The sequence below is a fragment of the Bacillus sp. AL-1R genome (assembly GCF_052180195.1).
Lineage (GTDB): Bacteria > Bacillota > Bacilli > Bacillales > Bacillaceae_G > Gottfriedia.
Window position 1 is genome coordinate 3,344,943 of sequence record NZ_CP197469.1, and the last position, 57,671, is coordinate 3,402,613.

The window sequence follows — 57,671 nt, forward strand, 5'->3', positions numbered from 1 at the left end:
TAAATTTCAGAGGTAAGGAGAAAGGGAGAGTATGCACTATTCCCTATTCCAAACTCTATTTATTCGTACTCTTTTATTTTCTCCCAAATAATGAAAAAATAAGTGAAAGTAAAATACTGATAATAATACATGTTACAATCGGAAAGTAAAACGATACATTTCCTTTTTTAATAAAAATATCGCCTGGTAGTTTCCCTACAAATCGAATAAACAATCCAACAACTAATAAGATAATTCCTAATGTAATTAGAATTTTTGACAGATCAATCATTGATTTGGCACCTGCAATCCAAAATGTTTGTATGTTAAATCAGTTACAATTCGTCCTCTAGGTGTCCTCTGAAGAAATCCAATTTGAAGTAAATATGGCTCATAAACATCTTCAATCGTTTGTGACTCTTCCCCGATCGAAGCTGCAATCGTATCAACCCCAACAGGTCCGCCTTTAAATCGCTCAATAATAGCTAGTAACAATTTATGATCGATATGGTCTAGACCTGCTTCATCTACCTGCATTTGGATTAATGAGTCTTTTGCTATTTCAAAGGTAATAATTCCACTCCCTTGAACTTGTGCAAAATCCCTAACTCTTCGTAATAAACGGTTTGCAATTCGAGGTGTTCCACGAGATCTTCTAGCTACCTCTAGGGCAGCATCATTTTCAATTTCCATTCCAAATAATTCTGCTGTCCTTTTAACGATCAATGCTAGCTGTTCAACTGTATAAAATTCTAATCGATTTAATACGCCAAAACGATCTCTAAGTGGTGAAGAAAGGAGACCAGCTCTAGTTGTTGCACCTATTAAAGTAAATGGTGGCAAATCAATTCTTACCGACCTAGCAGTTGCATCCTTTCCAATTACGATATCAAAGAAAAAGTCTTCCATTGCTGGGTAAAGTACTTCTTCTACAGTTCGTGGCAATCGGTGAATTTCATCGATAAACAATACATCACCTGGTTGAAGTGAAGTCAAAATAGCTGCTAAATCTCCAGGACGCTCAATTGCTGGTCCTGAAGTCGTTTTGAATCCAACACCTAGTTCATTCGCAATAATCGCTGCTAAAGTGGTTTTACCTAATCCAGGAGGACCGTATAATAGAACATGGTCTAAAGACTCATTTCGCATTTTTGCAGCTTCAATAAAAACTTGCAAATTCTTTTTAACTTTATCTTGCCCAATATATTCCCTTAATGATTGAGGCCTTAGTGAAAGCTCTTGATCAAGTTCCTCTCCACTACTTTCACTTGATAAAATTCGGTCATCCATTCCCATCACCTCTTAGCTTGCAATAGTAATTGAAGTGCTTTTTTAATATATTCATCAGTTGACAGTTTCTCAGTCTTTAATAACGGTGCGATTTTTTTAACTTCTTTTTCTGCATAGCCTAATGCTTTTAAAGCTTCAATTGCATCATCTAATGAAGATGCTGCATTTTCTTTTTCTTCAACTGCATCTAGATCAGTAAATAAATCAACTTGAACTGCTCCAAAGACTTTTTCAAGTTTTCCTTTTAAGTCAAGGATCATTTGCCTTGCTGTCTTTTTACCAACACCAGGAAATTTTGTTAAAAATACCTCATCCTCTTCCTCTATCGCTTGCACAATTTGATTTGGCTCTCCAGTCGCAACAATTGCCAAGGCACCTTTAGGACCGATTCCTGACACACTTAACAATTTTTGAAATAAAGTACGTTCATCAAGTGTTTTAAAACCATATAGCATCATAACATCTTCTCTTACATAATGATGAGTATAAACTTTTATGATTTCATTTGAAGGTCTAAAAACATATGGATTAGGAGTAAATAATTGATAGCCCATTCCATTATGATCAATTACTATATATTCTGGTCCAACCCATTCGATCTTTCCAATTATGTATTCGTACATGGTTTTCTCCCCTTTTTACATGTATTCCATTGTACCATAGATAGAAGAAGGAAAAAAATAGTCGACTGTCGAAAATAAAAATTTTATACATATGATTTAAATAAAAAATTTATTATAAAAATGACTATAAATATAAGTACACATTTTAATGCACAATACTTAAGAAAATCCATAGGGAGGCCATTTTGATTTGAACATGTTTCCAATTCTAAAGACCGAGCGACTTTATTTAAGAGAAATTAAAGTCACTGATCTTAATCGAATATTTACTATTTTATCAAGAGAAGATGTCACCAAATATTATGGACTAGATGCACTAAAAAATAGTAGTGAAGTATTGGACGTCATTCATCAGTTTAGAGAAATGTATGAAACGCGCACTGGCATCCGTTGGGGGATGATTGATAGTGAAACAAATAAATTAATCGGAACATGTGGTTTTACTGCGTATCAAGAACGAAACAAAAGGGCTGAAGTTGGCTATGAACTACACCCAGACTATTGGAGAAAAGGGTTTGCGACAGAAGCTTTAAAAGCATTATTATCATATGGATTTCATATTCTTCAACTAAATCGAATTGGAGCGATCGTTTATCCAGAAAATCTACCTTCCCAAAAACTTCTAGAAAAAATAGGATTTACGAATGAGGGGCTACTCCGCAAATATTTAGTACAAGGTAGTACAGCGCATGATACTTATGTTTATTCAATTTTGCGAAGTGAATGGGAAAGAAATGAGGTAAAGTGATTTGAACCTCCAAATACAAATCCACAAGGAGAATGAATTACCTTGTGGATTCTTTATTTAGATCATATATAGTTGAATTCCGAAATTCAATTTACGATTCTTTCATACTCTTTTAAATAATGTAATAGATAATCGTAATGATTTTTGGTCGATATTTTAATCCCTCTTTCTAGCTGCTTTTGTTTATTTACTTCTAATTTATTCGTATCGATTTGAAAAAAAGATTCAATAATATTATTTCCACTCGGTACTCCGATATATAAATTTAAAACTCCATTTGGATTTATTCCTAAATAGCCTTTCGACTTCAAAGTAGGTGAAAGATCATTTATTTTTTTCAATAGCACGATCTGATCATCATTTTCTTCTATGACTTTCCAACCCTTAAATTCTTTTTTTACTTGTCCCAGCGTTTTGTGTTGATTTATATAAATCTCCTCAATCACTTCACCGTTTATATATACTTTATGTAAAATGATTGTAATCCCCTTTTTGTTAGAACTCTGATGAAGATCATTATGAGCTGCCAATGTTTCAGTTTGTGCTGGAATTAAGAAAGCTAGTAAACAAACAAATAATAAAATGAACTTTTTCACAAACATCCACTCCTTTAGACAAAATCATACAAGCTTTTTTAGTTTGACCTTTCCTTTTATCTTTATCCAAGATGTTTAAAAGTTTTAAAATGCCATTAATCTTCTAAACAAAAAAAACCTAAAGAGTCGTCTTTAGGAAAGGGGGTGAAAAAATGTTTTATGAACCTCAATCTAATTTTAGCATTTAACGATTTAAAGAGAATCAAATTAATATGAACACTTTATGAAAACTTAATTAATGTATTTTCAAATAAAGATATAAAAAAATTAGGTGCCACTTCAATACTTTTTTGAAATTTAAATCCAAATGATTTATATAAATTAATGGCTGGTAGATTTTCCGATCCTGTTGAAACAATTATCTTTTTCTTTTTGGCAATTTCATTTAAAAAATAATCAACTAATTTACTAGCAATGCCCCGCTTAAAGTAACTAGGATGTACTACTAGTCTGCATATTTGATACTCGTTTTCGTCTTCTGAATAGGCCAAAAATCCTTTTAAATCATTCTCAATTACATAACCGATAAAGATTTCTTTGGATTCTCTAATACTTTCGACATTGTCCTTTAATTGCGGTATTCCTTCAAAATTGATTAGCTTTGCCTCTACCATATATGCAGGTAGCTGTACATTTAGAATTGAATTTGCCATTTTTTTATCTTTATTGTCTAATTTAAAAATCAACATTTTCTCCTCCTAACCCTGACCTCTAATCCTGACCTTTTGATAAACCATTTAGGATATAAAAGTTAAATAACTCAGTAATTTTTCTAGGACTTAGTGCTTCGTGCTCTTTCTCCCAATCGATTTTAAGTGTTGTATAAAGTCGAAACATGACCAAAGCAGTTATTTCTGGATCACATTCAACAATTTCTTTCTTTGCGATTGCTTCTTCAATTTTTTTCTGTATGTATAAAATGATTGATTGATTCAACCTTTTTAATGCGTCATGTACTACAGTAGTTCCAATTTCTTTTTGTTCCTGAAGTAACTTTATAGTCAATTCATGTTCATTGTGAAATGCAATAAATACTTCAATCCCTTTATGAGCTTTTTCAATAAATGAATCTTCATCATGAATGGATTGTTCTGCTAAAAATTTCATTTCAGCAATCAAATTATTAATGATTTCATCAAACAATTCTTCTTTATTTTTGAAGAAAGTATAGATTGTTCCCTTTCCAACGTTTGCTTGTTTGGCGATTTGACTCATTGTAGTTGCTTTATAGCCAAAAATAGTAAATGACTTTGTGGCAGCTTGTAAAATATTTTGCTTTTTCAAAAAACTCACCTCAAAATTCTCTATTTAACCAATTGACCACTTCGTACTTATGGTCAACCTAAAAATCACTTTACCATATTGTTTGAACCTCATCAAACGCATTAGTTAACTATGCTAAAACTAAAATGAATAATTTTTCTAAAGCATAGTGAAAACCGATTCCTAAAACTTACTATATTCACGATACTTTAAAAAGGAAGAAGCAAGAAAGCTTCTTCCTTTTTAATGTAAAAATGGCTTGTTATCGGTTTGGATTAGTAGCATCCTTAACATCATTTTTTACATTACGATACATATGTTTAACATTTTTTTTTGTATCGTATAACACATTTTTAGTGGCATTTGGAACATTATTTGTAATGTTTTTTAAATTATTTAAAATTGTTCCATCAAATGTTACATATACTTTTTTACCAGTCGTGTATGGTGATAAAGTGTCTTTAATTTTAGAACGAAATGCGCTTTGATCAATATTTTCATTTACCAAATCTACTGCAACAAGAACCTGATCACCAACAGCAACCGTGGTTGCATTGTCTACATTTGACATTTGTTCTACTCGTTTAGAAATTTGGTCAGCAAACTTTCGTTCACCCGCATTCATATTAGTGTTGTAACTAATATTTGTATATGGTACGAGAGGAGCTGTGTTTAAATCATTATTATAACGAACTTGATCCATTGTGTAGTTTCTATTGAGGTTTCTTCCATATGTTCCATCATGGATTACGCCATCATTAGTATACTCACTACCTAATCCTTCATTTATACGATCATTTCCGAAGTGATTATTTCTCTTTGTGAAATAATCTTGGTTATTCGGATAGTTAACGTTTTCATAACGATCATTAACAGCATAAGGGTTCGTCGGTCTATTGAAGTTTACTTTATCATAACCAACATTTCTTTTATGGTCATTCATGGCATTATTGTCTGTTCCACAAGCAGATAATGTTAAAGCTGTTAGCAACGTACCTGTAGCAACGATAAGACCTTTTTTATTCAATATAAAACCCTCCCTTTAATTACAACCAATTGTAATACTAAAATTGTATTACAAAGTTAGGTTGACCTTTTTAAGTGGATTTTAAATTGTTAATTGATGGTTTGAAATTCATTTTAAGTAAAAAGTGGTCTCTGAAGGCTTTTACACGGAAATTAAATAAAACTCCAATTTATTCCTGTATCAAAATGGTTAAAATAAAAAAAAGACGATTAGAAATTAATCGCCTTTTACATAAAATTCTTTATTGTTCATCTTCCTCGAAATATGGCACTCCGTATGAAGACTGATTTTGTGCATAAGGAGTAAATAATTGCGAATTTGGATCAAAATAAGGTTCTGATGCATCACGATACATAGGAGTATTAGGTCCTGTAGCATATGGTGACACAACTGGTCCGCCTTGGAACTTTGGATAGTCCATAGCTGGCATTGTTTGTGGGAAGTTTTCATTTGGTCCCATATATGCCGGTAATGTTTGTGGGAAGTTTCCGTTTGGTCCCATATATGCCGGCATTGTTTGTGGGAAGTTTGCGTTTGGTCCCATATATGCTGGCATTGTTTGTGGGAAATTTTCATTTGGTCCCATATATGCTGGCATTGTTTGTGGGAAATTTTCATTTGGTCCCATATATGCCGGTAATGTTTGTGGGAAGTTTGCGTTCGGTCCCATATATGCCGGTAATGTTTGTGGGAAGTTTGCGTTTGGTCCCATATATGCCGGCATTGTTTGTGGGAAGTTTGCGTTTGGTCCCATATATGCTGGTAATGTTTGTGGGAAATTTTCATTTGGTCCCATATACGCCGGTAATGTTTGTGGGAAGTTCGCGTTCGGTCCCATATATGCTGGTAATGTTTGTGGGAAGTTTCCGTTTGGTCCCATATATGCTGGTAGTGTTTGCGCGTTATTTCCTGGCATTGGTGCTGGTAATGGTGTAGGCATTGGTGCTGGTAATGGCGATGGCATCGCAGTTGGCGGTACTGGTGCTCCTCCAGTCGCTCCTGGTGCTTCACCGGTTAATCCTGGTAGCATCGGCATAGCCCCAAAACTAGGTAATGCTGGTAACGCTCCTCCTTCTCCTCGTGGATAAAATGGATAGTTTGCGTTTGGCCCCATATATGCCGGTAATGTTTGTGGGAAGTTTTCATTTGGCCCCATATATGCTGGTAATGTTTGTGGGAAGTTTGCGTTTGGTCCCATATATGCCGGTAATGTTTGTGGGAAGTTTGCGTTTGGTCCCATATATGCCGGCATTGTTTGTGGGAAGTTTGCGTTTGGTCCCATATATGCCGGCATTGTTTGTGGGAAGTTTTCATTTGGTCCCATATATGCTGGTAGTGTTTGGGCTGCGTTTGGATTTGGGCCTGCATACGCTGGTAGTGTTTGGGCTGCGTTTGGATTTGGGCCTGCATACGCTGGTAATGTTTGTGGTGAATTCGGTCCTTGGAATGCTGGAAGTGTTTGTGGTGCATTATTTGGCCCCATATATGCTGGTAATGTTTGAGCTTTATTAGTAGCTGCTGGTGATACTTGTGCATTTGGTTTTCCTGTTGCTGCTGGTGACACTTGCATATTTGGTTTCCCTGTTGCTGCTGGTGACACTTGCATATTCGGTTTCCCTGCTGAGACCGGTGATACTTGCATATTCGGCTTTCCTGTTGATGCTGGTGATACTTGCATATTCGGCTTTCCTGTTGATGCTGGTGATACTTGCATATTCGGCTTTCCTGTTGCTACTGGTAATACTTGCTCTTTTGATTTTCCAGTTGATACTGGTGATACTTGCACTGGTTTTCCTGTTGAGATCGGTGATACTTGTTGATTTGGTTTTCCTGTTGTTACTGGCGACACTTGTTGATTTGGTTTTCCTGTTGTTACTGGCGATACTTGTTGATTTGGTTTTCCTGTTTCCACAGGAGATACTTGCGGATTTGGTGTTGTCGGAGATACCAATGATCCTGGGAAGTAGTTCTTTTTCTCTGACATGCTTTGTCCTCCCTTGGTGTTCACATTTGATTTATTATCATTTATCAGATTTTTAACTGCCACTGGCGAAACAACTTGCGGTATGCTCGCATTTGGTTTTCCAGTTTGAACAGGAGATACTTGTTGATTCGCATTATTTGTCGCAGGTAATACAGTTGGTTTCGCAGGTGGAATAGGTACTTGAATTACAGGTTTTACTGTCGGTGTAACCTCTACATTAATATTCAAATTATTATCAACTGGCTTTGTATTTGGCAAGACAACAGGTTGTGTCTGAACTACAGGTTGAACTTTTCCTTCTTTTGCTTCCAAATCAACACTTGGCTTAGGTTCTTGAGAAAGCTGTACCTCCTTTTTAGAACCTAACGGGGCTGGTTTTTCTCCCCTTTCTGGCACTTTTATTTTCATGCCAGGATAGATCATATCTGGATTACTTAGTTGGGCATTTAATTTAACTATTTCTTCATAGTCGATGTTATATTTTTGAGCAATGCTCTTAAGGGTATCGCCCTTCATTACTATGTGAATTCTCACCTTTTCCCCTCCTGACCAATTGCCTCTACGTTGGATTGTACATTAGTACCTCACAACAATGTATGTCTGAATATTTATTTTTATGATAGAAGGTAGTTTAATTTATGACGAGTAGGCTTGTATAAGTATTTACTTTATTCTTGTTTTTTCTATAAAAAAATCATTTAGCTCTGATTGAACTAAATGATTTTAAATTTAAAGATATTCTATTTTTAAGCAAGCTCTAGCATTTTATCTAATGCTTTAATAGCATCTTTTGCAGTTTGTTTATCAACTTTAATAATATTTTGAATGTTACCTTTTTCGATATTTTCTAAAGACCATAATAAATGTGGTAAATCAATGCGATTCATTGTTAAGCATGGACACATAAATGGATTTAATGAAATAATCTCTTTATCAGAATGATTTTTAATAATTCTTTGAACAAGATTCATCTCAGTTCCAATTGCCCATTTACTTCCTGCAGGAGCAGCTTCAATTTGGTCAATAATATATTTAGTGGATCCATTATCATCACTTGCTGCTACAACTTCTCTTGAACATTCTGGATGAACAATAATCCTCATATCTGGATGATTTTTTCGCACATTCTCAATATTTTTCACTGTAAAATTCTCATGAACAGAGCAGTGACCTTTCCAAAGTATTACTTTGATGTTATTTAGATCGCCCTCGTATTCTAAAGTATCTGTTATTGGATTCCAAATTGCCATATGTTCTAAAGGTACACCTAATTCAAATGCTGTGTTTCTACCTAAGTGTTGGTCTGGTAGGAATAATATACGTTCTTTTTGTGTGAAAGCCCATGATACAACCTTTTTAGCATTAGATGATGTTACGGTTGCACCATCATTTCTACCAACAAATGCTTTAATAGCAGCAGTTGAATTAACATATGTTAAAGGTAAAATTGTGTCACCGAAAAGCTTCTGTAACTCTACCCATGCACGATCTGTTTGATGGTGATCTGCCATATCTGCCATTGAGCAGCCCGCTCTCATATCAGGTAAAATAACAATCTGTTCATCTTCCGTTAAAATATCTGCTGTCTCTGCCATAAAGTGTACTCCACAGAATACAATATATTTTGCTTTTTTATTATTAGCGGCAACTTGAGCAAGTTGTAGAGAATCTCCTGTCGAATCTGAGAAAACAACAACTTCTTCTTTTTGATAATGATGACCTGGAATGAAAAGAGCATCACCTAATCTCTCTTTTATATCTTTTACTCTTTTTTCCATTTCCTCAGTTGATAATGTATAGTATTCATCAGGAATTTGATATCCTTCATTTTTTTGTATCATATCTAAAACGTTCATGATCCCCACTCCAATCCCTACTATTTTACAAATAGAAGCTTATATCTAATGCTTTTGCTGAATGTGTTAAACAGCCTAAAGAAATTACGTTTACACCACAGTTTTGAAAACTTGCTAAATTATCTAAAGTAATACCACCAGAAGCTTCCGTTACAATCGTTTCTGGTACAAGCTTAACGAATTCTTTTATTTCATCTGGAGTACGATTATCAAACATAATGACATCTGCACCAGCTTCAATAGCTTGAAGAACTTGATCTTTGTTTTCAGTCTCGACTTCAATCTTGATCATATGACCTAATTTATTTCGTAATGAATCTACTGCATTTTTAATAGAACCTGCATAGGCAATATGATTATCTTTCAGCATCACTGCATCATATAAACCGAAACGATGGTTTGCACCACCACCACAAGTAACTGCATACTTATCAAATAAACGTAAACCTGGCATCGTTTTTCTCGTATCGACAAGTTTGATTTTCTCATCGTTTAAAGTTTCAACTGCTTTTGAAGTAAGCGTTGCAATCCCACTCATTCGTTGTAGAAGATTAAGCATAACTCTTTCGCCAGATAATAGCACTTGAACTGGACCTTCTACTTCTGCAAGTAGTTGCCCTGCAATAACAGATTCTCCATCCTTAACGTGTAGTGTTACATTTATATCTTCATGAAGTAACTTATAAGTTACTTCGATTAATTCAGTACCCGCAATTACTCCATCTGCCTTAGCAAGTACTTTTCCAGTTGTTCTTTCATGCATTGGGAATATATGAATTGAGGATAAATCCCCTTCTCCAATATCCTCTAGTAAAAATTGCTCAATCATTTTTTTAGCTTTTAATGTATTCATGAAATTCTCTCCTCAAATAGTAGCTGGATGGTCTATATATTCTATAAAATGTGAGCCGATACTTTCTTTTCTTCTTATAGCAGCTTCTGCAATTAGTTTTCCAGTAATTAGCATATTGTATTTTTCGAGTTCCTCACAGTTCATTGGCCGTGAATCAACTGTTTTGGATTCTAAGAAGTAAGAAAAATATGTGATTGCTTTATTTAAATCTTCTTCATTCCTTACAATACCGATATACTTCATCATTATTTCTTTAATTTCATCTTTTGTAGGTAACAATCTAAATCTTGGAATCATATATTTCGATTGATTCACATTTGTTTTTGCTAACGGAAGTTCTGCAATATATCTTGCAACCTTCTTACCAAAGACAATCCCTTCCAATAAGGAATTACTAGCAAGTCGGTTCGCACCATGCACACCCGTACAAGCAACCTCTCCTACTGCATACAATCCTGGAATTGTCGTTTCCCCATTAACTGATGTTTTTACGCCACCCATGTGGAAATGTGCACCAGGAACTACAGGAATCATTCCTTTTTGTAGGTCAATTCCGTTTTTAATAAGATTGGCCGTAATTGTTGGGAAACGTTGTTCAAATCCATTTACCATTTCGATGGATAAATAAATTTCTTCCCCTTTTTGCATTTCATTAAAGATCGCCCTACTAACTACGTCTCTTGGTGCTAAATCTTCAAAAGGATGAACTCCTTTCATAATGCGACGACCCGTTTTTGTTACTAAAAAGGCTCCTTCACCTCTAACTGCTTCTGATATTAGTCCTTTACACTCCCCATTAATATAAAGCATGGTAGGATGAAATTGAATAAATTCCAAATCAGCCATCTCACAACCCGCTCGATATGCCATAGCTATGCCATCTCCGGTTATCACATTATTATTAGAACTAAATTGATACATTGCCCCAATACCACCTGTTGCAAGGAGTGTTGTGTTGGCATAACAAGATTCTAATTCATTATTTTTATTAAGAATATAAACACCCTTACATATTCCATCTTGTATAATGAAATCAATTACCATTTCATGTTCAATTATTGTTAGTTTATCTTTTATTCGATTATAAACTGTTTCAACTACATGTTTTCCAGTCGCATCTCCGCCAGAATGTAAAATTCTATTTTTCCGATGCGCTCCTTCTCTACCTAGATGAAACTTGCCTGATTCATCTTTATCAAATTCCATGCCATTAGAAACAAGATCCTTAATGGACGATGTTCCGTTTTTTACTAGCTCTTCTACTGCTTCTATATTATTTACATGACAACCCGCTTCGAGCGTATCTTGTTTATGAAGTTCAAAAGAATCATCTTCAGACATTACAGCTGCAATTCCACCTTGTGCAAGCATCGAATTGCTATCCCAAATTTTTTTCTTTGTGAATAGAATCACATTTTTAGACTGACAAATTTCCTCAGCAGCCATTAAAGCAGCAATCCCACTGCCAATAATGACAACGTCTGCAGTTCGCATAGTTGCCCCCTCCATTTAATGTATATCTATTTAAATTTTATCTTATAGATAAAAAAGCTGTCTTGACACCTATATTTACATATATTTAAACTAATGACAAGAAATTTTTTTTTAATGAGTAAAAAAGGAGACTTTAATTTGATTTATTTAGACTATGCTGCTACAACTCCAATGAGTGAAGAAGCCATTGAGACATTTGTGACTGCCTCTAAAAATTATTTTGGAAATGAGCGCAGTTTACATGATATTGGCTCAAAGGCGTCACTTTTACTTGAAGCATGCCGTAAGCAATTGGCTGAATTTATAAATGCTAGTCCCGCTTCAATTTACTTTACAAGTGGAGGAACTGAATCAAATTTAATTGCCATTCAAACCCTCTTGAAGAGTACAAAAAAAGTCGGAAAACATATTTTAACAACAACATTAGAGCATTCTTCAATTAGTAATTATTTAAAAGTACTAGAAGATCAAGGGTATGAAGTCTCTTATTTGCCGGTCACAAATAGCGGGATTATTTCATTAGAGGTGATTGAAAATGCAATTCGTGAGGATACTGTATTAGGCATTTTTCAACATGTAAATTCTGAAATTGGAGCCATTCAACCAATTAACGAGATTGCAAATTTATTTATGTCTTCAAATATTTTACTTCATTGCGATTGTGTACAATCATTTGGAAAAATAGAGATAGATGTCTCAAAATATGAAATTTCTAGTATTAGTATTTCAGGTCATAAATTATATGGACCAAAAGGAATCGGAGCCCTATATTTAAATCCCAAATTAACTTGTCAACCAATCTATCCTGGTACATCTCATGAAAGTGGGATACGACCAGGTACTGTTAATGTTCCAGCTATTGCATCATTCGTAACAGCAGCCGGACATATAATAAAAAATCAAGACGAAGAACAAAAGAGATGTCATTATTTAAAAAATGTTTTAAAATCACAATTACAAGATGTTCATCATCTTGTAAAATTCGAAAGTTCCGATAATGATTGTATTCCAAATATAATTGGAATGAGGATCATTGGCCTTGAAGGTCAGTTTGTCATGCTTGAATGTAACCGACATCAATTAGCGATTTCAACGGGTAGCGCTTGTGCAATTGGCATGCAGAAACCTTCAGAAACGATGTTAGCAATTGGAAGAGACCCTCATGAAGCAAAGCAGTTCTTTAGAGTGTCAGTCGGGAAACAGACGACAGAAGAAGACATCATCAAATTTTCGTCTGTGTTAAAACTAATCATAAATCAAAATTTTTAATCGAGGAAATTAAAATGAATAAAAAACTTTTAGGAGAAGAAAGAAGAAAGAAAGTTTTACAATGGTTAAAGGAGTCTGAATCACCTTTATCAGGCAATTCCTTAGCTAAAAGAGCGAATGTTAGTCGACAAGTTGTAGTAGGTGATATTACACTTTTAAAAGCGAAAAATGAACCGATACTAGCAACTGCCCAAGGATATATTTATATACATCCTAATAAGGAATCTGACAAAATTAGAAAAGTAATCATTTGTCACCATACAGCTGAAGAAACTCAAAAAGAACTTGAAATATTAGTCGATCACGGTGTTACAGTTAAAGATGTAATGGTTGAACATCCCGTCTATGGATATATCACAGCTCAATTACAAATTTCAAACCGTTTTGATATAAGTTTATTTCTTCAAAAAATGGAAGAAACCAATTCCGTCCCGCTATCAAATTTAACAAATGGAACACATCTTCATACAATCGAGGCAGATAGTGAACAGCAGCTAGAAAGTGCCATCTTACAGTTAAAAAATGAAGGACTTTTAGTAGACCAGCCATAAGTAAAGTTAAATTTCTTTTTGAGCTAAAGTCAGGATTTAATTTTGAATAAATAAAAAGAGGGTGCCTAAAGGGGCTGTTGACAAAAAGGGAAAGGAGATTTAACTCCTTTCCCTTTTTGTTTTTTAGGTTAATAAATTGTGTTTTAACTTGTTCTATTCACATCATCTAGCTTAATTTATTGCTTTTACCATCCTTTTTAAATTTATAGCCATCGCTGAAAAGAGGCATTGTTCAAGAATTTTTTGAATGCCCCTTTTATAAGTTTTATATAAATTATGTTTTGTTTTCATCGTCCCAAAAGTACCTTCACACCAAACTCGTCTTTGTTTTTGAACTTGTCTATATTTTTCTGTCTTTGTTCTCTTTAGATTTGCTTCAGTTAATTCATGTGCGATTGGTCTTTCAATGGTTCTCTTGCTTGAAGTTTTACCGAAGCATTTTTCTCGAAATGGGCAGATTTTACACTCATTCGTTTTTGCTGAATAGACTTTAGTAAATTGTCCTTTACTTTTCTTTAAATGAGTAAACGAAAGTTCTTTATTGTTTGGACAAATATATCTGTCTGTTTCATTGCTATATCTAAATTCTCGATAAGACATAGTGTTAAAAGCTGTTCCACTTTTGATTGGGCTAATATAACCCGTAATTTCTGGTTTCTTTAAGCCATGATGAATAGGAGCTGTATCGTACCCGCGATCTGCTCCGACATTTTTTATATCTAACTCAAACTTTTCTTGGATGACATTTAATCTTTCTACAAGTGAGGTCCTGAAGGTTTTCCAGGACGATTTAACACTCCTGAATCAGAATCTGTTCGAACAATTGAGGTTGTACTTAAAGAAGGTCCCTTTGGTTTTCTTCCTCTCTTATTCTTTCCAGAGTCTATTCTTTTTTTTTCTTGTTCTGCTTCAATTTTTTTTGCTTCTTCTTCAAGGGTATTTAAGTATTGTGAAGGTGATTTTTCTACAGCCACTTGTTGAACTTTCTCTTTTGCCGCACTAGCTTTTATATGCGTCGAATCTGTCACAATCACATCTCCAGTAACGAATCCTTTTTCAATACAAAGTCTAATAATGTGGTCAAAAATATCCTGAAATACTGTACTATCTTTAAATCTTCTTCGTCTATTTTGGCTAAATGTTGAATGGTCTGGCACGGGATCAGATAGGTCTAAACCTAAAAACCAGCGATAACCGATATTTAAAATGACTTCCTGTTCAAGTTCACGCTCTGACTCGATATTAAATAGGTAGCCAATTAATAACATTTTATATAAAAGGACAGGATCCAAAGATTTTCTTCCTAATTTTGAATAATACTTTTCCATTTTCTCATAGATAAAAGTGAAATCTATCTTTTCTTTAATTTGACGTAAAATATGGTTACTAGGTACAAAATTATTTAAATCAATAAACTCTAATTTATTTTGACTATCTTCTTTTCGACCCATCATAAGAATTCCTCCAATAAAAAAACCTGTATAGATTAATTTCTACACAGGTTTACAAATTCCTATTTAATTTGTCAACAGCCCCTAAAACCACCCTCTTTTATATACTCATTATTAATCGATAAATTCGAATTCGTATTCAGAAATTTTAACGATATCTCCGTTTTTCGCACCGCGTTGACGAAGTGCCTCGTCGATCCCCATTCCACGCATTTGACGTGCAAATCGACGAATTGACTCTTCACGTTCAAAGTTAGTCATTTTGAATAGTTTTTCAAGCTCTTCCCCTTTAACGACAAACGTTCCATCACTTTCACGAGTAATTTCAAAAGTAGGTTCTTCTTTTTGATATTTATATAATACTCGTAATGGTTTGTCTTCTTCTTCATCATGAAGTGGGAATTCTGGAGTTGATTCAACTAAATCTGCAACGGTAAATAATAAATCACGTAAACCTTGACGTGTTACCGCAGAAATTGGGAAAATTTGAACTTCATCTCCAACTTGTTCTTTAAATTTAATTAAGTTTTCTTCAGCTTCTGGAATATCCATTTTATTTGCAACGACTACTTGAGGTCGCTCAGTTAAACGTAAATTATATTCTTTTAGCTCTTGATTAATTGTTAAGTAATCTTCATATGGGTCTCTGCCTTCAAGACCTGACATGTCAATTACATGAACAATTACACGTGTTCTTTCGATATGACGTAGGAATTGATGTCCTAGTCCGACACCTTGATGTGCTCCTTCAATTAGCCCTGGTAAATCTGCCATCACAAAACTACGATTATCTTCAGTTTCTACAACACCTAAATTAGGAACAATTGTTGTAAAATGATATTCAGCGATTTTTGGTCTAGCAGAACTTACAACAGATAGTAAGGTTGATTTACCAACACTTGGGAAACCAACTAATCCAACATCAGCTAAAACTTTAAGTTCTAGTTTAATGTTTCTTTCTTTACCTGGCTCACCATTTTCAGCTATTTCTGGAGCCGGATTTGCAGGTGTTGCAAATCGACTATTTCCACGGCCTCCACGGCCACCTCTTGCAATAATGGCTGTTTGACCATCCATTGTAAGGTCAGCTATTAATTCACCTGTATCAGCATCTGTTACAATCGTCCCAGGTGGTACTTTTACAATCATATCTTCAGCATTTTTACCATGTTGATTTTTAGACATACCATGTTGTCCACGATCTGCTTTAAAATGACGTTTATAACGGAAATCCATTAATGTTCTTAAGCCTTCATCTACTTGAAATACAACATTAGCTCCCTTACCACCGTCTCCACCAGCAGGGCCACCTTTTGGAACATATTTTTCACGACGGAAGGCTACCATACCGTTTCCACCGTCTCCACCTTTTACATATATCTTGACTTGATCAATAAACATAAATCCACCACTCTTTTATTTTTCCATTTTAAATTCGATACTGCACTCTTCTGTCTCACAAAAATAAGACATCATTCTAATTTTTGAATTGTCATTTGATGATGAAACAATCCACTTCAACATATCTTCTTTCTTTGTTAGTTTACCTCTGAAGTCAAAAAAGAAACTAACTGTTTTATCATTTATTTCAATTGTTAAACTAACAAAATTTTCCTCATAAATATGTACCCAAGATTCTAGTTTTTCTAAAAAATTTTGAATCCATACTGTCATCACTTCGTCTAAATTTTTAAGTGAACATGGTTCTCCTAAAATTTCATAATCTAGTACAATTGTACGAGGCTTCCAGTTATAAGTAATGATAAATTCTGCAAACGCTGGAATTTGTAACGAACAAATTTTAGCTTCATTCAAAGAATCAGCAACAATTTTCGTAATCGTTTCTTCTAACTGGTCAGATTGACCTGTGGCCATGTATCCTTTTATTAATTGAATTCGATTTAACCAATCATGACGTGAATGTCTTAATACCTCTAGAACGTCCCATTTCTCTTGCATTGTATTCTCCTATAGGTTTACATTTTTGGTATTTATGAAGGTAATAAAATAGTTAGACTCGGCATTTTGATTGATCATTTTGTAAATCTCAAACTAGGTGTAGCTTGTAAAATGCCGAGTCTTTGGAGCATATTGTTTGAGAGGTTACTATACCAACAATTTTTTATATGTTGATCAGCATTTATTATAAATAAAATGTCTTAAGTACAGAAAAACTCTAACCTAAAAGGTTAGAGTTTCTAAGTTAGTTTCTTAAGCTTCTTGAGCTACAGGGTATACACTTACTTGTTTGCGGTCACGGCCTAAACGTTCGAATTTAACTACGCCATCAACCTTCGCAAATAATGTGTCATCTCCACCACGACCAACGTTTACACCTGGATAGATCTTAGTGCCGCGTTGACGGTAAAGAATTGAACCACCAGTTACGAATTGTCCATCAGCACGTTTAGCGCCAAGACGTTTTGACATTGAGTCACGACCGTTTTTTGTAGAACCTACTCCCTTTTTAGAAGCAAATAACTGAAGATTTAATTTTAACATGGTTACACCTCCTGTTTTACTCGTTTATAGTGACATAGTCACCGTAACTTGCAGCGATAGTTTGTAAAGATACGATCATCGCTTCAAGGATAAGTTGCGCTTTTTGCATATTATCTTCATTTAAATTAATCGGTAATTGATACTTCAAGAAAGCTTTCTTTTCATCGATTACTGTATTTAATTCGGAATCTATACGGCAAATTGCTTCCAAAGCATTTACAGTTCCTATTGAAACTGCTGATATACCGGCACAAACAATGTCAGTACCAGCATCAGAAAAAAATGCATGTCCACTTATTTTAAAGGAACTTATACGTCCATCTTTTAAACGTTCAATTGTTATTTTAGTCATTGCTTTAAATTAAGCGTTGATTTTTTCGATAACAACTTTAGTGTAAGGTTGACGATGACCTTGCTTACGACGGTAGTTCTTTTTAGATTTGTATTTGAATACAAGAATCTTTTTAGCTTTACCGTTCTTTTCAACTTTTGCAGTTACAGTAGCTCCTTCAACAGTTGGGCTACCAACTTTGATGTTTTCGCCACCTACGAATAAAACTTTGTCGAATGTTACAGTTTCACCTGCGTTAGTATCAAGTTTTTCGATGTAGATTGCTTGACCTTCTTCAACTTTGATTTGTTTACCACCAGTTTCAATAATTGCGTACATAATTGCACCTCCTCAATAGTCTAAGACTCGCCATAAATAGGCATGCTAAGAATAGCAATTTAATACCTACTATGTGCGGTTGTAGCACGGGTGCGCTACAAACAATAACATTATGATGTTAACACGACCCATGTCGAATGTCAACAACTACTTCAGTTAATCATTGTTTCTAAATAGCTTGTTATTTCCTTCGTCGTACCAGTTCTAACTATATTATAAAATGGTGATTTTGAAGGTCTTATTTTTATACAAATTTTTATAAACATCGCTTTTTCTAATCTTTGTACATGTTTATTTTGATCTCCATTAAATGCTTTTGCAACATCTTCACTACATTCAATAAGTAAAGCCTCAATATCATTACTTGCAGAAAGTTCCCAAAGTGCTCTTTCAAGCTCAAAAACTGTCTGAACTGTGTTTTTTACAAGTCCACTACCATTACACTCGGGGCACTTTTGATGTGTTGCTTCGATATGTGAATGAGCTGTTCTTTTTCGTGTAAGTTCAAATAAACCAAGGTCTGAAAATCCAAAAAGCTTTGTATAAGCTCTGTCATTTTTAAATGTTTCCTTTAATAGATCTCCTATACTTTTTTGCTGTTCAATGGACTTCATATTTATGAAATCAATAATAATCATTCCTCCAATATCACGAAGTCTTAATTGGCGGACAATCTCAATTGCAGCTAATTGATTTGTATGATAAACAGTTTCCTCACGGTTATTTTTCCCGCTAAATTTCCCTGTATTTACATCGATAACTGTCATAGCTTCAGTTTGCTCGATTAATAAAAATGAACCATTTTTTAACCATACAATTTGTTTAAAAGATTTCTCTATTTGTTCTTCAATTTTATACGCCACAAAGATATTTTCATTTCCTCTATAACTAGTTATTTGTAGATCTAAAGGCAAATAATTTTTATAAGCAGCTAAATCATCTATGATTAACTCACTAATTGTATCTTTAGGATGCAATTTAAAAAACTTAGTAAATAAGGAATTCGTTTCCCATACACAAGTAATCTTCTTTAAACTTTGGTTTTTTAATGACTCATAAAATGCTTGAAAGCCTTTTAACTCATTTAAAATCTCATCTGATTTTGCATTTTCACATGAAGATCTGAAGATTACCCCCTCATTACCATTAGTGTAATCTCGACCTAATGAGTATAATTTATTTCGTTTTGATTCTCTTTTTATTTTATTTGATACTGCAACTTGTTTTGTAAGAGGAAAATAGACTACATAATCACCTGAGAACTCAAGATTATTTGTTAACTTTGGACCTTTCTCATCAAAAGCATCCTTTATGACTTGAACCAAAATATATTGTCCTTTTTGGAACTTTTTTCTTATTAATTCCTCTTGATTCATTTCAGATTCTTTACCCTCGATTGTATCTTCCAATCTCATGAAGCCATTTTTAGTTAAACCAATATTTACAAAAATCGCATTCAATTTAGGCATCACTTCTTGGATTTGTCCGACATATATATTTCCCACATATGTATTTTTGTCTGCCGAAGAAAACCATTCAACTAGCTGGTCATTTTCGATTACAGCAATTCTTTTCTCTGAATGTTTGACATTCATAATAACTTTCTTCAAATTCATCTTCCTAACTATGTATAGTACCTATCATTTTATTCATTTAAATAGAAAAAAGCTAGTTATCATAATCTAATTAGTTAGTCTACTCACATGAATAGTAAAATTTGAATATTATATTTAGATTTCTATTCTATTCTTCTTTAAAGAAACGTTACTCCCCCTATTTTCTTTTCGTGTATCACCCTTTCTTTTACTGAATCCTGATTGAGATTGGAGCGATTAAATGGATATCATTCTATCAATTCTTATTCCAAGCGTCCCCGAAAGAATGGGATATTTAAATAAAATTATGAATGAATTAGATAAACAAAGTAAGCCATATCCTGTTGAAATATTAGTCCTTTTGGAAAATAAAAAAAGAAGCATCGGTGAAAAAAGGAATGTACTCATTGAACAAGCAAAAGGAGATTATGTAGTATTTATAGATGATGACGATCGAATAGAACCAAATTACATCGAATTATTGTGCAAAACAATCAATGAAACGCCTAATGTTGACTGTATTGTATTTGACGTTTTAGTAAATTTTAATAACCAATACTCCAAAGTTTGTAAATATGGGAAAGAGTTTGCACATGGGGAAGATGAAAATTATTACTATCGAAAACCAAATCATTTAATGTGCTATTCAAAAAAGATTGCCTTGGCACATAAATTTCTCAATATCAGTTTTGGAGAAGACGATGAATGGGGCAGACGAGTTTCAAACGATATAAAAATTCAAAAGAGAATCCCTTCTATATTGTATTACTATGACTATATCCCAAAAGACTCATCGTGGTATGTATAGAAATTAAAAAATGGTCCCCCACTTGAGACCATTTTTTAATGCTGGTGAAAAAAGAATTTGTCAATTGAAATATTGGAATATCTAATCATTGAAAATAAGATGTGTCTCAGATTTCCACTACAGGTTGCTCGCTTTCCATGGGGCGAGATTCTTTGCCTCCTCGGCGTTGCCTTGCTGGGTCTCAGCCTTCCCGCATCTCCCATAGGAGCCCGGCACCCTTTCGTTCCAATCATTTTCTTTATGAAAAATAATAATCTTAAAAACAACAGAATAGTCAATTAAAGAATGAATTACCATTATTCATTAATATCAAAATGAAACTAATGATGATACTTACACATCTTTAAAATATTGATTGTAAAAAAGAAGATATTTTTATTTTTGACAGTTAGTTAAAACATTTATATTCCAACAAATAGCACTGGTTTATCAATAAGATGATAAAAATAATAAAAATACTATTTTTCCTTTAAATTCATATAGTGTTCCAATTTTTCGATATTGATAACAATTTATTTCAACACTCTGAAAAGATGGTCTCAACTAAAGACCATCTTTTTTTGTATAAAATTTTAACTCTAACAATTAAAGCTAATTGTTATTTGACTAACTCATTTAATTATTAATCCACCTTGAGTTTATAGAAAAAATTTAACATAAAATCTAACTAATTAGTTCTTCAAGCGAATAAGTTGCTTTCTTCTCAGTAAAGTAAGCATGTAATAATTCATTTTCATCTAACATTTGTTGATTTTTTTTATCAAGAGAAAAGACAACGTTGTATTTGTATCCTTTTTGAAAGTTAGAAAAAACTTGAAATAATTTTGTTTCTTTATTCAAGGAAATTGATTTGATTTTCTGAATATATTGTTTGTCTCCATAAAAACGTTCCATTAAAAATCGGATAACAACGAAATGCCTATTTTTCCATTCTCCCCATAATGAAACGACTAAAAATAATAAACAAACCCAAATTGTAATATTCATAGGCTGAATGATGATCGTAAGTATAGAGGATAATGCTAAAAATCCAAATGATGTGTACAAGCTATATATATGAGCCCTAACGAACGGAAAAATCAAAGAAAATAACTGATAGATAAATTTGCCACCGTCTAGAGGCCAAATTGGTAATAAGTTAAAACAAAGAATACTAATATTGTAATTGATAAAAAGCGTATAAAGGTTTTCAGGCATTAAATTCATTTTAAATAGGAAGTTAGCAATTAGATATAAAGTTAAATGTTGAATAGGACCAGAGATTGTCACAATAAACTCCTCATAAATTGGACGATTTCCATGTTCATCAAGATCTACAACTCCCCCAAACGGAAGTAGCGTAATTTTATTGATTCTCCAATTAAATGAAGTAGCTGCAATGGCGTGACCTAATTCGTGGCAGAAAATAATAATGGATACAAATAGTACCGACCAAAAATTAGCTGTCAAAATACCAATACAAGCAATTAATAAATAGAGTGGATGAACAGATATTTTGGAAGGAAGACTTAACCATTTATTCAAATGAGATCACCTGTTTCGGATCAATAAATTTTTCCCCCATTTTTATTGCAAAATAATAAGTACCAAGATTCCCATCATCACTAGGTGATACTGTTCCGATCACCTTTTTACTATCCACTTCGTCATAAACTTTTACATTAGTTGTTCCTAATTTTCCGTACCAAGATTCTGAACCATCAGCGTGTTGAATAATAACCGTATTTCCTAAATCATCTTTCTTTCCTACAAAAAGTACACGTCCTTTTTTGATTGACTCTACTTTTTGATTAGCTTCAGTTTGGATCAATATCCCTTGACCGTCCGTTTTAAAACTTTGAAGTACTTTACCGCTAGCAGGAACAGCATAAATATCATTTCCAACATTCTCTTTTTGATCGTTTAATTGCGGTAAAAAAGCAAGAGGGCTTCCAAACCGATCTTCATACCATTTCTGTAATGAAGCAAATTGAAATTCATTTTCATAAACTAGTGATAGTCCATGCCGAACTTGAGTTGCAATAGGTGAGTTACTTTTTAAGATGATAGCCAAAGCTAGTACAATAATCGCGCATAATAAACTTCTAAATATAAAGTTAGAGTTATTCATCATTTTATTACCTTGCTCTTCAACCAAGTCATCATAAGTATAAGTGTATCCGCCCTCAGTATTTTGCACTTCTTTTACCGGAAATTTGCTCATTAATTGATTCGGATTACCCCATTTTTCTTCTTGTTCACGCCGTTTAGCGATTCGCTTTCTTATTTCATCTACGCGCTTACTCAAAGTGTCACCTCTCCTCGCAAACTAGTTAATTAATTTATATGATTCGGTAGGACAACTTATGAGTAGATAATTTTAAAAGTGGACAAAGCTATTAAGCTGGATTATGGAATTGATGAAAGAGGACATTTGAAAAATTCGGCAAAGAAAAAACACTTCGTTTTTTACGAAGTGTTATCGGATACCAAATAATTTTTTCACTTTAAAGAAAATACTCTTTTCAGTTTCTAATGATTGTAGTGGTACAGATTCTCCTAGCACTCTTCTTGCAATATTTCTATATGCAATAGAAGCTTTGGAATTTGGATTCATCGCTACAGGTTCACCACTATTAGTTGCCTTAATAACGTTTTCATCATCTTGGACAATTCCAATTAAATCTACAGCTAACATCGACGTAATTTCATCTACATCTAAGCTGTCTCTATTTTCCATCATATGACCTCTAATACGATTGATTACTAGTTTAGGAGGTTCAATATCCTCTTGATCTAATAATCCAATAATTCGATCTGCATCACGAATTGAAGAAACTTCAGGAGTTGTGACAACGATCGCTTTATCTGCACCTGCTACTGCATTTTTATATCCTTGCTCAATACCAGCAGGGCAGTCTATTAATATATAATCATAGTCTTTTTTTAATTCATCTACAAGCTCTCTCATTTGTTCAGGAGAAACAGCAGTTTTATCGCTTGTTTGTGCAGCAGGTAATAAATATAAGCATTCAAATCGCTTATCCTTTATTAGTGCCTGGTGCGTTTTACAGCGACCTTCAACAACGTCCACTAAATCATAGACGATGCGATTTTCCAATCCCATGACAACGTCTAAGTTACGTAGGCCGATATCAGTGTCAATTAAACACACTTTTTTTCCAAACATCGCTAATGCTGTTCCTAAATTTGCTGATGTAGTTGTTTTACCAACTCCACCTTTACCAGATGTAATTACTATAGCCTCTCCCACAGTTACATCATGCCCCTTTCTAACCTTGTCAAACTAGGTCTAAGATGAGTCAGAAATTGTATGCGATCGACAATGATTTGGCTGTCTTCGTTTATATACGCGCATTCCATCTCATTGCCTTCATCACCATAATGATCCGGTGCTCTGTTCATTATGCTGCAAATTCTCAACTGCATTGGTCTCATTATCGATGCCGCAATAACTGCCTCCTTATTACCATTAAAACCGGCATGAGCAGTACCTCTTAGTGCACCCATAATAAAGATATTTCCACCCGCAATAACAGTTCCACCTGGGTTAACATCACCGATTAACAGTAAATCACCTTTCACTTGGAGAATCTGACCGGATCTTACCATTCTACAAATAGGTACAATTTCCTCCCTTTTCATCCATTCAATAGCATCTTGCTTGGAAATCACATTACTTTCGATTGCTTCAACCACAAGATTATTCTTTTTACGAACAATTGAACGAATAATTTCATCTTGTTCAGGAGTTAAAAAACGATTTCCTATTTTTAATCGAACTGCAAGTAAGGGACGATCATTGCTCTCAAACAAGTGGGTAGACAGTCTTTCTTCAATTTCATCTACTAGAATTTGAAAAGAACATGTATCATCGAGGTGCAGTGTTAGACCATCTTTCGTTCCTTTTATTGTAACATATTGTTGCCTCTGTTCCATGATAAGTGTTCACCCCGATTGTATAATTCGACATGCACCCGAAAAATCCTTTATTTTTCCTCATTATTTTCACGAATCGTTCTTAATAATGATGAGAAAGGATATGCAAAAATTAAGATAAATAGTGCATTCAGTAATAGTGTCGGAAATAATCGATGATTCAAAAAGTATGTATTATTCATATTAGTATATCCGAATAACGCATTTAAGCCGTATACTAAATATTCTAAAGCTGCTGTCCATATTAAAACAAGAATACTTCGAACGAATAAATTCGCGTAAAGTATTTTAATTGCTTGACTTATTAAAAAGACAAATAACGGAAATGCAGCTAAATAGATACCTATAATCTCTGTATAAACAATATCATAAATGAGCCCAAAAATAACACTATAAATAAGCGCCCTCTTCGGATTGTAATATAGTGTAATAAATAATAAGCCAAAAAATAAAAAATGTGGAACAACTATCGCATTATGTCCTAGAATGTTTGGCGATACAGTTGATACATAAATATTTTCTAAAATAAACAGAATTGTTAAAAGGAGAGGTAAACCATACTTACTCATTTACAAATTACTCTCCTTTCTGAGGCTGATCAATTGAACGCTTAACAGCTAATACATGATTTATGTCATTAAAATCTGCTTGTGGCTTAATATAAGCTGTTTGTGTTAGTCCATGTTCATCAGGAACAACTTCCTCAACTTTTCCTATTACTAGATTAGCTGGAAAAACACCGCCAAGACCCGAAGTCACAACTGTTTGTCCTTTTTTTACTTTTGCATTTGATGGAATTCGTTTAAATAATAAAGCTTGTTTCTCAACATCAAAACCTTCTATCAAACCAAAAACCGTATCACCTTTTTGCTGAATTTTAGCAGAAATTCGATTGGTTCGATCTGAAGAACTTAATAATTGTACAGTTGATGAAAATTTAGAAACATTTTTAACTTTACCAATTAAGCCTTTAGAAGTGATTACTGCCATTTCTTTTTCAATTCCACTTAGCGATCCTTTATCAATGGTAATGATTTGTTGCCATTTATCTGGATCTCTTATAGTAACTGTAGCTTGAAATGTATCATAATCACTTAAGCTTTTTGTGATTCCAATCATGTCTTTTAATTCTTTGTTTTCTTTTTCTAATGCTTTCTCACGTACAGATAATTCAACATATTTATCGAGCTTACTTTTTAAAACTTGATTTTCATCATATGTATCTTTTAAGTCCGCTATATTATTAAATAAACCCGCAATAAGTTGTGCGGGCTTATTAAATACTTTTTCAGTCAAACTTACTGTATCTTTAATAAACTGCTCAGGAATTGAAAGGTTTCTATTACTTCTTAAAGAATAACCTAGAAGTGCCACTAGTAAGATAATAGCAGCTAAGACAATCATTAAACGTTTATTTTGAAAAAAATGTGGCATTCTTACACCCTCTTATAACAATTCAACTTTTTGTTCTAACGATTTCATGAATGTAATCCTCACTAAACGTAGTGAGGATTACCTATTTTTAACTAATCTTCTTATTAAAGAACTAATATAGTAGTTCAACTATTTAGATCACTAGACAAATTTTTATATGACAAAGCAATTTTATCGATATGAAGATCCTGAAGAAGAATAATTCTTTTTGAAAATATCGATATTATCTAATGCTTTACCTGTTCCCATTGCAACACAGTCAAGAGGGTCTTCCGCAACAATTACAGGCATATTTGTTTCTTCAGCAATTACTTTGTCAATATTACGAAGAAGTGCTCCACCGCCAGTAAGAACGATTCCACGATCAATAATATCCGCTGCTAATTCAGGTGGTGTTTTCTCTAAAGTATTTTTTACAGATTCAACGATTGCGGCAACTGTATCACTTAATGCAGCTGCAATTTCTTCTCCGTGAATTGTAATTGTTTTAGGTAAACCTGAAATTAAATCACGTCCACGAATATCCATTTGTTCATCTGATTCAGTTTTAATAGCTGAACCAATTTCAAGTTTTAACTGTTCGGCAGTACGTTCACCAATAGATAAATTATAGTTCTTTTTAATATATTGAATAATCGCTTCGTCCATATCATCACCAGCAGTACGAATTGATTGGCTAGTAACAATTCCACCTAGAGAGATAATAGCTACTTCAGTTGTTCCTCCACCAATATCAACAACCATACTTCCAGTTGGCTCCATAACCGGTAAATTAGCACCAATAGCTGCGGCAAAAGGTTCTTCAATTAAGAAAGCATCACGTGCACCCGCTTGTCTTGTTGCATCAATAACAGCTCTTTTTTCAACAGCAGTAATGCCTGATGGCACACATACCATTACATAAGGTTTACGTGAGAAAAATCCGTTACTCTTTTGAGCTTGATCAATATAGTGTTTCATCATTGTTGCTGTTGTTTCAAAGTCAGCAATAACTCCATCTTTCATTGGTCTAGTTGCAACAACATTCCCCGGAGTACGACCAATCATAAGCTTTGCTTGGTTCCCTACAGCAACAATTTGTTTCGTATCTGTTTTTAAAGCAACAACAGAAGGTTCTCTAACTACAATTCCTTTTCCTTTTACAAAAACTAAAGTATTCGCAGTACCTAAGTCTATTCCTAAATCTCGAGTAAATCCACCTAATCCAAACATATGTATCTTCCTTTCTAAAACGTACAACTTAAATTCAAATTTAATATATCTATTCTATATTCTCTTATCGTTAGTAAATAACAGGTTTTTATCCATAACTTACATTATAAAACAATTAGCTAATAATGAACACCCTTAAACGTAACCTTTTTCTTTTAAACTGACATACTTATGTTCACCAATTATGATATGGTCTAGTAATTCAATTCCAATTATTTTTCCACATTCAACTAATCGTTTTGTAACTTCGATATCTTCTCGACTCGGAGTTGGATCCCCACTTGGATGATTGTGTAAACAGATAATCGAGCTTGCAGATCTTCGAAAAGCTTCTTTAAAAACTTCACGTGGATGGACGATTGAAGCATTTAAACTACCTTTAAAAATAGTTTCGCGGGCAATAACTTGATTTTTCGTATTTAAGTATAAACATACAAAATGCTCTTGTTCAAGAAATCGCATTTCATCCATCATAAATTTAGCACAATCATCTGGACTTTTAATACTAAATCTTTTGTCATATTGAAGCCGGTTAATCCTTTTTCCTAATTCAAAGGCAGCAAATAACTGTACGGCTTTTGCTTCACCAATACCTTTAATATTTGATATTTCTTCAACAGACGCGTTCATTAATAATCTTAGTCCATCAAATTTCAATAAAAGTTCATTTGAAACTTTTAAAACCGATTCATTTTTTGTCCCAGTTCTTAATAAGATCGCAAGTAGTTCCTGATTAGTCAAACTACTGGGACCAAATTTTAACAATCGCTCTCTAGGTCTTTCATCTTTTGGAAAATCTTTAATGAGAAGCGAATTTGACAAAGTACCACCTCAAATCAAAAGTTAAAAATTTAGTTCATTTAGTTTTCTCTTAACTTTATTGATCGGAAGTCCAACTACAGAATAGTAGTCACCCTCAATTTTCTCTACAAATGTACCGCCATATCCTTGAATACCGTAAGAACCTGCTTTATCCATTGGTTCATTCGTATTGATATAGTCAATTATTTCTTGATCACTTAGTTCACTAAAGGTAATTTTAGTACATTCATAAAAGCTACTACGTTCACCGTTATTAATAATTGAAACTCCAGTATAAACCTCATGTGTTTTTCCAGATAGCATTTTTAACATGGCAAATGCATCTTCTTTTGAGGTAGGTTTACCTAGTTTTTTATCATTATAAGTAACGATTGTATCAGCACCGATTACTACTGCATTTGGATTTTTATTGGACACATCTATTGCTTTTTCTTCCGCCAATTTCATTACAATCTCAGAAGACTGCAAGTTCTGCTCCATTACTTCTTCAACATCACTAGTTTCAATGATAAAAGGGATATTTAACATGCTAAGTAGTTCTTTTCTTCGAGGAGATGCAGAGGCTAATATAAGTTTTTTCATTTTATTCACCTAATTATTTTATTTAAAGGAAGGATACATGACTATCCTACCCAGATAATCACTATAACACAAATTAATAAAAAACACTTTTCGTTGCCTATTCGTTATTAAAATGTAATAAAAATGAAAGTTTTGTTAAGTATTAAAATACCCTAATAATAAAATTTCATTTTTAAATATTTTATGTCTAAATCTAGTCTTTTCAGGTTAAAATTTGCTTAAAATTTTAATAGATCTAAATTACAATAAGACATTCTTTATGATAAATATTAATTTCTTTCATTCGATTTGTAATAAAAAATACACTAACAAAATTTAATTTGTTAGTGTATTTTTTTGTTCTTTTAATATTTTAAATAAGGATAGTAAATCATATTGGACCGATTGGGTTACCTTTGTTAGATTTTGTTTACTACTTGAGGACATAATTTTTTCGATGTTTTGTAAATGCTTAAGCCCCTTTAGTAATTGTTTATTTTTAATATAGTCTTTTTGGTTGCTCAAGATTAGTATTGTTGAACTTATTTGTTCAAGTTGTTTCTCATTATTAAAGTTTTGATCTGTTAAATAAGATAGCATAAAATTAAATGTTTCGACTTCGGCTTTGTACATATCTACTGATTGTTTTGGACCTTTGTATTCTTGCCCACCAACTGTTTCTTCTTTTAAATAAGTACTTTTTAATTTTTTCTTAACTTCATCTGTTAAAAACGTGCTATCTTTCCCACTCAGAGCAATAACGACAAAATAATTATCATTTTTTTCATAAATGACTGGGGTTAAGCCATTTGTAGATACTTCTTTTACATTTTTCTTTGCTGACTCGATACTTTTATACATTCCAACTTGTGCTAAATCAAATTTCACTGCTGGAATCTTCATTTGTACTTGAGTAGTTGTTGTACCAGAAACCGATACACTATTTTTAGTTGGGCTCAGCGCATCTGGCTTTGATTGTTTAAATATCCCTAAAAATACAAATCCAAAGCATAGCCCTATTAAACTTGCACCTATAATTGAAATAATAATACTTTTTGAAGGTGACTTCTTTGTGAAAAAAGTAATCTTCTTTTTCTCCTTTATTTTTTGCACTGGCTTAATCTTTTTCTTTTTTTTAACATCATCTAAAACGATTACTTTTTTTCCTAACCCGTCTGGAGTAGGTAAAACCCAACCAAATTCCTCGTCCTTCTTTTCCTGTTCGTGAGAAGTCACGGCACCTTCTTCAAACGCTTTTTCCTCGCCATTAATTTTAATTGAGATCTTTGAGGACTTGTCCATATGAATCCTCCTACTACTTTATTTTAAAACGTAAAAAAATACTAACATATAATTCCAGAAAAACACGCCGACATTTGTCGAGGACATACAGGTATCGTGCAACAAAAAATTACAAAACTTGCCCATACATAAATAAATAACCACCGTAGTATTCCCAGTGGTTATTTTCTATATATTGCCACTTTATTTCTTCCAGCATTTTTTGTAATTCTCAAGCTTAGAATCGAATAGGCTAATTAATTTATTAAAAGATCAGCAACTAATAAAAGAAATGTAGCATCATTAATTTTAATCGGCTAAGCAATTTTTTTTAGCAAATATTTTCTTACTACTGAGATAAAATATAGTGAACCGGTAATTAATAATATTTCGTTTTCCTGAATATCCTTTATATTCTCATCTATTGCATTAAATAAATCACTTTCATATTTAATATTAAGTTTATTTGCATTCGAAATTAATTCATCTTTATTCATCGCTCTTGGAAAATCAAAAGTTGTCATTAAAATATTATTAGTTATTTCCTGTAATCCTTTTACCATCTCTTCAACATTTTTATCTTTTAATGCGGAGAAGAGAATTTTTATTTCCTTATCATAAAAACGATTATTCATCGTCTCCACTAAACTTTTTATTCCTTCAACATTATGTGCACCATCAATATAAATGACAGGATTAAAAGCTATTAGTTCTAATCTACCTGCTTTTTGAGCTATTTTTAATCCCCTTTTGATATGATCTTCACTAAACTTCATTCCATATTTATTTTGTAATAATTGAACTACACAGATGGCGCAAGCAGCATTCCTAATTTGATGGTGTCCAAGCATTGATAACTCAATATTTTCAATCAGCCTTTCAAGTCCTTTATAATTAAATTTTTCATAAAGTGAATCTTTCAAAGGAGAAGCAAAAAAATGCTTACCATATTCAAAATACTCAGCTTCATTGTTGATTGCGGCATTTTGAATAATCGTTAAAGCTTTTTCTTTTAATTCTGCTGTAACAATTGGAATTCTCTTTTTAATAATTCCTGCCTTATGTTTCGTAATATCTTCTATTGTTTCACCAAGAATTTGTTGATGATCATGGCCAATACTCGTAATAATACTAATTAGAGGGATCATTACATTCGTGCAATCCTCTAATCCACCTAAACCTGCCTCTACTAAAAAGATGTCATGTTCTTTTATTTTACCGAAAAAGTAAAAAGCCATTGTTGTAATGATTTCAAATTCAGTTGGAGCACCACAAGGTAATTGTTCAACTTCTTCAACAATTGGAATCATACAGTTTACTAGTTCAATAAATTCTTGTTCACTAATCATTTCACCGCAAAACATGATTTGCTCACGATAATCTATTATATATGGTGATGTAAAAGTTCCTACAGTATAACCAGCTTCTAATAAAATACTTTGAAGAAAAGAAATTGTAGAGCCTTTACCGTTCGTACCCGCTACATGAATTGCTTTGACACTTTGCTGTGGATTTCCGAGTCTAACAAGCATTTCTTCCATTCTTTGTAAGCCAGGTACAATACCAAACTTTGTTCTGTTATACATCCATTTCAGTGCTTCATCATATGTATCAACCATCTTAACCCTACCTTTATAGTAAAAAACGACGAATCTTTAACTCAATTCGTCGTTTTTATCATACTTACTTTTATTACAGTCAATTAGAACGACTGCTTGAACTACTTATTTACTTAATTCTGCAATTCGAGCTCTTACAGATTCTTGTTTTTCAAGATAATCTTTTTCTTTACGACGCTCTTCTTCAATAACTGCTGCAGGAGCTTTCGCCACAAACCCTTGATTACTTAATTTCTTTTGAACTCGCTCAACTTCACTAGTCCATTTTTCTAATTCTTTCTCTAAACGTTTTTTCTCTTCTTCAAGATTAATTAAACCTTCTAGAGGAAGATAAAGCTCAGCACCACTAATTACTGCTGACATTGATTTTTCTGGTGCAGTTAAGTTAGTAGAAATTGTTAATTCATCTGGATTACAGAAGCGCTCGATATATGAACGGTTTGCTTCTAATGAAGCTGCGATCGTTTCATCCTTTGCAGAAATCATTAGTTGAACTTTTTTGCTCATTGGCGTATTAACTTCTGCACGAATATTACGAACTGAACGAATTAACTCAACTAACATTTTCATTGTTTCAGAAGCTTCTTTATTTGTTAATTCCTCTTTAACTGTTGGCCAAGCAGAAACAGTAATAGACTCCCCTTGATGAGGTAGAGATTGCCAAATTTCTTCCGTAACGAATGGCATAAACGGATGTAAAAGCTTCATCGTACTTTCTAATACGTGTGCAAGAACCGAACGAGTCATATTTTTTGCATCTTCGTTGTCACCATATAATGGAATCTTTGCCATTTCAATATACCAGTCACAAACATCGTCCCAAATGAAGTTATAAAGTACACGGCCTACTTCGCCAAATTCATAACGATCGATTAAAGCTGTTACACTTTCAATTGTTTCATTTAAGCGAGTTAAAATCCATTCATCAGCAACAGATTTTTCCTTCGTTAAATCAATATTTTCATATGTGAAACCTTCCATATTCATTAAAGCAAAACGAGAAGCATTCCAAATTTTGTTTACAAAGTTCCAAGTAGCTTCAACTTTCTCAATGCTGAAACGTAAATCTTGACCTGGTGAGCTACCTGTTGTTAAGAAGTAACGTAACGAATCTGCTCCATATTTCTCAACAACATCCATTGGGTCAACACCATTACCAAGTGATTTACTCATTTTACGGCCTTGCTCGTCACGTACTAAGCCATGAATTAAAACATCGTTAAATGGACGTTTACCAGTAAATTCAATTCCTTGGAAAATCATTCGAGATACCCAGAAGAAAATAATATCATAACCAGTTACTAATACATTTGTTGGGAAGTAAGCTTGGAAATCCTTACTTTCTTCATTTGGCCAACCTAAAGTTGAAAATGGCCATAATGCTGAACTGAACCAAGTATCTAAAACGTCATTATCTTGATTCCAATTTTCTATATCAGCTGGTGGCTCTTGATTTACATAAATCTCACCAGTTTCTTTATGGTACCAAGCTGGAATACGATGTCCCCACCATAATTGACGTGAAATACACCAGTCACGGATATTTTCCATCCAACGTAGATACGTTTTTTCAAAACGATCTGGTACAAATTTTACGCTATCGTCAGATTTTTGTAATGCAACTGCAGCATCAGCTAGTGGTTGCATTTTAACAAACCATTGAGTTGATAAATATGGCTCAACAACTGCTCCGCTACGTTCACTATGACCTACAGAATGCATATGTTCTTCGATTTCAACAAGAACACCCATCTCTTGTAAATCTTTAACGATTTGCTTACGGCATTCAAAGCGATCCATACCATTGTATTTTCCTGCTTTTTCATTCATCGTACCATCTTCATTCATTACAAGAATGCGAGGTAAGTCATGACGGTTTCCAACTTCAAAATCATTAGGATCATGGGCAGGAGTAATTTTTACAACCCCAGTACCAAATTCCATATCAACATATTCATCTGCAATAATTGGAATTTCACGATTAACGATCGGAAGAGTAACAGTTTTACCAACCATTGATTTATATCTTTCGTCTTCTGGGTGAACCGCAATTGCAGTATCTCCAAGCATTGTTTCAGGACGAGTAGTTGCAATTTGAATTTTTCCAGTTCCGTCTGTTAATGGATATTGCATATGGTAGAATGCACCTTGAACATCCTTATAAATAACTTCGATATCTGATAAGGCAGTTTTAGTTGCTGGATCCCAGTTGATGATATATTCACCACGATAGATCAATCCTTTGTTGTACAGCTTTACGAATACTTCTTTTACTGCATCAGATAGACCTTCATCTAATGTGAAGCGTTCGCGAGAGTAATCTAAACCTAAACCGATTTTTTCCCATTGAGAACGAATGTGAGAAGCATATTCTTCCTTCCATTCCCAAGCTTTTTCTAGGAATTTTTCACGTCCCAGATCATATCTTGATAAGCCTTCTTCTCTTAATTTCGCTTCAACCTTTGCTTGTGTAGCAATACCAGCGTGGTCCATACCTGGTAAATACAGTACGTCATAACCTTGCATTCGTTTAGTACGTGTTAAGATATCTTGTAATGTTGTATCCCAAGCATGACCTAAATGTAGTTTTCCAGTTACGTTTGGTGGAGGAATTACAATTGTATATTTTGGCTTTTCTGATTCCACTTGTGCTTCAAAGAATTTCCCATCTAACCAAAATTGGTAACGATCTTTTTCAACTAAATTCGGATCATATTTTGTTGGTAATGATTTTTTTGTTGTTTCCATTCGGATTCATCTCCTCTAATAATTATTTAAAAATAAAAAAACTCCACTCATCCTTGAAAAGGACGAATGGAGTTGAATTCGCGGTACCACCTTTTTTTGTCAGTAAAAACTTGTGTTTAACTGACACACTTAAAAAAGATAACGGATCATCCGGTAACTTCTAATCACGAAAAGCTTTCGAAGTCACTGCTCAAGGGCGACATTCCAACTCTATTTTCTAGAAACCTCCCACCAAATGGTTTCCTCTCTGAAGAACTAGTTCGTTGTACTCTTCCCTATCATTGCATTTCATTATGAATATATGTAATAGTCTACAAAATTTACTTAAGCTTAGTCAACATTATTTCTAATTTCTTTCTAGAATATTCAAGATGTGTCAATAAAGTACCACATTTTTTAATGCATAAAAAAAATACGAAAAATAATTGTAATGATTATTTAACATTTTGGTATACTAGTACTTATTTAATTATGCGATAATTATATAGTATGTAGATATAATTTTAGGGGGATATTCATGGGTTTATTTAAAAATACATTAGCTCGTGTTCTCGGAATCGGTGGAACGAGAATCGATACGAAGCTTGAAAAAAAAGAATATCAAGCTGGTGAACGAGTAAAAGGTGAGTTATATATAAAAGGTGGTCGAGTTAAACAAGAACTAGATTCCGTCTTTTTACATGTAATGACTGAATATCAAGTTGAATCAAATGATAAAATTATAAACAAAAATGGTACTTTACAAAAATTTATCGTATCAGTTGACCAAATAATTAATGCAAATGAAGAAGTTGTTATTCCTTTCTTTTTCACCTTATCTGAAAATACACCGGTATCACTTCATAAATCCCATATTTGGATTAAAACTCATTTAGAAATAGAAAAAGCCGTTGACCAATACGATGCTGATGGCGTTCAAGTAGTTCCTTCAATAGGATTAAAAACGGTAATCCAAGCACTTCAAGAAGAAGGATTTGTATTAAGAGATAGTGAAAACAAAAAGAAATATGGGAAAATTATTCAAGAATTTGAATTTTACCCAATGAACGGTGAATTCCGCGGAAAATTAGAGGAGGTTGAAGTTAACTATATAAGCTTTGACAAAACGGTCGACGTAATTCTTCAGCTAAATCAAAAACAAAAAGAAACTACAGGTAAGTTTGCTAAGTTCTTTAGTACGGATGAAAATAATGTTCGAATTTCTTTTTCAAAAGATCATATTAAAGACAAGGATTTTGTACGTAAAAGTATAGTAAACGCAATTAAACGACATGTAAAATAATTAAATTAAAAAACATCTATCCATGCTGCTTATATTAATGCGGTGATCCATTTTTTGGATAGATGTTTTTAATTTTTTTCTCTTAATTAAGCAATCTAAAATCATAAACCATCTATCGATTTCGCTGCTTCAATATCTTCTTGTATTTTAGAGACAAAATATTCAATATTAATCATATGCCAGTATGCATTTAATAAATCTCTCACATTGTCTTTTTCATTATTAACCCCTTTTCGCTTTAAATATTTAGAGATTTTGGAAGAAAACTGAGTTGGATATGCCATATAGCTTAAAAATAACATTCTTTCCTCTTCTCTTAATGAAAAATTCTTTTCATACATTTTAAGCCAATTATTACGATCAGGTTGCTGTATAGGGTATGTTTTAAAAGAATTCTTGTAATAGTTAGTTAAATCTTGAATTGGAGTAGTTTCTTGTGCATTTTCTAGATTGATAAAGACACCTTCACCTCTCTTATTTACAAGAAAGTGAGAAATAGATAAATTTCCATGATTCATGACAACTCTAGTATTTTCAGTTTCCTTCATTTTTTTAAACCATTCTTCTAACTGTCCCTTAGCAAATTGATGTGCACTTAATATTTTATGAAAATACGTACAATAACTTAGTTCATAAGGTGACATATACCAATTTCCTTCAGCAACTTCAATGAAGTTTTCCAATACTTCTTTATCTTTACTCCACCTTTTTGTTAAAGTATCATAATGGGTTTGTAATTGATCTTTATCTACCTTTTTCTCTTTTTGTGTACTGTTGTGCATTTTACCTAGTGAAGTAAACATTCGTTGAAAATGTAAATTCTCATCTGACTTTTCATCAACACTTTCAATCCACGGCATTAAATAGTAATGCTTCGTATTAAATTCAACAATATAATCTCCACTCTGGGTATGATAGATTGGTACAACATTTCGAAAACCTTTATCTTGCAGGGAACGAACATTTTCAATCAAATTATTTCTATAAACTCGATTCACATTAGCTTCTTTTAGTGCAAATACACCTTGATTCGTATAGATTTTAACGACCTTACCGACCTTTTCAAAATAATTTGGAACAATGTGATACTGTGCTAAAATGACGCTTATTTCATCTTTTGGTTTTCTATACAAGATGCGTCACTCTCACTTTCTAAATGCGTAAAAGCCTTGTATTAGTAGACAAGTGTGCTAACTAATACAAAGCTCTCACCATATTGTTATTGTTTTATAGCAGATACAGGAATATAAATGATTTGCCCTTCCGATAAAAATTCATCATTCAAGTTATTAACGCGATTTAACTGCTGTGTTTGTAGGTTGTATTTTTTAGCTACGGATTCAATTGTATCTCCAGTTTGAGCTAAATATAATTTTAGTTTAGTATAAGAATCTTCTCTTCCTTCACCAGTAAACAAACTTGAAAGTAGATTGTCACTTTTAACGCTTCTTGCTTCGCTTACTTCTTCTTTTACTTCTTCATTTACAACTGATTCAGCTTTTATTTCTACTTTTGGCAATTCAGGTGGTGCTTCTTGCTGCTCTACTTGAGCTTGATAATAATCCGCATAATAAGGTGGTGTTTGACGAACATCATTTGGATTCGCCACAGTATTCTCTTGATTTACTGCAGGGAATGGATTTTGATAGAATTGTTGCTGATTTTGATTATATGCAAATGGTGCTTGCTGATATTGTTGGTTAACATACGGTTGATAGTTTTGCTCTAAAGATCGATTATATAGTTCCTCATATTTTTCGATTTCTTTTTGTGCATTGCTTTCGTTAGTAGCATTTTGCAAAGTGCTAAAATCATTATCTAAGAAACTAGGTCTACTATTTAATGAATTGTTTAAATAACTGTGTACATTAAAATCATTATTCAAGAAACTAGGTCGCTCATTATACGTATTATTTACATTGTTAGATACCTGTGTATCATTCTCACTTTGACTAGATTCTGCTTGATTATTATTCATTAAAAAGCTCGGGGTTTTATCCACTGCTTGTGGCTCTAATGCCTCAGTTGAAATATTAAAGCCCCTAAATACTTCTTCATATTCTTCTACCTCATGAGCTTCTGACTGTTCTTCCAACTGTTCTGATTGCTCCGACTGGGCCATAATTTCAACATTAGAATGTTCTTCTTGTTGTTCCTCTTCAAAACTTTGTTCATTACTTTGTTCATTATTTTGATCAAAACTTTGATCATTACTTTGTTCATTATTTTGATCAAAACTTTGTTCATTACTTTCTTCTAACTCATAATAATGTTCAGCTTCATTTTCAACTGCTTCGACGCGATCTTCAACTACTTCTTCAGGCGAAAAGACCTCTAAGTAAGTAGGTTGCCCTGGATATGTGTCTTGTTCTTCTTGCTCATCTTCCTCCTCAAGGGATTGAATCCAATCACTACCGTAAAGATTATCTTGTTCACTTGTTTCTTGATTTGAAGTTGGTTGATGGAAGTACTGGAATTGTTCTTCTTCTTCCCTTTCTTCTTGATACTCATTTGCTTCATTACTTGAACGGTAATCATTTTCGTATGAGTAGTTATTATATTGCTCATACCCTCTTTGTTCTTGATAAGTTTCTACTGCCCTATTATGATCATGAAGACCAGAAATACATAAATCAGCAGCAATTTGAATACTGCCTTTTTCAGCCAGTTGATAATCAAATGTCTCAACAGAAACACATAGATTTTCAAGATCAGTAATTCTAGTTAGTGGAATTGAAATATCTACAGGGAACTGATGATTCAAATCACAACTTCCATCTTCAAGAACGATTACATTTTCGATCATTCTTGAAGGTGCTAATTCTCTTAATGAATAATAATCACCTTGATTCTCCAAATCAGGTGTGTAATTACCTTCTAAGGTTAAGACACCCTTCACTTGAACATATTCTTCAAATTGCTGTATAGTAATGTCTGGATTTAACGAGAGTGACCTTACCTCTTTAACTTCCTGTCCTTTTTGGAACCAGACAGTTTCTTTCAATGAAAAGCGAATGTTTGTTTGATTTTCTGAAGACACCTTAATGTCCTCCTCTCATCGTCCAATTTGGTCTATGACATTACATTTTTATGAAAGAAACGAAAAATTTATGAAGAAAAGATTGTTATTTTATATTTAGAAAGGATTAAAAATCGCAGAATGAAGAAAAAACAGAAATCAAGATTATGATTTAGTAAGCAATGTACGAATAGTATCACGAAAAAATTTCTTCGTATTTTACATGCAGGGTCCTTTTCAATATTGGGTGCAACTTTTTTCGATATCCAGATACAGCATGAAGCATCGATAATTCTCAACATCTTTTCTCTAAGCTTTACCAACACTATTTCGATAACAAAAAATGGCGCCCTAAAAAAGGACACCATTTTTATTTAAACTAATTGCGAAAATGCGTATTCAGCAGCTGCAATCGTTTTTTGAATATCTTCGTCTGTATGTGAAGTTGATAGGAATAAACCTTCGAATTGTGATGGTGGTAAGAAAACACCTTGTTCAGCCATTAGTTGATAGTATTTAGCAAACATTTCTAAATTAGAAGTTTTTGCTGTTTCGTAATTCTCAACTTTTTCATTAGTAAAGAAGAATCCAACCATTGATCCTGCACGATTAATACAATGTGGTATATTGTATTTCTCAGCTGCAGCTTTATAACCAGCTTCAAGCAGATCAGCTTTACGGTTAAATTCTACATAATCTTCTTTTGATAGCTGACTTAATGTTTCGTAACCAGCTGTCATCGCTAAAGGATTTCCTGAAAGAGTTCCAGCTTGATAAATCGGGCCACTTGGAGCAATTTGATTCATGATTTCAGCTTTACCACCGTATGCACCTACTGGTAAACCTCCACCGATTACTTTTCCTAAACAAGTGATATCAGGTGTTACACCAAAATGACCTTGTGCACAATTATACCCTACACGGAAGCCAGTCATAACTTCATCAAATATTAATAATGTACCGTATTGAGTCGTAATTTCTCTTAAACCTTCTAAGAAACCTTCAACTGGTGGAACAACCCCCATATTCCCTGCAACCGGCTCAACAATAACCGCTGCTAGGTCATCTCCAAATTGTTCAAACGCATATCTTATACTTTCTAAATCATTATAAGGGACAGTGATTGTATTAGATGCAACGCCTTCAGGTACACCAGGGCTATCTGGTAATCCAAGTGTAGCAACACCAGAACCTGCTTTAATTAATAAAGAATCCCCATGCCCATGGTAGCATCCTTCAAATTTTAAGATTTTGTTTCGACCAGTATAACCGCGTGCAAGACGAAGGGCACTCATAGTCGCTTCTGTTCCTGAGTTAACCATTCGAACAACTTCAATCGAAGGCACTCTTTCGATAACAAGTTTAGCTAATTCTGTTTCTTTTAATGTTGGTGCCCCAAAGCTAGTACCAGTTTCTGCTGTTCGTTTTAAACCTTCAACTACACGCTCATTTGAGTGACCTAAAATTAGAGGTCCCCATGAAAGTACATAATCGATATACTCATTTCCATCAATATCATATATTTTAGAGCCTTTTCCATGACTCATAAAAATTGGTGACATATTAACACTTTTAAATGCACGTACCGGACTATTTACTCCACCAGGAAGTACTTGTTTTGCCTCTTCAAAAGCTTCAATTGACTTGTTATATGATCTCATTTATTTTTACTTCCCTTCTGATAACCATCTGCAAGCATCTTTAGCATGATAAGTCATAATCATATCTGCACCAGCACGTTTCATACTGATTAATTTTTCCATTACAACTTTTTCTTCTTCAATCCAACCATTCAAAGCAGCAGCTTTAACCATTGCATATTCTCCACTTACATTATAAGCAACGATTGGTTGGTGATAGTTATTTCTAATATCACGAATGATATCTAAATATGATAGAGCTGGTTTAATAATTAGGAAATCTGCACCTTCAACTGTATCTGATTCTGCTTCACGGAACGCTTCTAAACGATTTGCTGGGTCCATTTGATAAGCTTTACGATCACCTTGTCCAGGAGCACTTTGAGCTGCCTCACGGAATGGTCCATAAAATGCTGAAGCATATTTTACGGCATATGACATGATTGGAATATTATCAAATCCAGCTTCATCTAAAGCATGACGAATTGTTGCTACAAATCCATCCATCATATTTGAAGGGGCAATAATATCTGCGCCAGCCTGTGCTTGACTTACTGCTGTTTTTGCTAATAGTATTAACGATTCATCATTATTAACATACCCATCTTCTAAAACTCCACAATGCCCATGATCTGTATACTCACATAAACATGTATCTGCAATCACTATCATTTCAGGATATTGTTCTTTCGTTTGTGAAATCGCGCGTTGAACGATTCCAGTTGCACAATAAGCTTCTGAACCTACTGAGTCTTTTACATCAGGAATACCAAAGAATATGACAGATTTTATACCTAATGATACAATCTCATCCATTTCTTTTTTTAATTCATCTAATGAAAATTGAAATACACCAGGCATTGAACTGATAGGATTTTTTACACCTTGTCCTTCAACTACAAAAAGAGGATAAATAAAATCTTCTTTATGTAAATGTGTCTCTCTAACCATAGAGCGTAATGCTTGTGTTCTTCTTAAACGACGGTGACGATCAAACGGAATAGAATAAGTCATTTTTTTCTCCTTCTTTTTAAAGACAATCTGATTAACCAAGATCATCTACTAATTTTTTTATTAAAGCCTCAGTTGTAAATTTACTAGGAACAATAATATTATTCAAACCTTTTTCTCTAGCTTTTTGTGCGGTTACTTCCCCGATACAAGCAATTTGAATGTTTTTTAAATCTCCCATACTAATTGCATTTTCTATCAAATAACAAAACTGTTCTACACTGAATGGATTCAAAAATGTAATCACATCTAGCTTATTATTTACTAATAGGTTCAACAGTTCATTTTTTATACTTTGATTTGCAATGGTCTCGTAAACAGTTAATAAATGAACAATATGACCATTTGCTCCTAGTATTTTTGGTACGTTATCACTCGCTAAAGAGCCACGTATAAATAAAAATTTTGTTCCTTTTTCTACTATGTAACTTAACTCAGAAGCAAATGTTTTACCAGTAAATTGACTTGGAAGGAACGCTACTTCAAATCCTTCTTCAATTAATCGATTCTTTGTTTTTTCGCCGACAGCAGCAATTTTTTTTTGAAGAATTTTTTCTTTAAGCTGCTTTGTAATACATTGCACAAAGTAATTGACTGAATTTACACTTGTGAATAAAATCCATTCTGAATCAAGAACTAATTTTTCCAATTCATTAATTGAAATATCACTTTTAACTATTTTTTGAAGTGGAAGATTAATAGGACATCCACCAAACTGATGAATTAATTGATTAAATTCATCAGCTTGGTGCGCTGCCCTTGTCACTAATATTTTCATTCCATTTAAGGAATTATTCATCCGCTGCCTCTTTTACAGAATCTATAATATCCTTTGCTCCACGTTCAATTAATAGATTTGCAACTTTTTCACCAATTTCAGTTGGATTAGTACCTTTTACTGTTTCTTTTAAAATGATTGTTCCATCCGGTTTAGCTACTAATGCAGTTAACGAGATTTCATCTTTCTCATCGATCGTTGCATATCCAGCAATAGGAACTTGGCAACCACCTTCCATTTTATGAAGAAATACACGTTCAGCTTCTACAGTTGTATATGTTAATTCATCATTAAGTCTATTTAGTAATTCACGGATTTCTGTATCATTTTCACGACACTCGATAGCAAGTGAACCTTGACCTACTGCTGGTACACAGATTGTTTCGTCAATGTATTCAGTTATACTTTCCTCTGCCCAACCCATTCTTTTTAATCCAGCTGCAGCAAGTATAATCGCATCGTACTCATTATCCTTTAACTTTTGAATACGTGTATCAATATTTCCACGAATCCATTTAATTTGTAGATCTGGTCGAACTGCTTTTATTTGAGCACTTCTCCTTAAACTACTTGTCCCAACAATTGATCCTTCTTCAAGTTCCATTAATCCTTTGCCACTATTTGAAAGTAGAGCATCTCTAGGATCAACACGTTTTGGAGTACAACCAATCATTAAACCTTCTGGTAAAATAGCCGGCATATCCTTCATACTATGTACAGCTAAATCAATTTCACTCGTAAGCATTGCGTGTTCAATTTCTTTAACGAATAAACCTTTTCCTCCAACTTTTGACAAGGTTACATCAAGTATCACATCACCTTTTGTAACGATTTCCTTTAATTCAAATTCATAATCAGGTGCTACTTCTTTTAGTTTCTCTACAAACCATTTCGTTTGTGTTAATGCTAGTTTACTTCTTCTTGTACCAACTATTATTTTACGCATTGCTACATCTCCTTACGTACTCCATAAATGAAACTTTGAATATAGATTTGAAACAACATAATTTCCGAACAAAACTAAGAAGCAACAGATGTTAAATATGCAAAGAGATTTGCCATAAAAACGGTTGCTTACCTTTAAATACATAAATGTACTATACATGATTAAAACAAAAAATGAGCCTATCACTTTCATATCATACCAAACAAAGGTATGTACTCGAATACTTGCCCAAATCACACCTAAAATAAGGGAAGTTAGCATTAGTGGAACCCCGAATAAATTAAATGTAATAAACATTTTTTCCAGCTTGCCTAAACTCCCCAATTTCTTTAAATGTGTAGACCATTTCTTCTTTTTTAATAAAACATATTGAAAAATGTACATAACCGAAAAAATAAAGGACAGTGTAAAAGCGCCGTATGCTAAGAAAGCAAGTCCAATATGGATATACAATAACTCCGATTTTAACTGGTCAACTAATGTTGCAGTCTTACCCGCTTTCGGAATTAAAATTGATAATGAAAAAACTAAAAATGAAACAACATTTGTAAAGAAAACTAAGTACTCTAGCTTTACTACCCAATTAATAACCATTGATAACGATATGATAATCCATACATAAATATATAGCCCTTCCCTGGAAGTAATAAAGGAATATAAGCTATAATGGCTAACGGTGTAAATCATTAAAACAGAAGAAAACACCCAAACAATTGCTAGCAAATAAAATGCTACTCGACTTGCCATCCTATTTGTATCTATAAAATCTATAAAAGAAAAAACGATACTCCATGCAAACAATAAGATTAATAAGTGATATATAAAACTACTTTCCAAAAGCGCCACTAACTAAACCTCATAAAAAACCTAAATTTTGTTTTAAAGAAATAGTCTCTTTTTCTTGGTTAGTTTGCATGTGTTTTTCTTCTTTTGATTCTTGTAAAAGTTCATCTAGACTAAATATTTCTTTAAAAAGGGCAATTTGTGCTTCTGAGTGTTTAGATGTACCCATTTCTTTTGCTTTCATAATTGGATCGCGTAAAAGTTGATTTACGATACTTTTTGTGTGCTTTTGAATAATTTTTAAATCTCTTTCAGATAAATGAGGAAGTTTTCTCTCTAGGCTACTCATTGTATCTGCTTGAATATCTAACGCCTTTTCACGTAACGCAGAAATGACTGGAACAACACCTAGCATTGATAACCAAGTTTGAAAATTATCAATTTCTTCAGATACTGCCTTCTTAATTTTTACTGCCTCACGTTCACGCTCTGCTAAATTCTCTGCAACAATACCTTGAAGATCATCAATATCATACAAAAATGCACTATCAATATGGTGAATTGAAGGTTCAATATCCCTAGGAACAGCAATATCAACTAAGAATAATGGGTTACCTTTTCTTGATTTTTCAATTCGACGAATCATTTTTTCAGTAATCACGTATTCTTTTGATCCGGTTGAACTAATAACGATATCAGCTTCTTTCAAAGCGTTTTCAAGTGATTCTAACCCTTTTCCAATTCCATTAAATTGGTCTGCAAGTCTAATAGCATTTTCAACAGTACGGTTTATAACTGTTACTTTTCCTACACCTTGAGCATACAAGTTTTGTAAAGCTAAGTTACTCATTTTCCCTGCTCCAACAATCAGTACATTGCATCCTTTTAAATTGCTAAATATCTTTTTTGATAGCTCTACAGCAGCATAACTTACAGATACAGCATTTTCACCGATTCCAGTTTCTGAGTGAACTTTTTTAGCAAATGTAATGGCTTGCTTAAATAATTGATTAAAGATCGTACCAATTACATTATTCTCCTGAGCAAGTAAATAACTATCTTTTACTTGTCCAAGAATCTGAGTCTCACCTATTACCATTGAATCTAAACCACTTGCAACAGTGAATAAATGATTGATTGCATCATTTCCAGTTTTAATGATTAAATATGGCGATAACTCTTCATCTTTTAAGCCGAAGCGTTGTAATAAAAAGCGTTTCATATAATATTGACCAGTATGAACTTGATCAACAACTGCATAAATCTCCGTACGATTACAAGTAGAAACAATAATGTTTTCTAAAATGCTTTTTTCATTTTTTAATGAGTTCATTGCGTCCTGTAGTTCATTTGGAGCAAATGCTACCCTTTCTCGCACTTCAACTGGGGCAGTTTTATAATTAATCCCTATTGTAATGATGTGCATGCCCTAAAGCCCCCCTAAAAACTTTGTACAAACTTGTGTTTTTATCTCTATCTTTGCTAAAGCAAAATATCATATCTATGTTCTACATCAATATGCTATCATAAATGTAGTATTTTGTAGAATTTTTAATCCGATTTATACTATTAAATGTTCACAAATTTTATTATACAATAATTTTAAAATAAAAGTGATTACAAATAATGTTAAACAGGAGTTGCAAATGAAAAAAAATCGATTATTTATTGGAATCCTATTAATTGGCTTTGGCATTTATTATCTTATTTCAAAATGGCAAGTCCCGGCTTTACAGATTTTCACATTTTGGACGACTCCGATCTTGATTACTGGTATTGCACTTTTAGTTCAAGCTTTTAAAGGAAGAGAAACCCACTATGTATTTCCCGGAATTGTCGTCCTAGGGTTTGGAGTTCATTTTTATGCGATCGAGCACTTTCAAACTTGGCCAAACCACTGGTCCGTACTTACACTCATCATTTCAATCGGAATGTTACTACAATCTCGAAAAGGAAAAGGTGAGGTATTACCTGGTTTACTATTATTTATTATGTCTTTATTTTTCCTTTTTAATGAAAAGCTTTCAACAATGCTTGGTTCACTCCAATCACAAGTAACTTATTTTCAACAATATTGGCCAATTTTAATTGCTGTTATCGGTCTATATCTTCTATTCTCAAAAAAATAAGCATACCTTTTTATACATAACTAGCAGTTTTTAAAGGAGGCAGAACTTTGTTATACTTCCTTGTGCTATGGAAAAAATTTGTCTCTTTTAATTAGGTTTCAACTTTTTTTGATGGAAGCAATATACATGTCATACAGCCTAATAAAGAATGGAAAACGCATGAAGATGCCTTACTACATTTATTTGAAAAAGGAGCAACCTTATTAGCGATAAATGAACAGTTGAATATTCAAAAGCTAAAAGAGTGATTCTACTGATCGTTTATATATTTATTGTGAAGAGAATTTATTAAAAGCAATCGGAAAATAAGATAGAGATGTGTTAAAGATTAAAAGCTGGCGGATTATAAATACCCTATAGAATAGACTTTTATTAAGTATCTATTCTATAGGGTATTTTATTTAAGATAATGGTCTTATAGGTAAGTACTTAAATGCGCGATAGCGGTCCAACGTCTATAATGAATGTTCAAGTTCAAGTTCAAATGTCACAATTTATCATTTAATAAGTTGATCCCCAATAAAACGCATCCTTTTATTTATCTGACCTTTCTTACTTTTATCATATAAATCGTATTCTTTTTCTGGTTTCGCATCTGACCAAACGATATAGGCAATTAGATCATTCTTATGATGTTCTAGTCGATCTGTATTCATGTAACTTTCATCCGGCTCCCAGTCGCTTGGCAAATCCTTACTTTCCCTATAGAAGGACATTTCAAAGATCCTATTTTCACCTTCTATATCCTTCTTTTCTTCATCAATTGGATGTTCCTTACTGTATTTTTCAATTATTTCTTTCAATTCTTTTAGATTTTTTGGTGGATTTAGAATCATATAATGCTTTTTATAGCGCACCTCTTCATCATTCTTTTTTCCTACGATTTCTTCTGTATTATTTATTTCAAAAATCTTTATTTCTCCACTTGATTCCTCATTCTTATTACATCCTATTAAGGATAATAAAGGTATAAATATAATAAACATTAAAACGATCATTTTAACATTAAACTTAATCACTTAAATTCCCCTCAAATGGTATATCCATTTCCATTACAGTAACAAATGGCCTATACTTCCCATCATAATCATCATAATGCTGTAAGACAAACCAAGAACGGAATCCTGCTAAGTTGACATACACCTTCTCCACATCTGGCTGATCCAACCCGAAATGATCATATAAACGAACACGCATAACACCTTTAAAGTGATTATTCTCTACAGAATAGTTTTTTACGGTGATGGTATTTCCCCAAGTATCATTTACTGTAATTGTAAGTCCACCTACTCGATCATTCCATGTGCTAAACGTCGGATAACTAGCATTTCTCTGTACAAAATTATAAAATTCATTTGTATTCTTTGTACTTTTATCAAACTTAAGTGCGGTCAAATTCCCTCCATTAGTCTTTAGCTCATCAACTAATGCATTTTTGACAAATTCAATATAGGATTTCGTTGTTTCATGCTCACTCGCTTCTTTCGTTAATGTCTGGTTTCTATAATCTGTTCCAGTTCCATCTTTAAAATGATCAATCATATCTAAAACAACATCTTCCATATCTCCCATTGAAAATAAACTTGTCGACATATCCTTGAACTCAGAAAAGAGTATATTCGGGAAATAAGATTCAAGTAATTGAAGTCTGAACATCCAGCTAATGTCTTTTAATTCATCTTCTGTATAATCATTTGTTGTCATATCGTTCGCTACATTTCCATTTTCATCATAGCCTGCTGGCCTATCTGACTGAAACACTACTGTATCGGAATATTCAGCATAAAACGGACTTGAATCCTCTTTATCAGACTTTCCATCTCCGTCACTATCTTTTCGGTTTGGGAAACTTGTTGGAAAGAATCCTTCAAAATGAATTGTTATGCCAAAAATTACGATCGTAAAAGATTTTAATTGCCCCATTTCTTGACCATCAGTTAATCCATCTCCGTCAGTATCTTTCTTATTAGGGTCTGAGTAAATTATACCGTATGGTGTTTTCATTCCTTTAATTTCATAGACGTCGTATAAACCATCCCCATCAGAATCTTTCGGTTCTGTACCTCCATCATCTGAATCATCGCTAGTAACAATGCCATTTGATTTCTCGTTGCTTTTAGCTAGATAATTTTCTAGGCCTGTTTTCATTGTACTGTTTTGAAACAGCATTTCATTTGAAATATCAGGTTTTGAGTAGTCGATTTCTCTCCCCCAAAGTTCCAACCATTTTTTCTTATCAACCACCATAAATTCGCCAAAATGAGTAGTTTCCACACTTATTGTATTTTCACTTGTATTTAACTCAGCTTGAGGGCTTTCATACATTTCTTCATCTGCGTTGTACCAAACAATGGCTAGATCCTTTTCCGAAGAGTCTTCTAATTTCGTTTCATCATACGTAAACTTAATACTTGCTTTTTCAAATTTCGAGTACGTATTGATGCTTACAGGAGAACCAATAGTACCTTGTAAATTAGTTGTTTTAATATTTAGATTGTTAGAGTTACTAATTCTAGTTGTTTTATTAATGTTATCATTTGTTCTAAACTCAACTTCAATGCTTTTAATTTCTGATTGATCAGGTTGAATCAATGATTTTCTAATTGATTGTGTAAAGAGTTCTTTTGTATCCTCGACTCCGTTATTGTCGCTGTCTTTAGCATTCGGATTCGTCTTAAGCGCATATTCATCTCCATCACTTAGCCCATCGTTTTCTGTATCAAATGTATTAGGTAATGATTTGAACTGGTGTACTTCAAATCCATCAGTTAAACCATCTTGGTCTGAATCTCCCTTAATTAAATTAGTTTGATAAGATTGCTCATCTATATTCCTTAGATCGTCTTCATCGATATCTTCATCTGCATCACTTATACCATTTTGATCTGAATCGTATTTTGTTGGGGAAAGAAATGATCTGACCTCATATTCGGTATGATCTTGCAACCCATCACCATCTGTATCATTTTTAAATGGATTCATTCCCTCTCGGAATTCTATTCCATCTGTTATAGAGTCGCCATCCGTGTCTGAAGTAGATTCAAAGAATTTTGTGTTAAATGAATAGCCGGCTTTCTCAAGTCCAAATAAAACTTGTTTATATGCATTTTGATAAGATTTTGCTGCAGGGATTGCAAGATCTTTTTCTAAAAATCCGTTAGCTTTTTCAGACATTTTCACAGCGTTATTCAAATGAGCTTTTAGTTTATTACCGTTGTGTTCTACATGATCTGATATATCTTTGAAGATGCCTATAGCATTTTTATTGACGATTTTATCAGATAAATAAAAATTAAAGAGTATATCTGAAAGGAGTACTTCAGTTGGTACATTAAAATCATTTTTTGTTACATATCCCCAAAGACATATGGTTAGCTTATGTTTGATTTCCATAAGCCGATCACTTTTAAGAATTTCTTCTTGTATGTATTCCTCTTCAATAGCTTGTTCATATTCATTAATCAATTGTTGAAGTGTATCAAGTTCATTTATATCCCTTTGTTTTAAGTCTTTGGTATCATCAATTTGCGCGATCAGTTTGGAATCAAACTTAGCATTAGTTTCTTTTATGACTGGTACGAAGCGCTTTAATTCATTAATTGCAGTCTGATCGTAGATTTTTGCTATTCTAGTATCTTCATAGAATTCATATTCACTTAACCACTGCTTCACATTTCGTTCACTAGAATTTGTATCCCCCCCTTGATTAGCAACGTTTTTACTCTGGGCATACACAGCTTGACCAGATCCGCTAAGAATCATTACAAAGATCAATAAAAAATTCATTAGTATTCTCACTTTATTTGCCATCATATTTGTCTCCTCTATTAAAATAGTAATTTTCCTAAATACGATATCTCGAGTTCTATTCCAAAGAAATATTATCTAAATCCTAAAGATAACTGATTAAATCTAACTACATGTAAGTGTTTTTTTGTAATGCAAAATGCAACTAGTTAGTAAAAGTAAGTGATAGTTGAATTTTATATACAAAACAATATGAGTGCGGAATTTTCTGTGAAATAAAAAGTAAGCAGACAAGAATAGTTAAAGTTAATTATTTTTTAACTTACTAGATATGTTTTTCTGTTAACAAATTAATGGATCTTGTTTGGCTCCTAAGTGTTTTTTTGAAGCATGTTAAGGGATGATTGGTGGTTCTTGGAATGCGGAATAATGTCAAAAATATTGTAGAGGTTAAAAAAACAGTATTAGCTCCTATCGTTCTAGAGGGAAAAATCCATTTCTCTCCTTTCCTCCCAAAAAAATAACTAAGTAATAGTTTACAGATTAAAAATATGGAATAAAAGGTAAATTTTCCCTAAAATATTATTATCCGCCATATGTATAATGAACTTTCTTTAGCGATTGAACCTATATATAGTCAGATTCCTTTAAAACTTTTGTTTATGTAAATGTAAAAAATTGGAAACAATATTTTCATTCTTTGAGCCTTCTTTTTCTATTAATCGAAGAATTGAAGTTAAGAAAGTAGCGGTTTGAGGCACAAAAAAACTGGTGGAATGTTCTCCACCAGTTTTTTTATTTACACATACGATCAATTACAGACCATGCTTTTTCTTTCCCCATACCAGTTTCAGATGAGAATAAAATTAATTCATCTCCTTCTTCAATCTGTAACTTTTCACGAACTACTTTTGCATGTTTATCCCATTTTCCTTTTGGGATTTTATCAGCTTTAGTAGCTACTATGATGACTGGGATCCCGTAATGCTTTAAGAAATCATACATCATTACATCATCTTCTGTTGGTGAATGACGTAAATCTACGAGTAATATAACAGCTCTTAATTGCTCACGAGTTGTTATATATGTTTCGATCATTTTACCCCATGCTTCTCTTTCCTTTTTGGAAACTTTCGCATAACCATAACCTGGTACATCAACGTAGAAAAGCTGTTCATTAATTAGAAAGAAATTTAATGTTTGAGTTTTTCCAGGTTTTGATGATGTTCGGGCTAATGCTTTACGATTTAACATTTTATTTATAAATGAAGATTTCCCAACATTTGAACGACCTGCCAAAGCGATTTCAGGAAATTGTGTATCTGGATATTGATTTGGTCGGACTGCACTTATGACAATATCCGCTGTTGTTACTTTCATTTTTTCACTCCTACTATTGCATGCGCAAGTACTTCATCTAAATGTGAAACAGGAATAACAGTTAAACCTTCTTTCACCAATGGTGGAATATCTTCTAAATCTTTTTCGTTCTCTTTTGGTATGATAACAGTCGTTAAACCTGCACGATGCGCACTAAGCATTTTTTCTTTTAACCCACCAATTGGTAATACGCGACCACGTAATGTGATTTCTCCAGTCATTCCAACCTCTTTACGAATTGGTTTATTTGTTAATGCCGAAATCAATGCTGTAGCCATCGTTATACCAGCTGAAGGACCATCTTTTGGAACAGCACCTTCTGGAACATGAATATGAATATCATATTTCTCGTGGAAATTTTCGTCAATATTCAGCTCTTCTGCTTTTGAGCGAATATAGCTAAACGCAGCCTGTGCTGATTCCTTCATTACATCCCCTAGCTTACCAGTTAAAGTTAGTTTACCCTTTCCTGGATATAGTGATACTTCAATAGAAAGTGTGTCTCCACCAAATGCAGTATACGCTAAACCAGTTGCTACCCCGATTTGGTCTTCACTTTCCATTTGACCATAAGAGAATGTTTTCTTACCTAAAAATTCTTCAATATTTTTATCGGTAAAGATTATTTTTTGTCTTTCGTTTGAAACGATCAACTTAGCAGCTTTTCTACATAATGTAGCTAAAACTCGCTCTAAAGACCTAACTCCAGCTTCTCGTGTATAATGACGAATAATTGTAACCAATGCACTTTCACGAATTTGTACAGTAGATTTATTTAAGCCATGCTCAGCTAATTTTTTAGGGAATAAATGTTTTTTTGCTATATTAACTTTTTCAAGTTCAGTATATCCAGATAAAGTAATAATTTCCATTCGATCACGCAATGGACCTGGAATAGTTGATAAATCATTTGCAGTAGCTACAAATAATACTTGAGATAAATCAAATGGCTCTTCGATGTAATGATCACTAAAAGTATGATTTTGTTCAGGGTCCAAAACTTCTAACATTGCTGAAGCTGGATCTCCTCTAAAATCGCTAGACATTTTATCAATTTCATCTAGTAAGAATACAGGATTATTTGTTCCTGCTTTCTTCATACCTTGGATAATACGACCCGGCATAGCTCCAATGTAAGTTCTTCTATGTCCTCTTATTTCTGATTCATCTCTAACGCCACCTAGAGAAACACGTACAAAGTTTCTAGACAAAGCGTTTGCGATTGATTTCGCTAAAGATGTTTTACCAACACCAGGAGGACCAGCTAAACATAAAATTGGGCCACGCAATGAATTTGTAAGTTGTTGAACAGCTAAATATTCTAAAATTCTTTCTTTTACTTTTTCAAGACCTTCGTGTTCATTATTTAGTATCTTTTCAGAACGATGTATATCTAGTGTGTCTTCTGTTTGCTTAGACCATGGTAGTGCTACCATCCAATCTAAATATGTACGAACTACACCTGCCTCAGCAGCATTAGGAGGAAGTTTCTCATATCTAGCTAACTCTTTTAACACTATTTCCTTCGTTTCTTCTGGCATATTAGCTTCTTCAATTTTTGTTAAAAACTTATCAACTTCTTCGGTCTTACCTTCACGATCACCTAGCTCACGTTGAATTACCTTTAGTTGCTCTCTTAAGAAATATTCTTTTTGAGTTTTATCAATATTTTTCTTAACTTGTAAACCAATCTTTTCTTCAAGCTTTAATAATTCTTTTTCATCTTGAAGGAAATTTAAGATAATATGTATTCGTTCTGTAACATCAATTGTTGCTAATATTTTTTGTTTTTCTTCTTCCCTTAATGGAATTGAATCGATCATTGCATCTGCAAGTTTACCTGGACGGTCTTGCTTAACAATTGAAGCAATCGTCTCTGGTAAGATACGCTTTGATAATTTACTGTATTGTTTAAAATGCTGCAATAAAGTTCTCATTAAAGCACGTAGCTCTTTAGATTCGTCTTCTACATCTGGATATTCTTCTACCTTTGCAGTTAAGAAATCATTTTGATCAATAATTGATTTTATTTTCCCTCTGTGTAATCCTTCTACAGTGATACGAACAGTGCCATTTGGAAGTGTAATCTTTTGTGTTAATTTAGCTAAAGTTCCAAATTGGTACAATTCGTCAATCTTTGGATTTTCTGTATCTGCATCTATTTGAGTAACAACAAAAATTAAATGATCTAACTCATCAGCTTCTTGTATAGCCTTTATCGATTTCATTCTTCCTACATCTAGATGTGCAATAGTGGCAGGAAATACACTAATTCCTCTTAAAGGTAGGAGGGGTACAACTTTTTCTTTTGTAACATTCATTACGTTACACCTCCATGTTTTTCATTCTATTTAGTTATTTTACCTTAACATATATATCATTTACAATGATATGCATTAAAAGAAAAAAAGAAGCGACAAAATCCATCAAAAACTGTCTAGAACATAACATAAATAATTGTTTTTAGCGATTTTATTGATTAACACTAAAAGCAAATCATTTCTACAAAATAAAAAGTGTTCGATCAATTCATTGAAAAATAGAATGCAAAAATAGTTTGTATTCTTTATTTATTCAATATGAAATGATTCGAACACTTCTTTTTATCTACATAGATTGCGATTGATTCTCTTCAAACAATGTTAATTGCTGGAAATCATTTTTTGTTTGAGTTGGTAATTCAAATTTCCAATTATCTTTAAAGACTTCGTGGAGAACTTTTTCAATGCGATCTACTGCTAATATTTCTACATCTTTATACTGATGTATTGTAGCTTGATCGTTGTCTTTCGGTACAATAATTTTAGTTGCTCCTGCTTTAACCGCTGCCTTTACTTTTTCTGGAACACCACCAACTGGTTTGACATCGCCTTGAATACTCATTTCACCAGTCAAAGCGATTGTATTTAATACTGGGACATTATTAACAGCTGAAAAAATACCTACTACCATGGCAATCCCTGCCGATGGGCCGTCAATTAATGCACCACTCGGAAAATTAATGTGAATCGTATAGTCATCGATTGGTACACCAATTTTTCGTAAGACTGTCGTAACGTTTTCTAATGAGCCTTTTGCCATACTTTTTCTGCGAATCGATTTAGCTTGATTACCTAAGCTTTCTTCTTCAACAATTCCAGTAATTGTAATTGTACCTTTACCGATTTCTTTTGCTTTCATTGCACTAACTTCAATTGGTAGTAACGCACCAATATTTGCTCCATAAACAGCTAAACCGTTTACCAATCCTACAGTAGGAGCTTCTGGAATTTTGTTAACAAGTCTTGGTGATAAACGACTGACAGATACAACCCACTCAATATCATCTTCAATTAATTCTTTTCGACCAGAAGTTAAAACCATACCACCAGCTAACTGAATTAAGTTTATCGCTTCACGACCATTTTTTGCATATGTACCAACTAATTCTAACGCTTTTTCTGAAAGACTTAATTCAATTTTTTCAGCAGATCGTTTAGCTACTGCTTGAATTTCATCTTGTTCTAATTCTCTAAAAAATATTTCTAAACAACGTGAACGAATTGCCGGCGGGATATCTTCCGGTGATCTTGTTGTTGCACCCACTAATCTGAAATCTGCTGGTAAACCGTGTTTGAAAATTTCATGAATATGTGCGGGGATAGAAGGATTTTCTTCTTGGTAATATGCACTCTCAAATTTCACTTTACGGTCTTCAAGTACTTTCAGCATTTTATTCATTTGAATTGGATGAAGCTCACCTATTTCATCAATAAATAAAATACCTCCATGCGCATCGGTTACAGCACCTTTTTTAGGTTGAGGAACACCCGCTTGCCCCATCGCACCTGCGCCTTGATAGATTGGATCGTGAACTGAACCAATTAAAGGATCTGCAATTCCTCTTTCATCAAACCTAGCAGTTGTTGCGTCTAATTCGATAAATACTGCATCTTGTTTAAACGGTGTATTCGGGCTCTTTTTCGCTTCTTCTAATACAAGTCTTGCTGCTGCCGTTTTTCCGACACCAGGAGGCCCATAAATGATCACATGTTGAGGATTCGCACTGCAAAGTGAAGCTTTTAATGCTTTTATTCCATCCTCTTGGCCAACTATATCATCAAAAGTGGTTGGTCTAACTCTTTCTGCTAACGGAACTGTTAACGAGATTGACTTTAATTTACGTAACTGCTCCATTTCTTTTTTAGATTCCCTATCAATCGAAACTTTAGTTGTTCGTTGACCTTTTAATAAATGAATAAAATACAATGCAACGATTGTACCTAATGCTAATTGAGCTAATAAAATAATAGTTGTTAAACTCATTCTTTACCCCTCCACTGAAGTAGAAATTACTTTTAGTATCGCCCTTAAAATGGAAGGATAAACCAATTTTAAAAATTAAAGACATGGTGTACCTAGTAAAATCCCAATGCATTTATAAAAAATTCAAAAAACTCACTAAAAAAAGGTGAAAATAAAAAACCAAATGCAAATGCATTTGGTTTTTTATTTATGCTAATTTATTTGCTTTTTTCTTTAACTCTAATTCTGTTCCATCTTCTAATACAAGCTTAGGAGCTGCACCAGTTTTAACAGTTTCTGCTGAGATAATACATTTTTGAATATCCTCACGTGAAGGTAATTCAAACATAATATCTAACATAATCCCTTCAATGATCGAACGTAGTCCACGAGCTCCAGTTTTACGCTCAATTGCTTTTTTAGCAATTTCAGTTAAAGCGCTATCCTCAAACTCAAGTTCAACTTGGTCAAGCTCTAGCAATTTTTGATATTGCTTAATTAAAGCATTTTTAGGTTTAGTTAAAATTTCAACTAATGATGCTTCATCAAGTTGCTCTAAATTAGCTAAAACTGGTAAACGTCCAATGAACTCTGGAATTAAACCAAAGCGTAATAAGTCTTCTGGTAATACGTGGTTTAGGATTTCTTTTGAGCTTAAATCGCTCTTTTCAGAATCTCCACTGAAACCAATTACCTTTTTACCTAAACGACGTTTGATAATTTGTTCGATGCCATCAAATGCTCCACCACAAATAAATAAAATATTTGTCGTATCAATTTGAATGAATTCTTGATGTGGATGTTTACGACCACCTTGAGGAGGTACACTTGCAACAGTTCCTTCAAGAATTTTTAAAAGTGCTTGCTGAACACCTTCACCTGATACATCACGTGTAATTGATGGGTTTTCAGACTTACGTGCAACTTTATCAATTTCATCGATATAAATAATACCTTTTTCAGCACGTTCTACATCATAATCAGCTGCTTGGATTAATTTTAAAAGAATGTTTTCAACATCTTCCCCAACATATCCAGCCTCTGTTAATGAAGTTGCATCTGCAATCGCAAATGGTACATTTAAAATACGTGCTAAAGTTTGAGCTAGTAATGTTTTACCACTACCAGTTGGCCCAATCATTGCAATATTACTTTTTGATAACTCAACCTCATCAATTTTACTGTTTGAATTAATACGTTTGTAGTGATTATAAACAGCAACTGATAAGGCTTTTTTTGCATTGTCTTGACCAATAACATATTCATCAAGAATTTCGCAAATCTCTTTCGGTTTCGGAACGTCTTTAAACTCTACTTCCTCTTCTTTTGCTAGCTCTTCTTGAACAATTTCAGTACAAAGCTCAATACATTCGTCACAAATATATACACCAGGTCCTGCCACTAATTTTCTAACCTGAGACTGTGACTTCCCACAGAACGAACATTTTAGCTGTCCTTTTTCTTCGTTAAATTTGAACATATGTTCACTCCCTCTAAAAATTTCTAAAAAACACTCAATATGTATGTAATCCCAAAAAAATATGTATCTTGTAGCTATATAATAGCATACAAAACAAACAAAGCAATTAATTACTACTCTAAAATTGTTTAAATTTTTAGAATATATATATTCTAATCTAAAGTCAATAATCCTTCTTTTGAAGAATTATTTTTAGTATAGCCACAATAATTTTTTAAAATCTGTATAACAGATTCTAACATATGTATATGTGTATTTTAAAGGAAACAGTTCACTTTACCAAATATTTCTTTATTTAAAAACAAGGCACGAAAAATCTCGCGCCTTGTTTTAAGTGAATATATGTTTATTTAACGCTTATTTTTTTCTGCTATCTACTAATAACTCAACAGCTTTACGGATTTGAATATCGTCACGTACAGCGTCAGTTCCACCTAGCATTGTTACTAATTGCTCAGAAGGAATATTGTACATTTCAGATAAACGAGCTAATTCTTCGTTCATTTCTTCTTCAGTTGCCTCAATTTTTTCAGCTTCGATGATCGCATCGATTGTTAAGTCGATTCTTACACGAGCTTCAGCATCTTGACGCATTTGAGCACGAAGATCTTCTTCTTTAGTACCAGTGAATTGGTAGTAAAGCTCTAAGTTTAATCCTTGTTGTGCAATACGTTGTTCAAAGTCTTTAACCATACGGTCAACTTGGCTTTCGAACATTACTTCTGGGATTTCAATTTCAGCATTTTCAGCTGCTTTTTGAACTAAAGCATCACGTAAGCTACCTTCAGCTTGAGATTTTTTAGATTCAACTAAGTCATTTTTGATTTTTGCTTTAAGTTCTTCTAAAGTTTCTACTTCGTCATTTACATCTTTAGCAAACTCGTCGTTTAACTCAGGAAGTTCTTTAGCTTTGATTTCATGAACAGTTACTTTGAAAGTAGCAGCTTTTCCAGCTAATTCAGCACTGTGGTATTCTTCAGGGAATGTTACATTTACATCTGTTTCTACTCCAGATTT

At 33.3% G+C, this 57,671-nt stretch carries 52 protein-coding genes and 2 other annotated features (1 of these 54 only partly in view); of the genes, 6 read left to right on the forward strand and 46 right to left on the reverse strand.

Features of this window, described 5'->3' with window-relative positions; translation table 11 throughout:
* Positions 1–73 precede the first annotated feature (73 nt).
* Genes ACSBO6_RS16075 through ruvA form a run of 3 tightly spaced genes read right to left on the reverse strand, consistent with a single transcriptional unit; the run spans position 74 to position 1,892 of the window.
* On the reverse strand, positions 74–271 hold the full coding sequence (locus ACSBO6_RS16075; RefSeq protein WP_056472616.1) for a DUF2905 domain-containing protein: 198 nt from the start codon (positions 269–271) through the stop codon (positions 74–76).
* Complete coding sequence (gene ruvB / locus ACSBO6_RS16080; RefSeq protein ID WP_098846420.1) at positions 268–1,269, reverse strand: Holliday junction branch migration DNA helicase RuvB; 1,002 nt, start codon at positions 1,267–1,269, stop codon at positions 268–270. The genes ACSBO6_RS16075 and ruvB overlap by 4 nt, the downstream gene beginning before the upstream one ends.
* A gap of 5 nt (positions 1,270–1,274) precedes the next feature.
* Positions 1,275–1,892 carry a Holliday junction branch migration protein RuvA gene (gene ruvA, locus ACSBO6_RS16085; protein ID WP_098846421.1) on the reverse strand — a complete coding sequence of 206 codons (618 nt, stop codon included), beginning with the start codon at positions 1,890–1,892 and terminating at the stop codon, positions 1,275–1,277.
* 196 nt (positions 1,893–2,088) lie between these two features.
* On the opposite strand from ruvA, the gene ACSBO6_RS16090 reads away from it, so the two are divergent.
* Complete coding sequence (locus ACSBO6_RS16090; RefSeq protein ID WP_098846432.1) at positions 2,089–2,640, forward strand: GNAT family N-acetyltransferase; 552 nt, start codon at positions 2,089–2,091, stop codon at positions 2,638–2,640.
* 86 nt (positions 2,641–2,726) lie between these two features.
* Here ACSBO6_RS16090 and ACSBO6_RS16095 read toward each other — a convergent pair whose 3' ends face one another.
* The 8 genes from ACSBO6_RS16095 to nadB all read right to left on the reverse strand — a co-directional run bounded on the left by ACSBO6_RS16095 (position 2,727) and on the right by nadB (position 11,713).
* Entirely contained in the window at positions 2,727–3,236 is a 510-nt protein-coding gene (locus ACSBO6_RS16095) for a BofC C-terminal domain-containing protein (RefSeq protein WP_180232939.1), read from the reverse strand.
* Positions 3,237–3,457: 221 nt separating this feature from the next.
* A complete protein-coding gene (locus ACSBO6_RS16100; protein ID WP_498843674.1) occupies positions 3,458–3,925 on the reverse strand; it encodes a GNAT family N-acetyltransferase in 468 nt (155 codons plus the stop codon).
* A 22-nt stretch (positions 3,926–3,947) separates the two neighbouring features.
* Entirely contained in the window at positions 3,948–4,529 is a 582-nt protein-coding gene (locus ACSBO6_RS16105; RefSeq protein WP_098846424.1) for a TetR/AcrR family transcriptional regulator, read from the reverse strand.
* A 232-nt stretch (positions 4,530–4,761) separates the two neighbouring features.
* Positions 4,762–5,526, reverse strand: a complete 765-nt coding sequence (locus ACSBO6_RS16110; RefSeq protein ID WP_180232940.1) for a YhcN/YlaJ family sporulation lipoprotein — start codon at positions 5,524–5,526, stop codon at positions 4,762–4,764.
* A 241-nt stretch (positions 5,527–5,767) separates the two neighbouring features.
* The gene (locus ACSBO6_RS16115; RefSeq protein ID WP_498843675.1) at positions 5,768–8,044 is read right to left on the reverse strand and encodes a LysM peptidoglycan-binding domain-containing protein; all 2,277 of its coding nucleotides are present in this window, start codon (positions 8,042–8,044) and stop codon (positions 5,768–5,770) included.
* Positions 8,045–8,256: 212 nt separating this feature from the next.
* A complete protein-coding gene (nadA, locus tag ACSBO6_RS16120) occupies positions 8,257–9,351 on the reverse strand; it encodes a quinolinate synthase NadA (protein WP_498844679.1) in 1,095 nt (364 codons plus the stop codon).
* Positions 9,352–9,391: 40 nt separating this feature from the next.
* Positions 9,392–10,219, reverse strand: coding sequence for a carboxylating nicotinate-nucleotide diphosphorylase (gene nadC, locus ACSBO6_RS16125; RefSeq protein WP_098843793.1), 828 nt, complete (start codon positions 10,217–10,219; stop codon positions 9,392–9,394).
* Between the two features lie 12 nt (positions 10,220–10,231).
* On the reverse strand, positions 10,232–11,713 hold the full coding sequence (gene nadB / locus ACSBO6_RS16130) for an L-aspartate oxidase (RefSeq protein WP_498843676.1): 1,482 nt from the start codon (positions 11,711–11,713) through the stop codon (positions 10,232–10,234).
* A 138-nt stretch (positions 11,714–11,851) separates the two neighbouring features.
* On the opposite strand from nadB, the gene ACSBO6_RS16135 reads away from it, so the two are divergent.
* Both ACSBO6_RS16135 and ACSBO6_RS16140 read left to right on the forward strand, forming a co-directional pair.
* The gene (locus ACSBO6_RS16135; RefSeq protein ID WP_098843795.1) at positions 11,852–12,982 is read left to right on the forward strand and encodes an IscS subfamily cysteine desulfurase; all 1,131 of its coding nucleotides are present in this window, start codon (positions 11,852–11,854) and stop codon (positions 12,980–12,982) included.
* Between the two features lie 8 nt (positions 12,983–12,990).
* Entirely contained in the window at positions 12,991–13,533 is a 543-nt protein-coding gene (locus ACSBO6_RS16140; RefSeq protein WP_098843796.1) for a transcription repressor NadR, read from the forward strand.
* Positions 13,534–13,704: 171 nt separating this feature from the next.
* On the opposite strand, the gene ACSBO6_RS16145 is transcribed toward ACSBO6_RS16140, so the two are convergent.
* The 8 genes from ACSBO6_RS16145 to ACSBO6_RS16180 form a co-directional block, all read right to left on the reverse strand.
* The gene (locus tag ACSBO6_RS16145) at positions 13,705–14,274 is read right to left on the reverse strand and encodes a transposase (protein ID WP_498844680.1); all 570 of its coding nucleotides are present in this window, start codon (positions 14,272–14,274) and stop codon (positions 13,705–13,707) included.
* 14 nt (positions 14,275–14,288) lie between these two features.
* Complete coding sequence (locus tag ACSBO6_RS16150; protein ID WP_498843677.1) at positions 14,289–14,987, reverse strand: transposase; 699 nt, start codon at positions 14,985–14,987, stop codon at positions 14,289–14,291.
* 111 nt (positions 14,988–15,098) lie between these two features.
* Entirely contained in the window at positions 15,099–16,385 is a 1,287-nt protein-coding gene (gene obgE, locus ACSBO6_RS16155) for a GTPase ObgE (protein ID WP_098843799.1), read from the reverse strand.
* 15 nt (positions 16,386–16,400) lie between these two features.
* Positions 16,401–16,943, reverse strand: coding sequence for a Spo0B C-terminal domain-containing protein (locus ACSBO6_RS16160; RefSeq protein WP_098843800.1), 543 nt, complete (start codon positions 16,941–16,943; stop codon positions 16,401–16,403).
* A gap of 252 nt (positions 16,944–17,195) precedes the next feature.
* Entirely contained in the window at positions 17,196–17,486 is a 291-nt protein-coding gene (rpmA, locus tag ACSBO6_RS16165; RefSeq protein ID WP_025672162.1) for a 50S ribosomal protein L27, read from the reverse strand.
* Positions 17,487–17,502: 16 nt separating this feature from the next.
* Positions 17,503–17,838 (reverse strand): ribosomal-processing cysteine protease Prp, encoded by a 336-nt coding sequence (locus ACSBO6_RS16170; protein ID WP_098843801.1) that lies wholly within the window; start codon positions 17,836–17,838, stop codon positions 17,503–17,505.
* Positions 17,839–17,847: 9 nt separating this feature from the next.
* Positions 17,848–18,156 carry a 50S ribosomal protein L21 gene (gene rplU / locus ACSBO6_RS16175; protein WP_025672164.1) on the reverse strand — a complete coding sequence of 103 codons (309 nt, stop codon included), beginning with the start codon at positions 18,154–18,156 and terminating at the stop codon, positions 17,848–17,850.
* 13 nt (positions 18,157–18,169) lie between these two features.
* Positions 18,170–18,247, reverse strand: a sequence feature (ribosomal protein L21 leader region).
* Positions 18,248–18,308: 61 nt separating this feature from the next.
* Positions 18,309–19,766, reverse strand: coding sequence for an Rne/Rng family ribonuclease (locus tag ACSBO6_RS16180; RefSeq protein ID WP_180232768.1), 1,458 nt, complete (start codon positions 19,764–19,766; stop codon positions 18,309–18,311).
* Positions 19,767–19,992: 226 nt separating this feature from the next.
* Here ACSBO6_RS16180 and ACSBO6_RS16185 point away from each other — a divergent pair, with 226 nt between their 5' ends.
* Positions 19,993–20,559, forward strand: coding sequence for a glycosyltransferase family A protein (locus tag ACSBO6_RS16185; RefSeq protein WP_098843803.1), 567 nt, complete (start codon positions 19,993–19,995; stop codon positions 20,557–20,559).
* Between the two features lie 663 nt (positions 20,560–21,222).
* Here the strand turns inward: ACSBO6_RS16185 and ACSBO6_RS16190 are convergent.
* From ACSBO6_RS16190 to ACSBO6_RS16245, 12 genes are all read right to left on the reverse strand, one after another.
* Entirely contained in the window at positions 21,223–22,083 is an 861-nt protein-coding gene (locus ACSBO6_RS16190) for a site-2 protease family protein (protein ID WP_098843804.1), read from the reverse strand.
* Complete coding sequence (locus ACSBO6_RS16195; RefSeq protein ID WP_286138228.1) at positions 22,076–22,846, reverse strand: M23 family metallopeptidase; 771 nt, start codon at positions 22,844–22,846, stop codon at positions 22,076–22,078. Before ACSBO6_RS16195 ends, ACSBO6_RS16190 begins: the two co-directional genes overlap by 8 nt.
* Positions 22,847–23,017: 171 nt before the next feature.
* Positions 23,018–23,812: a septum site-determining protein MinD gene (gene minD, locus ACSBO6_RS16200; RefSeq protein WP_098843805.1), complete on the reverse strand. Its 795-nt coding sequence runs from the start codon at positions 23,810–23,812 to the stop codon at positions 23,018–23,020.
* 2 nt (positions 23,813–23,814) lie between these two features.
* Positions 23,815–24,501 carry a septum site-determining protein MinC gene (minC, locus tag ACSBO6_RS16205; RefSeq protein ID WP_098843806.1) on the reverse strand — a complete coding sequence of 229 codons (687 nt, stop codon included), beginning with the start codon at positions 24,499–24,501 and terminating at the stop codon, positions 23,815–23,817.
* 47 nt (positions 24,502–24,548) lie between these two features.
* Positions 24,549–25,067, reverse strand: a complete 519-nt coding sequence (gene mreD / locus ACSBO6_RS16210) for a rod shape-determining protein MreD (protein ID WP_098843807.1) — start codon at positions 25,065–25,067, stop codon at positions 24,549–24,551.
* Between the two features lie 7 nt (positions 25,068–25,074).
* On the reverse strand, positions 25,075–25,932 hold the full coding sequence (mreC, locus tag ACSBO6_RS16215) for a rod shape-determining protein MreC (RefSeq protein ID WP_098843808.1): 858 nt from the start codon (positions 25,930–25,932) through the stop codon (positions 25,075–25,077).
* A gap of 171 nt (positions 25,933–26,103) precedes the next feature.
* The gene (locus ACSBO6_RS16220; RefSeq protein ID WP_098843809.1) at positions 26,104–27,144 is read right to left on the reverse strand and encodes a rod shape-determining protein; all 1,041 of its coding nucleotides are present in this window, start codon (positions 27,142–27,144) and stop codon (positions 26,104–26,106) included.
* A gap of 135 nt (positions 27,145–27,279) precedes the next feature.
* Positions 27,280–27,966 carry a RadC family protein gene (radC, locus tag ACSBO6_RS16225; RefSeq protein WP_098843810.1) on the reverse strand — a complete coding sequence of 229 codons (687 nt, stop codon included), beginning with the start codon at positions 27,964–27,966 and terminating at the stop codon, positions 27,280–27,282.
* A 21-nt stretch (positions 27,967–27,987) separates the two neighbouring features.
* A complete protein-coding gene (locus tag ACSBO6_RS16230; RefSeq protein WP_098843811.1) occupies positions 27,988–28,548 on the reverse strand; it encodes a Maf family protein in 561 nt (186 codons plus the stop codon).
* A 315-nt stretch (positions 28,549–28,863) separates the two neighbouring features.
* On the reverse strand, positions 28,864–29,829 hold the full coding sequence (locus tag ACSBO6_RS16235; protein ID WP_498843678.1) for a hypothetical protein: 966 nt from the start codon (positions 29,827–29,829) through the stop codon (positions 28,864–28,866).
* A gap of 296 nt (positions 29,830–30,125) precedes the next feature.
* The gene (locus ACSBO6_RS16240; RefSeq protein ID WP_498843679.1) at positions 30,126–31,427 is read right to left on the reverse strand and encodes a bifunctional folylpolyglutamate synthase/dihydrofolate synthase; all 1,302 of its coding nucleotides are present in this window, start codon (positions 31,425–31,427) and stop codon (positions 30,126–30,128) included.
* Between the two features lie 105 nt (positions 31,428–31,532).
* Positions 31,533–34,175, reverse strand: coding sequence for a valine--tRNA ligase (locus ACSBO6_RS16245; protein WP_098843814.1), 2,643 nt, complete (start codon positions 34,173–34,175; stop codon positions 31,533–31,535).
* 55 nt (positions 34,176–34,230) lie between these two features.
* Positions 34,231–34,466: a binding site (T-box leader), on the reverse strand.
* A 226-nt stretch (positions 34,467–34,692) separates the two neighbouring features.
* On the opposite strand from ACSBO6_RS16245, the gene ACSBO6_RS16250 reads away from it, so the two are divergent.
* Positions 34,693–35,457 carry a sporulation protein gene (locus ACSBO6_RS16250; protein ID WP_098843815.1) on the forward strand — a complete coding sequence of 255 codons (765 nt, stop codon included), beginning with the start codon at positions 34,693–34,695 and terminating at the stop codon, positions 35,455–35,457.
* Between the two features lie 101 nt (positions 35,458–35,558).
* On the opposite strand, the gene ysxE is transcribed toward ACSBO6_RS16250, so the two are convergent.
* The 8 genes from ysxE to hemA all read right to left on the reverse strand — a co-directional run bounded on the left by ysxE (position 35,559) and on the right by hemA (position 45,060).
* A complete protein-coding gene (gene ysxE / locus ACSBO6_RS16255; RefSeq protein ID WP_498843680.1) occupies positions 35,559–36,590 on the reverse strand; it encodes a spore coat protein YsxE in 1,032 nt (343 codons plus the stop codon).
* Between the two features lie 86 nt (positions 36,591–36,676).
* Positions 36,677–38,497 carry a stage VI sporulation protein D gene (gene spoVID, locus ACSBO6_RS16260; RefSeq protein ID WP_498843681.1) on the reverse strand — a complete coding sequence of 607 codons (1,821 nt, stop codon included), beginning with the start codon at positions 38,495–38,497 and terminating at the stop codon, positions 36,677–36,679.
* Between the two features lie 353 nt (positions 38,498–38,850).
* Complete coding sequence (gene hemL / locus ACSBO6_RS16265) at positions 38,851–40,137, reverse strand: glutamate-1-semialdehyde 2,1-aminomutase (RefSeq protein WP_098843818.1); 1,287 nt, start codon at positions 40,135–40,137, stop codon at positions 38,851–38,853.
* A 6-nt stretch (positions 40,138–40,143) separates the two neighbouring features.
* On the reverse strand, positions 40,144–41,130 hold the full coding sequence (gene hemB, locus ACSBO6_RS16270; RefSeq protein WP_498843682.1) for a porphobilinogen synthase: 987 nt from the start codon (positions 41,128–41,130) through the stop codon (positions 40,144–40,146).
* 31 nt (positions 41,131–41,161) lie between these two features.
* A complete protein-coding gene (locus tag ACSBO6_RS16275) occupies positions 41,162–41,926 on the reverse strand; it encodes a uroporphyrinogen-III synthase (RefSeq protein ID WP_498843683.1) in 765 nt (254 codons plus the stop codon).
* Positions 41,919–42,851, reverse strand: a complete 933-nt coding sequence (gene hemC / locus ACSBO6_RS16280) for a hydroxymethylbilane synthase (protein WP_498843684.1) — start codon at positions 42,849–42,851, stop codon at positions 41,919–41,921. The genes ACSBO6_RS16275 and hemC overlap by 8 nt, the downstream gene beginning before the upstream one ends.
* Positions 42,852–42,863: 12 nt before the next feature.
* Positions 42,864–43,697, reverse strand: coding sequence for a cytochrome c biogenesis protein CcsA (gene ccsA, locus ACSBO6_RS16285; RefSeq protein ID WP_098843822.1), 834 nt, complete (start codon positions 43,695–43,697; stop codon positions 42,864–42,866).
* A 10-nt stretch (positions 43,698–43,707) separates the two neighbouring features.
* A complete protein-coding gene (gene hemA / locus ACSBO6_RS16290; protein ID WP_098843823.1) occupies positions 43,708–45,060 on the reverse strand; it encodes a glutamyl-tRNA reductase in 1,353 nt (450 codons plus the stop codon).
* 220 nt (positions 45,061–45,280) lie between these two features.
* Between hemA and ACSBO6_RS16295 the strand changes: the two genes are divergently transcribed.
* Positions 45,281–45,763, forward strand: coding sequence for a LiaF transmembrane domain-containing protein (locus ACSBO6_RS16295; protein WP_098843824.1), 483 nt, complete (start codon positions 45,281–45,283; stop codon positions 45,761–45,763).
* A gap of 497 nt (positions 45,764–46,260) precedes the next feature.
* Here ACSBO6_RS16295 and ACSBO6_RS16300 read toward each other — a convergent pair whose 3' ends face one another.
* From ACSBO6_RS16300 to tig, 7 genes are all read right to left on the reverse strand, one after another.
* Positions 46,261–46,782, reverse strand: a complete 522-nt coding sequence (locus ACSBO6_RS16300) for a hypothetical protein (RefSeq protein ID WP_098843825.1) — start codon at positions 46,780–46,782, stop codon at positions 46,261–46,263.
* Positions 46,775–49,573: a DUF3289 family protein gene (locus ACSBO6_RS16305; protein WP_498843685.1), complete on the reverse strand. Its 2,799-nt coding sequence runs from the start codon at positions 49,571–49,573 to the stop codon at positions 46,775–46,777. Before ACSBO6_RS16305 ends, ACSBO6_RS16300 begins: the two co-directional genes overlap by 8 nt.
* 732 nt (positions 49,574–50,305) lie before the next feature.
* On the reverse strand, positions 50,306–50,890 hold the full coding sequence (gene yihA, locus ACSBO6_RS16310; protein ID WP_098843827.1) for a ribosome biogenesis GTP-binding protein YihA/YsxC: 585 nt from the start codon (positions 50,888–50,890) through the stop codon (positions 50,306–50,308).
* On the reverse strand, positions 50,887–53,211 hold the full coding sequence (gene lon / locus ACSBO6_RS16315) for an endopeptidase La (protein ID WP_498843686.1): 2,325 nt from the start codon (positions 53,209–53,211) through the stop codon (positions 50,887–50,889). The genes yihA and lon overlap by 4 nt, the downstream gene beginning before the upstream one ends.
* Positions 53,212–53,497: 286 nt before the next feature.
* A complete protein-coding gene (lonB, locus tag ACSBO6_RS16320; RefSeq protein WP_098843829.1) occupies positions 53,498–55,195 on the reverse strand; it encodes an ATP-dependent protease LonB in 1,698 nt (565 codons plus the stop codon).
* 187 nt (positions 55,196–55,382) lie between these two features.
* On the reverse strand, positions 55,383–56,654 hold the full coding sequence (gene clpX, locus ACSBO6_RS16325; RefSeq protein WP_098843830.1) for an ATP-dependent protease ATP-binding subunit ClpX: 1,272 nt from the start codon (positions 56,652–56,654) through the stop codon (positions 55,383–55,385).
* 357 nt (positions 56,655–57,011) lie between these two features.
* Positions 57,012–57,671 carry the 3' portion of a trigger factor gene (gene tig, locus ACSBO6_RS16330; RefSeq protein WP_098843831.1) on the reverse strand. 621 nt of this gene lie beyond the right edge of the window, so only the last 660 of its 1,281 coding nucleotides appear in the window; its start codon lies off the right edge, out of view — the gene reads right to left on this strand; it ends in the stop codon at positions 57,012–57,014.

Excerpts from the sequence above, each read along its gene's own strand:
- ACSBO6_RS16075 (WP_056472616.1), bottom strand. The coding sequence starts at position 271 with ATGATTGATCTGTCAAAAATTCTAATTACATTAGGAATTATCTTATTA.
- ruvB (WP_098846420.1), bottom strand. The coding sequence starts at position 1,269 with ATGGATGACCGAATTTTATCAAGTGAAAGTAGTGGAGAGGAACTTGAT.
- ruvA (WP_098846421.1), bottom strand. The coding sequence starts at position 1,892 with ATGTACGAATACATAATTGGAAAGATCGAATGGGTTGGACCAGAATAT.
- ACSBO6_RS16090 (WP_098846432.1), top strand. The coding sequence starts at position 2,089 with ATGTTTCCAATTCTAAAGACCGAGCGACTTTATTTAAGAGAAATTAAA.
- ACSBO6_RS16100 (WP_498843674.1), bottom strand. The coding sequence starts at position 3,925 with ATGTTGATTTTTAAATTAGACAATAAAGATAAAAAAATGGCAAATTCA.
- nadA (WP_498844679.1), bottom strand. The coding sequence starts at position 9,351 with ATGATACAAAAAAATGAAGGATATCAAATTCCTGATGAATACTATACA.
- nadC (WP_098843793.1), bottom strand. The coding sequence starts at position 10,219 with ATGAATACATTAAAAGCTAAAAAAATGATTGAGCAATTTTTACTAGAG.
- nadB (WP_498843676.1), bottom strand. The coding sequence starts at position 11,713 with ATGCGAACTGCAGACGTTGTCATTATTGGCAGTGGGATTGCTGCTTTA.
- ACSBO6_RS16150 (WP_498843677.1), bottom strand. The coding sequence starts at position 14,987 with ATGATGGGTCGAAAAGAAGATAGTCAAAATAAATTAGAGTTTATTGAT.
- obgE (WP_098843799.1), bottom strand. The coding sequence starts at position 16,385 with ATGTTTATTGATCAAGTCAAGATATATGTAAAAGGTGGAGACGGTGGA.
- ACSBO6_RS16160 (WP_098843800.1), bottom strand. The coding sequence starts at position 16,943 with ATGCAAGAGAAATGGGACGTTCTAGAGGTATTAAGACATTCACGTCAT.
- rpmA (WP_025672162.1), bottom strand. The coding sequence starts at position 17,486 with ATGTTAAAATTAAATCTTCAGTTATTTGCTTCTAAAAAGGGAGTAGGT.
- ACSBO6_RS16170 (WP_098843801.1), bottom strand. The coding sequence starts at position 17,838 with ATGACTAAAATAACAATTGAACGTTTAAAAGATGGACGTATAAGTTCC.
- rplU (WP_025672164.1), bottom strand. The coding sequence starts at position 18,156 with ATGTACGCAATTATTGAAACTGGTGGTAAACAAATCAAAGTTGAAGAA.
- ACSBO6_RS16185 (WP_098843803.1), top strand. The coding sequence starts at position 19,993 with ATGGATATCATTCTATCAATTCTTATTCCAAGCGTCCCCGAAAGAATG.
- mreD (WP_098843807.1), bottom strand. The coding sequence starts at position 25,067 with ATGAGTAAGTATGGTTTACCTCTCCTTTTAACAATTCTGTTTATTTTA.
- mreC (WP_098843808.1), bottom strand. The coding sequence starts at position 25,932 with ATGCCACATTTTTTTCAAAATAAACGTTTAATGATTGTCTTAGCTGCT.
- ACSBO6_RS16220 (WP_098843809.1), bottom strand. The coding sequence starts at position 27,144 with ATGTTTGGATTAGGTGGATTTACTCGAGATTTAGGAATAGACTTAGGT.
- ACSBO6_RS16230 (WP_098843811.1), bottom strand. The coding sequence starts at position 28,548 with ATGAAAAAACTTATATTAGCCTCTGCATCTCCTCGAAGAAAAGAACTA.
- ACSBO6_RS16235 (WP_498843678.1), bottom strand. The coding sequence starts at position 29,829 with ATGGACAAGTCCTCAAAGATCTCAATTAAAATTAATGGCGAGGAAAAA.
- ACSBO6_RS16240 (WP_498843679.1), bottom strand. The coding sequence starts at position 31,427 with ATGGTTGATACATATGATGAAGCACTGAAATGGATGTATAACAGAACA.
- ACSBO6_RS16245 (WP_098843814.1), bottom strand. The coding sequence starts at position 34,175 with ATGGAAACAACAAAAAAATCATTACCAACAAAATATGATCCGAATTTA.
- ACSBO6_RS16250 (WP_098843815.1), top strand. The coding sequence starts at position 34,693 with ATGGGTTTATTTAAAAATACATTAGCTCGTGTTCTCGGAATCGGTGGA.
- hemL (WP_098843818.1), bottom strand. The coding sequence starts at position 40,137 with ATGAGATCATATAACAAGTCAATTGAAGCTTTTGAAGAGGCAAAACAA.
- hemB (WP_498843682.1), bottom strand. The coding sequence starts at position 41,130 with ATGACTTATTCTATTCCGTTTGATCGTCACCGTCGTTTAAGAAGAACA.
- ACSBO6_RS16275 (WP_498843683.1), bottom strand. The coding sequence starts at position 41,926 with ATGAATAATTCCTTAAATGGAATGAAAATATTAGTGACAAGGGCAGCG.
- hemC (WP_498843684.1), bottom strand. The coding sequence starts at position 42,851 with ATGCGTAAAATAATAGTTGGTACAAGAAGAAGTAAACTAGCATTAACA.
- hemA (WP_098843823.1), bottom strand. The coding sequence starts at position 45,060 with ATGCACATCATTACAATAGGGATTAATTATAAAACTGCCCCAGTTGAA.
- ACSBO6_RS16295 (WP_098843824.1), top strand. The coding sequence starts at position 45,281 with ATGAAAAAAAATCGATTATTTATTGGAATCCTATTAATTGGCTTTGGC.
- ACSBO6_RS16305 (WP_498843685.1), bottom strand. The coding sequence starts at position 49,573 with ATGGCAAATAAAGTGAGAATACTAATGAATTTTTTATTGATCTTTGTA.
- yihA (WP_098843827.1), bottom strand. The coding sequence starts at position 50,890 with ATGAAAGTAACAACAGCGGATATTGTCATAAGTGCAGTCCGACCAAAT.
- lon (WP_498843686.1), bottom strand. The coding sequence starts at position 53,211 with ATGAATGTTACAAAAGAAAAAGTTGTACCCCTCCTACCTTTAAGAGGA.
- lonB (WP_098843829.1), bottom strand. The coding sequence starts at position 55,195 with ATGAGTTTAACAACTATTATTTTATTAGCTCAATTAGCATTAGGTACA.
- clpX (WP_098843830.1), bottom strand. The coding sequence starts at position 56,654 with ATGTTCAAATTTAACGAAGAAAAAGGACAGCTAAAATGTTCGTTCTGT.